Here is a 57,671-nt window from a genome sequence, read left to right as displayed (position 1 = left end):
GGATTCCATCTAACAGATGGCTATCGTAAGATAAGGGAAAGTGCAACAGAAAATAAACTGCTATTTAATAGTGATGGTGAAACGGCGAGGTAAGAGCTCACCGGATTCTAAGCAATTAGAATCGCATTGCAAACCCAATTCGTAGCAAAAAGAGCAGGTTAAAAGCTTCATGATTTTTAGCTCTTTGCTGAAAAATTATTGTGAAATAATTTTTAGATAAATAATCACCCTAAATTTATTTTAGACAGAATCCGGCTTATAGCCACGCCTTAAAAACTCCTATCAATGCTTGGTCTTAAAACTCTTATAATATTATTTTTTCATGTTTAAATGTAGATTTTGATTATAATAAAACAATGTCTTAGGTAGTGAAATAAAAATTTATTTGTAAGTGGTGGCTTAATAGTAGAATCTATCAAGCCAAAATATTAAAACTTATAATCATAAGTTAGTGATATTGCGTAATTTTGTTTTACTCTATATCTCATATCCCCTATACTTTTAGTTGCTGGATATATTGGAAGAGAGAAAGCTAAACCAAATCTATTGCTATCATAGTTTGCTCCTAAACCAACTCTAGCATCACTATAAATGCTACACGAGAAGAATCTGTATTAACAATAGTATTATTTAATATTGCTACACTTACACCAACCCTACAATCGCATCAAGTGAAAAATTATCTTTCTTATAAAGATCAAATATCACATCCGCATTTGCCATAAGTGGTAAAAAAGAATAATAAGTTGAAGTTTTATTCCCATTTCCTGTTACAGCACTACCAGCATTGCTTGTGTTTATATTGATAAAAGAATCTCTAAAGCCAAAATATCCTTGAAGTCCTACTACATCAGTGAAAAAATGTCTATATCCAGCTTTAATTCCATACATTGGAGTAGATATTTTAGACTTATATTTCCTATCATCTGCCCCTCCTTCTACAGCAACTTCACTTACCCCAAGATCAAATCCTAAGAAAAATCCATTTTTATCATTTGCTAGGCTATAACCAAATAATAAACATAAACAAAGTAAAATCTTTTTCATTTTAAAGTCCTTTAAATTAAAATTTTTTAAAATTTGGATTCTACCCCACCCTATTAAACTAGGCTTAAATTATTGTTTTAATAGTGCAAAAGTATGATATTTTAGAGCTTTATAAATTCAAAAAGTCCTGTTACGCCATTGTTTTTTATATCTGGAATGTTATTTAGATTCTCATTATAAATCTCAAGATGATTATTTTTGTATTTCATACATAGAACTACATCAAAGCCTATAATATATCCCATCTCTAGAATCTGCATTTTATCAAGTGTTTGTATTATTGTCTCTGGGCGATATACTCGATGTGCGTTGAAACAAACTTTGTTTATCACCCCAACAGGCACACTAAAATAGAGTTTTCCATCTTTTTTTAGCACTCTTTGAAATGCTTTTAGTGCACACTCCCATGCCATAGGGTCTATTGGATCACCATATCGTCCTAAACCAAAGTGTTCGACACTGCATAATGCTGATAAAGATTCTATGCTTTCACTCTCTATATTTTCTAAATTTGTAGCATCAGCTTGAATATATCTCAATCCCCCCCCCCATCTTTGGTTGCAAAAATGTTGTATTAAAATCATTATTCATAGGGCGAATATCAATTAGATTTACATTTTGATTTGCACCAAGAAGGTGAGCGATAAATCCTTGCACAGATGAACCTACATCATAATGCATATTTGGTTTGTTTTGAGAGACTTTTCTTGCACCCCAAATATCTTGCACAAAATAGCTATTTTCAATCACACCGCCATTGTTTGCGTATTTATCTTCTCTACAAATATAATCAAATTTATTATTTATGATAAATCTTTTATCTGTGTTTAATTCTTGATATTTTTTTCTATCAGATTCTACTTCCTCCTTGCTCATTATTTTTCTATTCAATTTTTGCTTGTATCTATTAAGTCTATTTTTTATTTTTGTAAAAAATTTCTTTATATTTTTCATTTAAACTCCAAATAAAATAATTTGTAATTATATATTGCATTATTTAAACCAAAATGCAATATCTACAATCATTACACTGCTGCTAAATAGGTAAAAATAGATTCTATATTTGCTAAATTGATATCTTTAGTCCTTAAATGTCCTATCAATAAGTGGATTTTTGATACCAAAGTTATCTAGCATCTCTCTTTCTTTTGTTCTATGTTCTCCATTATCTATCTCATGATCAAATCCTAAAAGATGCAAAAGCCCATGTGTAAATAAAATAGCCATTTCATCTTTTAGTGAGTGATTTAGTTTTTTTGCGATTTGCATAGCAGAATCTATTGAAATTATGATACTTCCAAGTGGTGGATTTTCTACATTTATCCCACTAAAATCAAGTGGAAAAGACAGCACATCTGTTTCATAATCTTTGTTTAAAAACTCTTTATTTAGTCTTCTTATTTCATTTTTATCTACTATTACTAATTCTAATTCACTTTCTGTGATAGTATTTTTTATCGTAGTTAAAAAACTAAGAATTTCACTATCAATACTAATATTTGTTTGATTTAAAAAATGTATCATTATTGTCTCTTTATTATGGTTTTATGTAAGCCAAAGTGCTAATTCATCGCTTATAAAATAATTTGTAGCATAGATTCTATTGTCTTTTTTTATGCATTTTTTCTCTTGCAATAAAATTTCTAATTTTTTAGTATTTATATTTTCTATATCCACACCTACTTCACTTCTAAGCCCTAGAAAAATACTCTCAAGTCTCAAATTGTCATCATTTAGAGATTCTACACTACATTTTAGTGGATTTTCTATATATTTTTTAAAATCATTTTGTTTGTAGATTCTATTATTTTTTATTCTACCAACTGCACCAAGCCCAACGCCCATGTATTCTTTACCTTGCCAATAGGCAAGATTGTGTTTGCTTTTGTGATTTTTTGCATAATTTGATACTTCATATTGATAGAATGAAAAATTATCTAATATTTCTTTTATTTCATAACATAGCGAGTTTTGTAGTGTTGGATTTTTATTCATTTTGTAGAATCTAGAATCTTTATCGATACTTAAAGCATAACAAGAAATATGTCCTACACCCAAATCATTTGCCATTTTTAGCTCAGATTCTAGGGATTGTTTTGTATCTAGTTTTGTATCATATATCAAATCAATACTTACAAAAATATTGCACAAAATTGCATGTTTGATAAATTCGTATGCTGTTTTTGGATTATGATTTCTCTCTAATAATCTTAACTTATCTTCTCTAAAGCTCTGCACGCCTATGCTAAATCTATTTATACCTAAGCTTTTAAAATCATTTAGCGCATGAATGTCCCTATTTGGGTTTAATTCCATTGTGATTTCTGTATCATCACCTATATATGGTTTTAAAATCTTAAAAACTTCTTCATAATCCTTTGGATTTAGCACATTTGGCGTGCCACCACCAAAAAATATAGAATCTAAGTTATTTATATTATTTAAAGAAGATTCTAAGTCAATTTTTAGTGAATCTAAATATTGCTTTTTAAAATCAATTAAATTTGTAAAAGAATTAAAAGCACAATATCCGCATTTAGATTCACAAAATGGAATATGAATATAAAGTAGCAATATTTCCTCTCCTATTTTCAAAAGTTTTTTATCCAATTTTTTATAGAATCTGCAAGTTTTTGCTTAAAAAAATTAAATAGGATTATAATATGCAAGATTTAGAACAATATCGTCCAAATGTCGCAGCTATAATACTATCAGTAAAATATCCAGAAATTTGTGAATTTTTTATTGCAAAACGAAATGATATAAAACATTCGCGTAATATTTGGCAATTTCCACAAGGTGGAATCGATAATGGAGAGACTCCAGTATGTGCCCTTTATAGGGAGCTAAGAGAAGAGATTGGCACAGATGATATAGATGTGATTTCTGAATATCCAGATTGGCTTACATATGATTTTCCAGCTGGAGTGATAAGTAAGAAAATGTATCCATTTAAGGGACAAAGGCAAAAATATTTTTTAGTAAAATTAAGAGCAACATCAAATATCAATCTTGATACACCGATTCCAGAATTTGTAAAATATAAATTTGTAGATTATGATAGGATTTTTAGTAATACTATTTATTTTAAAAGACCAATTTATAAAAAAGTGCTTGAATATTTTAAGAAAGAAGGTTATATCTAATGCTGATAGTGCAAAAATATGGTGGAACTAGCGTAGGCGATTGTGCCAAGATAGCAAATGTGGCAAATCGTGTTGCTAGTGTGAAAAAAGAAGGACATGATGTAGTTGTAGTAGTTTCTGCTATGAGTGGAGAAACTGATAAATTGATAGGATATACAAAATATTTCAATGATATTCCAAATGCAAAAGAAGTAGATAGGATTGTAAGCACAGGAGAGATTGTAACAAGCTCGCTTCTTTCAATTGCTTTGCAGAATCTTGGATTTAAAGCAGTTGGGTTAAGTGGTAGTGATGCAGGTGTGATTACTGATTGTGTTCATACAAAAGCAAAGATACAAGAAGTAAATCATCAAAATATTGATAAATATCTAAAAAAGGGCTACATAGTCGTTGTAGCAGGATTCCAAGGAATAAGCACAGATGGTGATATTACGACTTTGGGTCGAGGGGGTAGCGATTTATCTGCTGTTGCAATAGCTGGTGCACTAAATGCTGATTTATGCGAGATTTACACTGATGTTGATGGGGTTTTTACAACAGATCCACGAATTGAGAGTAAAGCAAAGAAAATTGATAAAATTAGCTATGATGAGATGTTAGAGCTTGCTAGTCTTGGTGCAAAAGTGCTTTTAAATAGATCTGTTGAGATGGCTAAAAAACTAAATGTTAAAATCATTACAAGAAATTCATTTAATAATAATGATGGAACTTTGATTACAAATGAGGAGGAAATTATGGAGAAGCCTATAATATCAGGTATAGCACTTGATAAAAATCAGGCAAGAATTAGTATGGTAAATGTAGATGATAAGCCTGGAATCGCAGCTAATCTTTTTACTTCACTTGCAAATTCAAATATTAATGTTGATATGATAGTCCAAACAATAGGACGCGATGGCAAAACAGATATTGACTTTACTATTCCAAAAACAGATTTAGCTATTGCAAAGACGATTTTAAGTGATTTTGAACAATCAAGCCAAAGCATAGAATTTGATGAAGATATTGCAAAAGTTTCTATCGTAGGACTTGGAATGAAAAGTCATTCTGGCGTGGCAAGTAAAACATTTGGCACAATGGCAAAAGAAAATATCAATATTATGATGATTAGCACAAGCGATATAAAAATATCTATGATTATAGATTTAAAATACGCAGAACTTGCAGTTAGAGCATTGCATTGTGCTTATGAATTAGACAAATGAATAGTGATTTAAATTTTGCACATTGGACTCTAGAATTAGCACGCAAAGATGGTATTTCTATGGGTTGGTTTGAAGAAAGGCGATTTGAGTGGTGTCAAATTGCATCTAGATTTACAAAAGATATTATAGAAGGTAGTGCTATTATTATATGCTCTGATTTGCAAAAAAAATGGTTTTGTGAATATGCTATACAAACTATAAATGCTAATACCGCTAGACCACTAATTCCAATTGTCAGTCTAGAATCCATGCTTCCAAATGATACGACTTTTGATTTGATGCTTGTTGAAGATATGTTAAATGTTGCATTTAATAATAAATATATTATTTGGTATATTGGGTATGCAAATAATAAATTAGTAGAGTTTGCTAAAAATCACCAAAGTAACTTTATATGGGCATTTGATGGAAACTTGCAAACTGCATTTAATCTAAAATCAGATGATATCAATTCAGATATTCAATTATTACAGCTATTTAAGATTCTAAATAAAACAATTGATGCAATGATGTTTGATGAGATTGATGATGGTTATGGAATCTAGAATAGGTGAGATTATCCTAACAAATGATATTGCTTTTGAGATTGAAAATACAAAGCTAGATTATCCAAACAATAGAATCTTTTTTGAGAGTAATTTTAAGATTGATAGTGCAAGAGATGTTATTGATGAAAGCTATATTTCATCAAATATGCTTAAGTGCATAGTGATTGCTGGTGATAGTTTTACTCCTCAAGCACAAAATACACTTTTAAAAGTTTTAGAAGAGCCACCAACTAATATAAAATTCATACTCATTACAAAATCTAAAAATAGTATTTTGCCTACGATTTTATCTCGTATGATTGTATTTAATAGAAAGATTATGATACAAAGAGAAGATTTTGATATCGATTTAAATACGCTTACTTTGGAATCTATTAGGGATTATATAAAGGATTTATCCTATTCAAAAGAAGAAACAAGAAGCAAGATAGAAAGTCTTTTATTTAGCCTGCAAAAGACAAATATCAAATTAAATAGAAATGAGTTAGATTGTTTTAGCGATGCAATAAGTCAATGTGATAGTGGTATAAATGCTAAATATATATTTTTGGTGCTTTTGCTTATGATTTTAGAAAATAAAAGGAAAGCTAATAAATGGCAGAAATTTATAGATTAGAAAATCTTTCAAATCTATGTGAGATTGGAGCGACAAAATACGCAAATGATGTGGCTTTAAAAAAAGGCAAAATATTTTATTTTAAAATTAAAGATTTAAATAGTGTGGCAACCCAGATTTTAAAACAAGAATGTCTTAGTGTTGGTAGTGATTTTATCACTCCAAGAAATGCGATTTTATGCAAGGAAGAAACATATAGTGGAATCTTGATAGCTACATTATCACAATTAATAAGAATCATTGATAAATGCAAGATTCAGCCATTTGGATTGAGTAATATTGCTAAATTGCTAGAATCTCACACAAAGGAATATAGCTTTTCTCCTAAAATTATGGGGATTATAAATATTACAGATGATTCTTTTTATGAAGATTCTAGGATAAAAAATATTGATGAGATTATTTTAAAGATTAATAATTGGATTGAATTTGGTGTAGATATTGTTGATATTGGTGGAGTATCTACTCGTCCAGGAAGTGAATTTGTAGATTCTAAAGAGGAATTATCTAGGATTAAAGATGTGATAAATGAGCTTTATAAACTCAAATTTATGGATAAAATCACATTTAGCATTGATAGTTATAATTTTGATACGATTAGATTCTGCCTTGATAAAGGATTTAAAATCATAAATGATGTTTATGGACTAAAAGATGAAAATATCATATCTCTTGCAAGAGATTATAAAACACATTTGGTTCTTATGCATAATAGTTGGATTTATCCTCATAAGCAAGATGATATCATCCTAGAGCTTGATAGTTTTTTTAATCAAAAATTAGAGATTATTGATAAATACGGAATAAATGATGTGATACTTGATATTGGCTTTGGTTTTGGAAAAGATAAAAAGCAAAATCTTGAATTAATCAAAAATTTGCGACATTTTACTTATTTGGGATATGAAATATTAGTAGGTGCAAGCAGAAAAAGAACTATTGGAGATATTACAGCAAAAGATACAAAAGATAGACTAAGCGGGAGTTTGGCACTTCATCAATGTGCTATTATGAATGGTGCAAGTATCATTAGAACCCATGATGCAATAGAGCATGTTGATATGATAAAGATTTTAAAGGCGCTAGATTGAATAAAAGGCAGATTTTATTAAATCAGCTAGAAAATCATGGTAAGAAAAATCTTTCTTCTTTAAATGAAGAAGAGCTGCTAGATATTTTTAATGAGATTAATAAAGAATGGGTGCTTAATTTTGTCGCTTATAATAGTGGTATAAGAAATATAAAAGCTATTAATATTGATGAAATGGAGCAAGAAATAAAATTAGAGATTTTAAATTCAAATAATCTTTATGATACCTTTTATCAATTATTGCAAAAACATACATTTAATAGCATTTATGATGTCGTGCTCAATAGCATGAATAGCAAAATTGTTGAAAAGACATTATTTATTTTAGAGATTAAATATAGACAATATCAAGAGATATTACTAGAAGAAATAGCAAAGAGAATGGAGCTTATGCCAGCTGAAGAAGCAGCAGGATTTATTAATTTTGTTGAACAAAAAAGAGAAGATATTGAATTTTTAAAAGATATATTGCTTGAGTTAAAAGATTCTAAAATCGGGACTAATATCAATAAAATCACAAATATCAAAAAATATATTATTAGCAATTTTATGACAGAATACTTGGAAAATGCGTATAAGGACTTTTTTGCACATTCAGATGATAAGCAAGAGTTAATTGATAGACTAAGAAATATAAGCAATGCATATTCTAAAAAACAGCTTGATGATATGACAAAAGAGGATTTGGTTGATATTTTAGCATCTATAAAACAAAAAGAAATAGATGAGAAAAAAGACAAAGAAGATTATGATAAATATTTAGCATTGTTTAAAAAGGCTTTATATGAAGATGACACTTTTGGCTTTAATACCATTGTAATGCAAGCTTTGGAGGATATAAGCCAAGATTGTTTAAAGAATCTAAAAAATACATTAAAAAATGAAGACCCACTATTTGAGAGCAAATTTCAATCTGCACAACAAGAATGGCAAAAGTTTAAATAATTATCTAAAAAAATTATTTATATCAAATGGTATAGCTTTTAGTGCATTTTCTATTTTTATATTTATTGTTGGGATTTTATCACCCCATGCAAATTCTAATATATGTAAATTTTTATCTATATCTTTATAATCCATAAAAATCGTATGAGAATTTTCTTTATAAATTGCATTTCCTTGTAATACTTCATCTTTTATTTCATAAGTCCATAGAATCTCTTTTGTTTTTAATCTTTCATCAATCTTATAAATAAGTGCTTTTGCATTTATATTATTATCAAATATGATTATATAAATAATATATTTATTGTTTAGGAATCTTATCTCTTGCATATTTTCTATTTTGCCATTATTGCAATTTTGACAAAGTATCTTGCTACCTGTTGCATCGACTAATTTAAATTCATCTTTATTCCCACCAAAAATCCATTCTATTTTACTTTTTTTGTCTAGCTTGATAATAGAATCTCTGTAAGCAACAAATAAATCATTTGAATAATATAAGCTTGAAATATTATTTAACACATCAACTTCAAAAGGAAATTTCCATTTATTTAGAATCTTATAATCTCTATCTAAAAGCTCTATATCATTATTATTTATTTTAAAAATATTATCATTAATATTTAGTAATTTTGCAGAATCTTGGATATTTAGCATAAATGCTTTTCCATTTATAATATCAAATGCCATATTATTTAGTATGAACATTTTAGGTTTTTCAATAAATTGTGTTTTATCAATATTTGCAAACCATCGCACATTTCCTAGCATATCTATGATAAATGCAGAATCCTCATCTATAACAAAATAAAATCTATTATCAAATCTAGTATTGTCAATCTTTGTTTGTTTAATCTCATTTTTTTTATTTTCAAGTGCTTTTGTTTGCAAATAATATGTATCTTTTTTTATTTCATTATTTATTTTGTATTCAATATCGATTTTGTTATTAAAATCTTCATATAGCCCAAATATAGGCACACCGCCATATTCTTTTATATTTTTTTCTGTGATTTTGTAGATTAGTGGAATCTCTTTAGTATCTTTTGAATTGATTGTAACTATGGCTTCTTTTATATTTTTATCTTTTAAAATCGCAGTAAGTGGAGATAAAGGAATGATATTAGCATTAAGAAATACAAGAAAGCTAACTAAAAGAAAGATTGTTTTATTCATATTTGTTTTTATCTATTTATTTTTTTTAAAAGTGGTGGACTTTGCAGGACTCGAACCTGCGACCTATCGGTTATGAGCCGATAGCTCTAACCAGCTGAGCTAAAAGTCCATCATTTGGCAAAGGGAGATGAATTATACTCAAATACAAATCTAAAAGCAAGTAGATTTTGTAATAATGCAAACAACACGCCAAAGGTCAAAAAGCTACTTCCACCATAGCTAAGAAATGGAAGCGGCACTCCAACAACAGGGGCTAATTTTATTGTCATTAATATATTTACGCTTACATGAATGAAAAGTAAAAATCCAATAGAAGCACTCAAAACTTGCAAGATTCTATCTTTTTTGTGTGTGTAGCTTAAGATGAGTAAATGCAATATCAATAATCCATATAAAAATAATATTACAATAGCTCCCAATAATCCAAATCGCTCCATTAGATAAGGAAATATAAAATCACTCTCTGGAACTGGCAAAAAATTTAGTTGTGCTTGTGTTGCATTTTCTAATTCTTTTCCAAAAAAGCCTCCACTTCCTATTGCAATCATTGATTGTTGGACTTGGTATTGTGGTTTTGGGCTTAGGAATTGCTCGATTCTATTTAGCTGATAAGCATGCAAATAATTATTAATAATTGGCATTATAATTGGAATAGCAATAAGCATTATTGCAACAATAGTTGCAATTGCTGCAAGTATTTTTTTGTGGATTCCAACCAAAAATAAAACCCCATATCCCATTATAAAAATAAGTATTGATGTCCCTAAATCTGGCTGAATCTTTACTAATATAACAGGTAATAATATAAAAAATGAATGTTTTAAAAATCCTTTTAATTTATATCCATCTTTTGGTGGTGGGTCATTGCTTATATTATATGCAAGCATGAGGATTAATGCACTTTTTATAAATTCACTTGGTTGCAATGAAATATTAATAAAAGGAATCTCAATCCACCTTTGTGCTCCATATTTTGTAACACCAAAGAATTCAACTGACACAAGCAATATAATAATCAACCAATAATAAAATGGTATAAGCCAAAAAAATCGTTTTATTGGTATCAAAAAAATCACAAGACTAATAAAAATTGTAACAGATATATAAATGATTTGTTTTATTGTTAGATTTGGATTTACTTCATAAATTAGTTTTAAAGATATTAGTATTATTGGAAGTGTGGTTAGTATGATTAGATAGTCAAAATGTGCAATAATCCTTCTATTGACATTAAACAAAACAAAATATCCTTAAAGTAATTTAGTTACAATTCTAACAAAAAAACTAATAAAAGTGATGAATACTTGGAAATTAAATGCGATTCTATCTCTCTAATAAGGCTTGATTTATTTTTAAGCTCTAAATTAAATATCTCACGAAGTCAGATTCCAAATCTAATAAAAAATAAGCTAATTACTATAAATGATAATATCGCAACAAAATCCGGTGTTTTGGTAAAAGAAAATGATATTATCAAAATTGAAAAGCCAGAATCTAACAATCAAGATTGCTCTTTTTGTATAGATTTTGATGTTGAGATTATATATGAAGATGATGATATATTAGTGATTAACAAACCTCCATATATCGCTACACATGGTGCACCATCGCTAAAAGAAAGCAGCCTTGTAGATTGGTTAAAGGCAAATAATAAACAACTATCAAATATTAGTGGAGAGAAAAAAGAAGGCATAGTCCATCGCCTCGATAAGCAAACAAGTGGTGCAATGGTGGTTGCTAAAAATAATATTTCGCATTCATCGCTTAGCTTGCAATTACAAAATAAAACAATGGGTAGATTCTATATTGCAATCATTGATGCACCACTAAAAAGTGATATGGTGATAGAATGTAATCTAGCTAAAAATCCAAAAAATCGCTTAAAAATATCAAAACAAAAAAATGGTAGATATTCAAAAAGTAAATTTTATAAATTATTATTAAGCAAGGATTCTAAACAAGAATTAATACTTGCAAAGCTTTACACCGGACGCACACATCAAATTAGAGCACATTTAGAGAGCATAAATAGGCATATTATAGGCGATAGTTTGTATGGGTATAAAGGAAATGATTTTCGGGTGATGTTGCATTCTTATTTTTTATACTTAGAGCATCTTAAAAATGGTAAAATGTCGTTTTATGCCAATATTTTTGATGATATGAATTTATATTTAAAAAATAATTTTGATATGGAGATGGTAAGTGAGATTCTTGCAAATATTTCATTTAATAATTTTAGCGATGATATTTAGTGCCTGTTCTAGCACTTTATCACATTTTAACGGAGTAGATAATAATATCCCAAAAATAAAAAATATAAAAACTATAGTTGGTGTTAGCGAAGTTGCGTTTGAATGGAGTGTGATGACAGATTCAAAAATACAAGGATATCTTGTGTATAGAAATAGTGGTGAGGGCTATAAAGAAATAGCTCATATTAAAAATCCGCTTATAAGTCATTATGTTGATACAAATTTGATTCCAGAGAAAGAATATAGTTATTACTTTTATGTTTTAGGCAAGGATACGTATTCAGATAGAAGCGATATTATTAAAGTAAAAACATCATATATCGCTCCTGTTACAAATTTGTATGCATCAAATGATTATCCAAAAAAAGTAAAACTTATTTGGAGTCCTCATAAAAATCCTTCAATATCACATTATTTAATCCAGCGAAGTGATGATAATATCAATTTTAAAACTATTGCAAATATTGATAGTAGATTATCAGCTGAATATTTTGATGAGAAACTAAATGATGCTAGCTCGTATAGTTATAGAATTATTGCGGTAGATTTTTTGGGCGCACCATCTCGTCCAAGCAAGATTGTAATAGCAAAAACAAAGGATAGACCGATTTTAAATACTACTTTGAGTGCTTCAAATAATTATATAGATAAAATTGAGCTAAAGTGGAATCCTCTAAATAATATTTCAGATTATAAAATTTTTCGTGCAAGTAAAATTGATAGCAAATACAATCAAATAGCAACAACAAAAGATGCAAAATTTATAGATGGCAATAAATCCCCAGGTGTAGAGTATTTTTATAAGATCAGCGGAATAGATTCTAGTGGCATTGAAAGTGAGCAAAGTGAGCCTGCACGCGGCAGCACAAAAGAATTGATAAAATCTCCAAACATCACAAAAGGTTATATTGATAATAATAAAGCTAGGATAGAATGGAGTGGAAGTAGCGATGCAAAATATTATTTTGTGTATAGAAGAAGTGGTTTATTTGGCAGTAGCATGAAATTTAGAGTTGATGATAATTATTTTATAGATAATGATATGTCAGATAAAGAATATACTTATTATGTTGTAGCAGTTGATGAATTTGGCATAGAATCTAAAAAATCCCAAGAAGTTACTTTGCAGATAAAATAAAATGCCACATTTTTATGCAAGAAAAATAGACAAGATAGCTTATCCAATAAGCAAAGATGGTTTTTTATTTTCTTTAATAGCTAACAATATTAAATATGATGATAATTTAGTATTGGTTAGATATAGGGATTTTTATTTTTTCTTTATTCAACAAAATAGAGGCGATAAAGTACTTGTAAAATATAATAAACATCTAAAATGCAGTTCAATTGATATTGTAAAAAAAGCATTAAAAATCTATATGGAATTATGCAATGCAGATGTTTTATTTCATAATTTAAATCAAAAAAAAGATAAGGAGAATCTAAGCCCATATCTTTTATCACCTACAAAAGAAAATATCTCGAATCTTTATAAAAAATCAAATTATTTATCTATTGAGATTGGATTTGGTTCTGGTAGGCATTTGTTGGATTTGGCACAAAAAAATAAAGATATTATATTTTTAGGAATTGAAATTTACAATAGAGCAATAGAGCAGGTGCTAAATCAAATCAAATTATTAGATTTAAAAAATTTATATATTATTAATGCAGATTGTAGAATCTTATTTAATATTTTAGATTCAAATGTGGCAGATTCTATATATTTGCACTTTCCAGTGCCTTGGGATAAGAATCCATCAAAAAGAGTATTTAGCAAAGAGTTTTTAAAAGAATGTGAGAGGATTTTGAAAAAAGGTGCATTTTTGGAATTGCGTAGCGATAGTGCGGAATATTTTGCGTATGCATTAGATTTGGCAAGAGATTTTCATTTATTTGATATAAAAAAATCTATTAATTCACAAGCACGAATTATTAGCAAATATGAAGCAAGATGGAAGAAACAAAATAAAGATATTTATGAAGCTAGATTTATCTTAAAAGATTCTAAGAATTATGTTAATAATGTAGAATCTAATTTTAATTTTACTAATCTTGATATAAAAAAGATTCTAGATTCTAGTGATTTAAAATTATTTGGTGATAATTATTTTTTACATATAAAAAATATTTATAAATTTGATAATGGTTATGTATTGTTTGTGTTATTTGGTGCATTTAGTGCTCCAAGTAAAATTTATTTATTGGTTAATAATTATGGCAATGTAGAGGTTTTAGGCGATATAATAAAAACAGAGGCAAATATAAAATCACTACAATTAATAAAAAAGTGGAGTGTAAATAATTGAAGCAGTCAATCATCACAGCATCAAATCTAAACCTAGGATACAATAAAGACCCGCTTGTAATCACAAATGCGACTTTTCAAATCAAAGAAGGTGAATTTGCATTTATTACAGGAGTAAGCGGAAGTGGTAAATCAACCTTACTTAAGTCTATGTATGGGAATCTTCCGATTCGTGATGGGCATCTAAATGTTTGTGGATTCAATCTTCATAATGCAAATAAATCTTCTATTATGAAACTAAGACGACAAATTGGTATTGTATTTCAAGATTATAAACTTATCAAAGAATGGAATATTGAAAAAAATATTATGTTTCCAATGATAATAAATAATTTTCCAAAAAATACTTGTAAAATAAAAACAGAAAGGTTATTAAAACATATAAAATTAGATCACAAATCAAATAAATATCCATTAGAATTAAGCGGAGGAGAGCAGCAAAGAGTGGCTCTTGCAAGAGCACTAGCAGGAAATCCAAAGATAATTTTTGCTGATGAACCAACAGGGAATCTTGATGATTATAGTAGTGATATGATTTGGAATCTCCTTCGAGGTGTAAATGAGCAGCTAAAAATTACAATTGTAGTTGTAACACATAGAATGCCAGATAAAATAGATAATAATTATAGGCATTTATATATAGAACATAAGGTCGTTTATGATATGGTTTAGACAATATTTATCTCTACTTGTGCCACTTATTGCACTTCTTGTTGGTATTGAGAGTGTATTACTTATAAATCGTGCTGTTGTAAGTCATGAAGAAGTTATTGGAAAAAATTATGCAATAGTTTTTGTTAGTCAAAATGAGATTAAAGAAGAAGATATAAAAGCATCAATTAGCGATATTTATTCAATTCGCCTTTTGGATACAAGTCAAGTATTGGATGATATAGATTCTAAGTTTAAAGATACAAATATTGATGATTTAAAAAAATCTTTACCATTTTTCTATGCTATTACTCTAAATTCATTTCCAAATCAAAGCCAAATAAAAGAAATTGAAAAAACTTTAATGTCTTTTGGCAATATTACTAGAGTGGAATCTTTTAGTAAATCACATGATCAAACATATAGATTGCTTATATTATTAAAAGGCTGTATTGTTGTTTTATCTGGGCTTATTTTTATAATAAGTTTATTTTTGATGATTAAACAAATTGAAGTATGGAGATTTGAACATAGCGAGAGAATGGAGATTATGACTTATTTAGGTGCGCATTCAAAAATAAAAAATGCCCCACTTTATCGTCTAGCACTTACATCATCTTTTATTGCTGCATTGATTGTTGTTTTTATCGTTGCTTTTATTGTGAATACTAATAAGATTAGCTCTATTGTTTCTATGCTTGGTATAAATATATTTAGCCCAACTACATTTATAATTGATTATTTTATATTGCTATTTGCAGCTTATGTTATATCAATGAGTTCAGTATTTGTGGTAATTTTATTTCAAAAAGAACCTTGATGCGTAGAATTAGATTTTTATTTTGTATTTTATTTATTAGTTTTTTATTTGCTGATACAGATTCTAGAATACAGCATAATCAAGAAAGACTAAATACTATTAGTTCCAAGCAATCAGCGCTTAGTAAAAAGCTAGATACTCTTGGTAAAAATATCAATGATAAAAATAAAAAGATTAACGAGCTAGATAAGCAAATAAAAAAATTGCAACAATCTATAAATATAAATCAGAAGTTGTATCAGCAACAAGAAAAAATATTTAACGAATCTAAAGATAAATTAAATAAATTAGCAGATAGATTAAATACCTTACAAAATGAGTTAATAGGAATTGTTTTAAAAGACATGACAATTACTATGATTTTAAACCAAAAAGAGCCATTAAATGAAGAATCAATATTGAGTGAAGAGATTCTAAGTCACTTAAGTAATTCAGCAAAAGAAAAAATCAATACTTTGATAAAAGAGCAAGATAAGCTAAAAGAAGAGATGAGGATAGCACAAGAAAAAATTAATACTGCTAAATCTGTTATCACATCACAAAGAGAAAAAAAGATAACTTTAGAAAATTCAAAATTAGAGCAACAAGCCTTAGCTAAAAAAATGAAGGATGAAGTAGAATCTTATAATAATGAGATAAAAAGGCTAGATGACGAAAGGACGCAAATTCAGCAGATTCTAGTTGATTTAGATATCTTAAAAAAGAAAGAATTAGAAAATCAAGAAGCAAAGCGAGAAGCACTACAAAAAGATGATAAAGATGCACCATCAATTGGTAATAATATCGCACCAATTGAAGTAAGGCAAATTGGTAGCTCATATAGAAATGTAAGCACAGCACGATATAGTGGCAAGAAAACAATTGCACCACTTAAGACTTATACAATTGAAACAAAATATGGACCATATTTTGACCCAGTTTATAAAATGAAAGTATTTAATGAATTTGTAACATTTGGTGTAAAAAAACGAAGTGCGGTATTAAGCGTGCTTGATGGCAAAGTAGTATTTGCAAAAAGCACAGCTATGCTACGAATGGTAGTCATTATTGAGCATAGCAATGGTTTGCATACTATTTATTCGTATTTAGATGAGATCTCAAGTAATATTAAAGTAGGTGCTATAGTAAAAAAGGGTGCTACAATAGCATATGTAAATGATAGATTAAATTTTGAAGTTACACAAAAAGACAAGCATATTAATCCTCTTGATTTTGTGTATGTTAATAAATAAAAATATAAATATGCCGATACTTTTTGCAAAGTATTATTTTCAATATTAATAAAAAGGGATTTATTATTATGGATGCAACAATACAAAATTTGGGCTCTAGCAGTCAATATAGCATAACTCAAGAAAGCAATTATGATAATACACTAAATCAAAATATATATACTACACAATTTAGAGTTGAAGATGATAAGCTTAGCAACTTAAGTGATAGTGAAAAAGACAAATTAGAACAGCAATTGCTTAGCTTAGTAAAAGAATTAAACAAAGAAATGGAATCTGTCAATACAGATTTAATGTTTGATTATGAAGATTATATATCATCTTTGGTTTTAACAATCAAACAGAAAGAAAGTGGTGAAATAATAAGAAAAATACCAACTGATGAGGCAATGGAGTTGATGAAAAAAATGCGTGATATTATAAGTATTATATTAGATACACAAGGATAAATTAGCAATATGAATCCATTAAGCTCGCTTGGAGTTGGTAGTGGCGTTTTAAATTATGAAGTTATTGATAAATTAAAAAAAGTTGATGAAAACGCACAAATAACACCAATTGATAAAAAATTACAAGAAAATATCAATAAACAAACCGAACTTGTAGGGCTTAAAACCATGCTTAGCACTATCAAGAATAATTCAAAAAAGATTTCTGATTATTCTTCATATTTGCAAAGAAATGCAACATCAAGCGATGAAAGCGCACTTAAAGTAAGCGTAAATGATGGTGTGCCTACTCAAGATATAACTATCAAAGTAAATGAGATTGCTAAAAATTCTATCAATGAAGTAGGGCTTAAGTTTAGCTCAAGAGATGATTTGTTTTCTAGTGCAGATTCTATAATGAAACTTCATATAGATGGCAAAGACTATCAAATCAAAATAGGCTCAACAGATACATTAGAAAATATTGCTCAAAAGATTATTGATGAGACAGGTGGCGATATAAATGCTTCTATTATGAAAACAGGAGTTGGTGATAGTGCATATTCATTAATGATAAATTCAAAACAAACAGGTTCTGGTGGTAATATATATTTTGGTAGCACCCTAGTTTCAAGCGATATTATAAGCGGTGCATTAAATCTTGCTGATGGCGATTTTAATATAAATATGATGGATTCTAATGGTGTAAATAAAACTATTAAAGTTGTTGTATCAAATGATAATGCAGAATCTAAACAAAATGCAAGCATAATAAAAGAAGCGATACTGGCTGCTATGAAACAAGATGCTGATATGGCAAATTTATTAGAAAATGGTGATATTAGTGTTGATATTAGCGGTGATGGTAAAAAACTTGTTTTAAATGATAAACGCGGTTTTGGTATCAATATAAATGGTGCAAAAAGTGATCAGCTTTTTACAAAGAAAAATATTACTGAAGATAATACAATGGTTGGCAAAAGTCCCATTGAAGCTGGGCTTATTACAGGTATTATTACAATTGGAGATACAAATCTAGATTTATCTTTACTCACTGATACTAGAAATACCAAAGAGATGAATGAAGCAGCAATAGTTAGTGCTATTAATGAAATTTCTGGTTATTATGCAACAATTACTGAAGATGGATATTTAGCAATAAATACAAATACAGGAGAAGTATCAATAAAAGCAGGAGAGGAACATAAAGAAGCATTAGAGAAGATTGGCTTAGAATCCGGTAAGTTTATGGATTGGAGTATTCTTGCTAAAAAAATGAATATCAAAAATATCCAAAAAGCCTCAAATGCAAATATCACTTATAATGGTGTTAATATATCTCGCCAAAATAATACTATTGATGATATAGCAAGTGGTATTACATTAGAGCTTTTATCACCTAGCACTAAAGATATAAATGTAAGTATTGGAAGAAATAATACAAATATCCTAGAAGAAATAAAAGCTTTTGTTGAAGGCTATAATCAACTAATACCAAAACTAAACGAACTAACTAGATATGACGAAGATACAAAGATTGCTGGAATCTTTAATGGCGTAAGTGATATTAGAGTAATAAAAGGATCTTTACATAGGGCTTTAGCAACTGCAAGTTTTGTTGATGGCAGATATGAAAGTATGATTGATTATGGACTTAGTTTTAATGATGATGGATTGCTTATTTTAGATGAGAGTAAATTGCAAAATGAGCTAACTAGCAATCCTGATAAAGTAAGGGATTTTTTCAAAGGTGGTATTGTAACGATAAATGGCAAAGAGACAGAAACTCAAGGTATATTTACCCTTGTATCCAAAGAGCTAGATAATTTGACTACTGGTGATAGTGCGATATTGAAATTATTTGAAGAAAGTATTAAAAATGATGATAAACGTCTAAAAGATGATAGAGCTAGAAATATTGAATTGATAAATAATAGATATGAAATGATGGCAAATAGATTTGCTGCATATGATAGCCAAATAGCAAGAGCAAATAATTCATTTAATAGTTTAAATATGATGATAGAACAATCACTAGCAGATAAAAGAAAAAATTAAGAGTTATTAAGGAAATTTATGAATAGTCAAAATGCTTATAATGTATATCAGCAAACTCACTCAAAAATAGAATCTCAACCAAAATTAATTGAAATGCTATATGAGGGGATACTTCGTTTTTCATCTCTTGCAAAAAGAGGAATTGAAATAGGTGATATAGAAAAAAAGATTTATTATATAAATAGGACTACAGATATTTTTACAGAGCTTTTAAATGTGCTTGATTATGAAAATGGCGGAGATGTAGCACATTATCTAACAGGCCTTTATATGCAACAAATAAAATTCCTAACTCAAGCAAATGTAGAAAATAATACAGAAAAAATTGATATAGTGATCAAAGTTACAAGAGGGTTATTGGAGGCTTGGAGAGAGATTCATCAATATGAACTCTAAAGCTTGGCTAAATGAGTTAAAAATTGCAAGTGTAAATAAAAATGACAAAAAAGTCCTTGATTTAATAGAGAATTTACCAAACTTTGATAATATTGACGATTTGATTTGCGCTAGAGAGATTGTGCAAAGTTTTATTCAAAAGCTTCAAGATGATAGAGATGAACTATATCAAGGTATGCTGAAGCTAAAACAAGCAAGGCTATTTCTGGAGGGATAATTGGACTTTTTACCAATTAATATTGATTCTAAAGATATTATTAAAAAATTTTTTAATATGCAGAGAATTGAAGCAAGCGATATGCTTTTTGGGAATCTATATATTTGGCATTTTAGTAGAGATATAAGCTATTGTATTTTAAATGATTGCTTGGTAATTAAGACAAAATTTGCAAATGAAGAATATCCATTTATTTTTTATCCCCTTGGACTTGGAGATAAGATAAAAACAATAAAAGATATGATGGATTATTTTTCATCAAAAAATTGGAGATTCTCACTTAGATCCTTAGAATCTCATCAAAAAGATGAAATAGAATCCAATATGCCAAATATATTTAATATTGTTCCAAATAGAGATAGATTCGACTACCTTTATAAGGTGGAAGATTTGATATCTCTAAATGGTAGGAAACTTCATGGAAAGAAAAACCATTTTAATAAGTTTTTAAATCTTTATCAAAATTTTGTATATGAAAGAATAGATTCTAGTAATGCTATAGATGTGCTTGATACCTATACAAGATGGTTTAATGATAATCCAAACATAAATGATGGATTAAGAAATGAATTTATAGGCATAGAATCTACATTAAAAAACTTTGATAGATTAGATATGAAAGGTGGAATAATTAGAATCGATGATAAAATCGCTGCTTTTAGTCTTGGAGAACAAATAAATAGCAATAGCGTAGTGATACATATAGAAAAAGCAAATACATTTTATGATGGTATTTATCAAGCTATAAATCAGCAGTTTTTATATAATGATTGGAGTGATATGGAGTTTGTAAATAGAGAAGAGGATTTAGGTATTAAAGGATTAAGACATGCTAAGATGACTTATAATCCTATTAGATTTATAGAAAAATTTGAAGTAACAATAAAGGAATAAAAATGATAAAAACACAAGATGAATTTAAAACATTTGTAGAAGAAGAAAATAAAAAAAATAAAATTCCACTTGGTTTTGGGATTGCAAGAGTTGATTTAGGCAGCAAAGGCAATGTGCTTTGTGCTACTTATCCTTTGCTAAATTGGAATGGAGAGAATCTAGGAAGTTATGCTGTATTTTGCAGGGTTGCAAAAAAAGTGATAAGCAAAAGTGATAGTGAAGCAATATTTGAAGTAGATAGTGATTTTGTAAATGAGGCATTAAATCTATTTAATCCATTTTTAGCAGAATCTCTAAATAATAAACAAATACATAAAAATATTCAAATTTTACTTGAATTACAAAAAATGCAGAATCTAAAATCAAGTGATTTTGCATTTCGCTTTGTCGTAATTTATGATGATGTGAAATGCCAAAGCGTGGAATCTTCATATATGAAATTGCTTGCATTATCGCTTGGAAAAGCAAAGCTTAGAAGTTTGGTGCTTGATGGTATTTTTGCACTACTTGAAAATGTTGCTTGGAGCGGAAATAAACCTTATGAGCTTTCATATTTAAGAGAAAATGAGATCTATCTAAAACTAAATGGACTTTATCCTCATATTGATTTTGTTGATAAGTTTCCTAGATATTTAATGCAAGTTATCCCACAATATGACAATATTAGATTGCTAGATTCTGCAAAAACTAGATTTGGTGCATATTTAGGTAGTGGCGGATATACACAAATGCCAGGTGCTAGCTATGTAAATTTTAATGCTGGTGTAGTTGGCACATGTATGAATGAGGGACGTATTTCATCATCTGTAATCGTTGGTAATGGTAGTGATGTAGGTGGAGGTGCAAGCATACTTGGTGTGCTTAGCGGTGGTAATTCTGAGCCAATTTCTATCGGTGAAAATTGTTTGCTTGGTGTAAATAGCTCTACTGGAATCTCTCTTGGTGATGGATGTATCGTAGATGGTGGTATAGCAGTGCTTGCTGGGACGATATTTTATATAGATGAAATTGAAGCAAAAAAGATACAAGAAATAAATACAAATTTTAATATCAATGAAAATAATCTCTACAAAGGCAGAGAACTATCAAATAAAAATGGTATTCATTTTAGATGTGATTCAAAAACTGGTAGGATGGTAGCTTTTAGAAGTAAAGTAAAAATCGAGCTAAATAAAGATTTACATTAATTTTTTAAGCTTTTGGATGGAATTATGCTAGATTCTACGAGAATCTAGCTAGCAACCAAATAACTAGAAAAATTAAATTATTTTTTCATTTAAAATACTTACTTACAAGTTGCAGTAATCTCTAACACCTAATAATTATAAAATCTACAAAATTACAGAATCCTAGATTACTTTGTCTTGTAAATAAAAACAATTTAAGATATTTAAAGAATCTAAAAAAGCGAATTTAGATTCTAGCTTAAGCTAGAATCTTTTAAGAATATTTAGAATTTTACTGCTCCAGTTGTAGCAAGAGGGATGATTCTATTTGAACCACTTGGATAAGAGTCTTTTAGAGCTTTACAAAAAGTTCCTCCACTACCACCACCACTTGTTGTACCAGCCATTCTATTTGGGTCAAAGATTAAGTTTCCATTATTATCTATTGATATAATATTTCCACAACCAACTTGTTGGTGTTGTGTGTTTCCATTATTAGCTGTTGTTCCATTTCCTTGTGGTTGAATACTTTTTCCATTTGGATCTGCTTTCCATCTACCTCTATCTAATCCCCCTGTATCTATCATCCACTCTCCCCAAGAGCTAAAGCCCGGAGGTGTTGATGCTGTAGGGTCGATATTTTCTGCAAAAACTCTTGCAGGGATCGCCTTTAGTGTAGAGGCAATATCACTTCTTGCCATTGCCACTTGCGCATCTGTCCTTGTTGTTACAAATCTAGGCACAGCAACAGCTGCCAAAACTCCCAAAATAACGATAACAAAAACGAGTTCAATCATACTAAAACCATTTCTTTTCATTTTCTTTCTCCAATAATAAATTCCTTAAATCCATTAGGATAAAAGTTAATGAAATTTAAACATTTTTTTTTTTGAATACTTCCTTAAAAAGCTATTTTTTTGGTCTAAACGCCTTTATGACTTCTTCATTGGTTTCTAGATAGTCTCCATCTATTAAATCGATACAATATGGCACAGCAGGAAATACGGCATCAAGGCACTCTTTTATACTCTTTGGTTTGCCAGGTAGGTTTATGATTAGAGAATTATTGTAGATTCCAGCACTCTGTCTTGATAGAATTGCAGTTGGCACATATTTTAAGCTTACATTTCTCATCAATTCCCCAAATCCAGGAAGCATTTTTTGGCATACTGCTTCTGTTGCCTCAGGTGTGACATCTCGCTTTGCAGGTCCTGTTCCACCGGTAGTAAGTATTAAAGAGCATTTTTTTGATAATTCCAAGAGAGTATTTTTTATATCTTTAAATTCATCGCTAACTAGCCTATATTCTGCTTCCCATTTTGTTTTTAGGTATAAATTGAGTGTATCAATGATTGCTTTGCCGCTTAAGTCTTCATATATTCCTTTATACGCTCTATCTGACGCAGTAAGGATTCCAATTTTTACTATTTTATTCATTATTTATCCATTGTAATATTTCTTTATAATTATCTAAATCAAGCACGATTTTATTTTTGAAATTATTTTTATATTGTTTTGTTGTTGCGATTGCATCACATAAATCCAAATCACTTTGGACAAAATCACCTCTAATAACACATATCTTTTTATATGGCATAGTTTTAAATCCTTCGATAAAAATATAATCTAGCATTTTATTTGTATTTAAAATATTTATGATTTCATTATTGTCTAAATTATTATTAAATCTGATATTAGTTTGTTTTGGTGATACTATTGCTACATTTGCACCACTTTGAAAGAATTTATAACTATCTTTTCCTTCTTTATCGAATATAGCTTTATTTTTTGGGTCATGTTTTATCACACCGACTTGATATGTTGGGATTAGAATCTTGCATAGATTTTCAATTAACGTTGTTTTGCCACTATTTGATATTCCACTAAAACTAATAATTTTTGTCATACAAGCCTAGCTCCCTTTAATTCAAAGCTTCTATGTAAGGCGTAGATTCTCTTTCCATCTATAATGTCATATTTCCAAATTGGAGCATTTGTTTTAAAATCTTCTATAAAATCATTGTATAAGGATAAAACACTTTTTCTATTTTTTGAAATCAACCCACACATATAAGATGATTTTCCAATCTTTACATCACCACTTGAATGTGCCATATATATTGTAGTTTGCAACTCTTTTGCTTTTATCTGCCAAGTATCAAACCAAGCTTGTAATATTGGCAAATATATATCAAAACTAAGATGTGTAATATTATTTTCACCACGAACAATGCCGGTAAATACGCTCAATGCTCCACAATTTTGTTTTCTTGCTTCATTTTCCCAAGTAGCATAAATCTCACTTGTATTTAATGCGCCATTAAATATTTGCAATTCCATGATTTAGCCACCACATACAGGAGGAAGAAGGGAGATTATGTCATTTTGATTAAAAGTGATATTATTAGAATCTTGCACTATTTTATCATTTAGTGCTATTGCACATAGTGGCAACCACTCTTTTAATGCTTCAATTTTACTTAACTCTTCTTTTAATTCTTTAAAATTTTTAGCTTTGCATTCAATAGAATCTAGTCCTATTGGACCTAGGAAATTTACTTTAACCATATCTATCCTTATTAAAATTTTAATAAATCATCTAAAATGATTATATCCACTAAATCACCTTTATTTACTTTTTTATCCATAATAATCATTGCTCCATTTAGTTTGTTTATCATATATGATTGTCTATTTTCTATTATTTTTGCTTCATATATACCATCAACTAATTTTATTTGTGCTGGAGCAAATTCTAATCTAGCAGAATCTAATATTTTTATATCATTTGTTATTTTTGCTTTGTGTATTGGGATATTTGTATTTAGATTTAGCATTTTTGATAATATCAATCTACCAAAAAGTAAAAATGATACGACACTTGAATTTGGATTGCCAGGAAGTGCCAATATATGCTTATCTTTGCAATTTATATATGACACTACTTTGCCTGGCTTTATTTTTACGCTCTCAAATACAACTTCACCAAATTCTTTTATTGCTTCTTTTGTAAAGTCAAAATCACCCTTGCTCATTCCACCTGTAGTAATCACCATATCACTTGATTGCAAGGCAGATTCTATGGCATTTTTTATATCAATTCTAGAATCTTTTATTATATTATGTATTGAGCTATCGCATCCAAGCGCTTTTGTTATGGCATATAATATATGATTATTTGAGCTATAAATAAAATTATCATTTTCTTTTATTTCACCAAGTTCTGCTATTTCATCGCCACTTGTGAGAATTGAGATTCTAGGTTTTCTATAAACTTGTAAAAAAATGGTGTTATTTTGCGAGAGGATTCCTATATGAAATGGATTTATTAAGCTTCCTTTTGGAATTAAAATATCTCCTTTTTTATAGTTTTCAGCAGTTTTTCTAATAAATTTATACGGCTCAACTTCTTCACCTTTATTTAAAAAGATTCTATTATTTTTGATATAAACTTGCTCTACTATTGCTATTGTATCTGCATTTTTTGGGATTTTTGCTCCGGTAAAAGTTTTTATACATTTACCTTTTGTTGCTTCACATTCAGTATTATTACCAGCTTTATTTATGGATAGAATCTCCAATCCCTCATTTTGTAATTTTTCTAAATCACTATAAGCAAATGCGTATCCATCCATACTTGAAGTATTAAATTTTGGAGAAGATTCTATTGCTCTTATATCATCATACAATACTCTATTAATGCTATCATGAATAAATATTTTTTCATTTTGCAGCGGATTTATATTTGCATTATTTATCAAATTTAGCGCTTGATTTAATGTAATATTTCTATTCATTTTTTGCCTTTATTGCATAGTTGTCGTATTTTATATAAAATCACTTTTTAAAACTTTAAAATAAAGTGAAAATTCATGATACAAAATATAAATGAAGTCCTAAATAACCATAAATTAAGTTTGAATGATTATGAAAATATCAAAGAGATTCTAGGAAGAGAGCCTAATCTAGTTGAAATTGGAATCTTTTCTGCTATGTGGAGCGAGCATTGTAGTTATAAATCAAGCAAGATTTATTTGCGAAATTTTCCTACAACTGCACCTTATGTAGTCCAAGGTCCTGGTGAAAACGCTGGAATTATTGATATTGGTAATGGATATTGTGCTGTATTTAAAATGGAATCTCACAATCACCCAAGCTTTATTGAGCCACATGCTGGAGCTGCAACTGGTGTAGGTGGAATTTTAAGAGATATTTTTACTATGGGCGCAAGACCAATTGCGAGCTTAGATTCTATTAGATTTGGAGATATTACTGATAAAAAAGAAAGAAAAAGACATAAATATTTACTTAGTGGTGTTGTAGCTGGGATTGGTGATTATGGTAATTGTATGGGTGTGCCAACAATTGGTGGTGAGACAAGCTTTGAGGCGTGCTATAATGGAAATATACTTGTAAATGCATTTAATCTAGGTATCGTTAAAAAAGAAAATATATTTTATGGAAGAGCAGAAGGAAATAAAAATTCTATCATTTATGTAGGTAGCAAAACAGGACGTGATGGGCTCGGTGGTGCTGTAATGAGTAGTGATAGTTTTAATGAAGATTCTAAAAACCTTCGTCCTACCGTGCAAGTTGGCGATCCTTTTAGTGAAAAGCTATTGCTTGAGGCTTGTTTGGAAGTATTTAGCAAGGATTTGATTATTGGAATCCAAGATATGGGGGCAGCTGGACTTACTAGCTCAAGCTTTGAAATGGCAAGTAGAGCAAGTAATGGCAATGTAAAAAGTGGAATGAGACTTTATCTTGATAAAGTGCCAACTAGAGAAGAAAATATGACGCCTTATGAATTAATGCTAAGTGAATCTCAAGAAAGAATGTTGCTTTGTGCAAAAAGCGGAAAAGAGCAAGAAATCATTGATATATTCAAAAAATGGGAAGTGAGTGCAGAAATCATTGGTGAAGTAATTGATGGTGGGAATATGGAGCTTTATTTTAATGGTGATTTGTGTGCGGAGATTCCCATAGCTCCACTTAGTGATGCTGCACCAGTATTGCAAAAGAAAGTAGAATATCCAAAGTATTTAGATGAACTTCATGATTTTAATTTTATTCCAAGCACAAAAAGTCAAAATGAAATTTTCAAAGAGATCATATCCTGTGTGGATATTTGTGATAAATCATGGATTTATAATCAATATGATAGTTCAATTTTAACAAATACGATTCTAGGTAGTGGAAATGGCGATGCAAGTGTAATTAGAATAAAAGAAAATGGAAAATTGCTTGCATTAAATCTATATTGCAATCCTAGATATTGCTATCTTGATCCAAAAGAGGGAGCAAAGATAGCTGTTGCAACTGCAGGAAGAAATTGTGCTACTCGTGGAGCTTTGCCGCTTAGTATCACTGATTGTTTAAATTTTGGTAATCCTAATAATCCAAATGTTATGTGGCAATTTAAAGAATCTTGTGAAGGAATAGCGGAGGCTTGCAGTATTTTAAATACACCTGTTGTAAGTGGAAATGTTTCGCTTTATAATCAAAGTGATAATATAGACATATACCCAACTCCAAGTATTGGCATGGTAGGCATTATAGATAATATAGCTGATTTTAGAGATTCTGCAATCAAGCAAAAAGGCAATTTATTGCTTATTGTAGGTGAGCTAAAAGAGGAATTTGGTGGTAGTTTATTATTGAAGATAACAAGAAATCAAATAAAGGGCATTCCACCTAGAATCAATCTCTACAAAGAAGCATCGCTATGGAAATTTTTAAAAGATTCTCTACCATTTATAAAATCAGCTAAAAGCATTAAAGAAGGTGGAGCTGCTATTAGTTTAGCTAAAATGGCATTGTTTGGTGGATTTGGGATTGATGTTGAATTTAATATTACAAAAGATATTATTTTTAGTGAATCTCAAAGCTGTGCTTGCATAGAAATATCTGACAAAGATTTAGATTCTATTAATAAAATAGCAAATAAATATAGCATTCCTTACCAAATAGTAGGAAAAGTAGGCAATAAAGGTGCTAATATCAATATAGATTCTATAGTTATTACACAAAATGAAGCAAGAGAACTTTATTTTAATTCATTTAGTAAATTAATGCAAAATGGCACAAATTAGGTTATAGTATAGATTAGTCAAAATAGAGTTAAATCTTACCTTTTTAGTTGCGTTAATATCTTTTAACATGGATCTTAAGCTAATTAATTTTAGTTTGATAGAATCTTTATTTAGATTCTAAAATGGAGCAATGCTTGAAACTTACACATATCAATGATAATAATAATCCAATGATGGTTGATGTATCTTCTAAAGATATTAGTAAAAGAGTTGCTATAGCTCGTGGTGAAATATCAATGAGCAAAGCAGCCTTTGATATAGTTATAAACAATAAAGCAAAGAAAGGTCCAGTAATAGATACAGCTATTATTGCTGCGATTATGGGAGCAAAAAAAACAAGTGATTTGATACCTATGTGTCATCCACTATTTTTAAGCAAAATTGATTGCAAAGCAGAATTTAAAGTCGATGAAAAAAATGATCTGTATATGATTGTATTAGAAGTAGAGGCAAAATGCGAAAGCAAAACAGGGGTTGAAATGGAGGCGTTAAGTGGTGTATCAATAGGATTGCTTACAATCTATGATATGCTTAAAGCTATTGATAAAAGTATGACTATTTCAAATATAGCATTAATATCCAAAAGTGGCGGTAAAAGCGGAGATTATCAACGATAATAATACTATACCATAGGTCTAAAGTAGTCTAGTTTAAAATTTGCTATATAAACATTGAATATAAATTGTATGCTAATATTCTTTCAGTTTAAATTAATATTAAATATTTTACAATGCATTCCCATTTTTTTTAGTATTTTATAAAGGAGCTTTATTGATGAAGCGTTATTTCCTTGTAGTTAGCCTTATGTGTTTTGCATTATTCGCAGAATCACTATATGAAAATCCTGAACAAGGTTTGATTATAGAAAAACAGGGTAAAAGACTATATGATAGTAGCTTAAATTTTGATAAACGTGTTAATACGGCTATGCAAAAGCCATTAAATGATATTTTTATACCAGTATTAAAACCAGATTCAACAATAAAAGATGTATTAGATGTATATGATGATACTGAAGGTGTGCTAAGTCTAAAAGAATTATTAGATAAAGCAAAGGATAATTATACATTGCAAGCAAAAGATATTGCAATACGAAGTGCAGAAGCTACTAGATCTTCTGTTTATGGGAGCTATTTGCCTAGTCTTGATGTAGGATATAGCTTTAATAGCACTAAAAGAAATACAACATCTTGGCAACCTAGCATGAATAATCATTCAGCAAAAGCAAGTTTGAATTGGGTTTTGTTTGATGGTGCTGCAAGAGAGTTTTCTTTGCTATCTAATAATGCTTTAGTTCGTGCAGCAATAGCTGATAAAGGATATTCTCAAGAAACATTATTTTTACAAGTAATTAGTGCGTATTATGATTATTTTACGCTAAAAGGTCAAATTATAGCAATGGAGCAAAAAAAAGTTAATATTGCTGCAAATGTAGCGAGAATCCAAGTTTTGTATGAAGCGGGATTAGAGACTATAGATGCGATAGAAGCTCTAAAAGCAGAATTGAGTTTAACTGAATATCAATTAGAATCTTTGAGATTAAATTTTGAGCAAATTAAACTTCAATTATCACTTTACACAAATACTGATGTAAATAAATTAAAATTAGCTTCTATTGCAAATCCGCAGTATAAAACAATACAAAGTTTAAATATCACTATGCAAGAAGAACAAGCCCAAAGTGTAGAACATCAAATAGGGACTTTGACATATTGGCCTACGATTTCTTTATTTGATACTTTTACTTGGAATTTTAAGATGGATAATATATCTAGCAATCCGCTTGCGTCGTTTTCTTATCCAAAGGAACAAAATGTATTTGGTGTTAGTGTGACTTGGAATATATTTAGTGGTTTTAGCACAAATAGACAAAAAGAATCTCTAAGATTACAGAATCTAATGCTACAAAAAGGCATAGAGTATGCAAAAATTGAGCAAGAAAATAATATTAAATTTTATAAAAAATCAATAGAAGCAGCTTTATCGCAGATACGCAGTGCAGAAGCTTCACTCAAATCAGCAAGTATTTCATTTGAGAGTATTTCACAAAAATACAATGCACAGCTTATTAATTATAATGATTATTTAGATTCTCTAAGTGCTAAATATAATGCAGAAGCAACATATATCCAAAGTCTAAATAATTATGAATTACAAAAAGCAAATTATATTTTTTATAGTGGTCAAACACTTAGTGATTATGTTAATTAAAAAAATTAAGGAAGTAATATGAGAAAGATTCTATATATATTTTTATTTTTATGTGCTAGCCTTTATGGTGAAGATGTGTATGCTACATTTGTATCACAAGGTGTAAAAGAAGCTAATCTAAAGCTTAATTCATCTGGAAGCGTAGATTCTATAATGGTTGATATAGGATCAAGAGTAAAAAAAGGTGATATATTATTAAAGATTCAAAACAATACTCAAATCCAAAATGTAAATATACAAAAAGCTCAAGTTGATGCAACAGAGCAAACATATCAATTTCAAAAAAATCAATTTGAAAGATATGAGCAAAGTAGAAATGCTGTCGATAGAAATACTTATGAACAAATATATTTTAATTTTAAAAAGACAGAAAGTGATTTTAAAGTTGCACAAGCTACTTTAAAATACCAAGAAGAATTACTTGCAAATACATATCTTAAAGCTCCATTTGATGGGGTGATAGCAAGTAAGTCAATCGAGATTGGTGATGGCGTAGCTCAAAATAGCACAGAATTATTCAAGCTAATTAGTAATGACATAAAATTAGTTCTTGAGTTTGATTCTAAATATGCAGGAAAAGTAAAGGTTGGAGATACATATACATTTTCAATCGATGGTTCTAATGATAAAAGAAGTGTAAAAATTACAAAAATATATCCAAGCATAGATACTCAAAATAGAAGACTAAAGGCTGAAGCATTAGTAAGTAATATGATGTCTGGAATCTTTGGTGATGGGTATATAAGGACTAAATAATGTATAAAATAGCCATATCAAGACCAATTTTAACACTAGTTTTTGCATTATTATTAATATTTTTTGGGATTCTAGCCCTTTTTAGATTCCCTATTGCCCTTTGGCCTGATATAGACTTCCCGATTGGTGTCGTCATGACAAGCTATCCGGGAGCAAATGCAGAAACAATTGAGACAAAAGTAACAGACAAAGTCGAAGAAGCACTAAGTGGGATAGATGGGATGGATAAAATCACATCTATAACAACGCAAAATACCTCATTAGTTATCGCGCAATTTGTCCTAGATAAACCAAAAGAAGAGGCAATGAGTGATTTAAGGGATAAAGTTGGTTCTATAAATTTTGATGATACAAATATAAAGAATCCTGTTGTTATGAAATATGACAGCAACTCCTCTCCTATTATTAGTATATTTGTTAGCACCGATAAAGCCCCAATAACTGATCTTATGAAAGTGTCTGATGAGATCATAAAGCCGACATTAGAGAGAATCTCAGGTGTTGCTGGGACGAATGCTATTGGTTATAGGGATAGGACAATCAGAATCTACCCTAATATCACCCTAATGAACAAATACAATATCACATATTCAGAATTAGGCAATATCATAGCTGCTGAAAATGTTGAAATAGATGGCGGTAAGATTCAGGCTAATGAGAAAGAATGGATCGTAACAACAGATGCAAACGCCAAAAAAGTCGAAGATTTAAAACAAATCAGAATCAGAAATAACCTAAAACTAGGTGATATAGCAGAAGTTGTTGATTATATAAGCGAAGATACCACTTATGCGTCTGTGAATGGGAAAATGGGTGTTATCTTTGAAGTCCAAAAAATCGCAGGAAAAAATGATGTCGAGATAGCAGACAATGTAAAAAAAGTCTTGCCTAAACTTCAAGAGCAGCTAAAAGACTATGATATAGAAGTTTTAAAAGATACTACGGAGTATATCAAACAATCAATCGAAGAAGTAAAATTTGACTTGATACTTGGTGCTATCCTTGCTACTTTGATAGTATTTTTATTCTTGCGTAATTTCACTATGACAATAGTTGCTGCTGTGAGCCTTCCAGTGTCAATTATGGGAACTTTTGCTTTTATTCAAGGGTTAGGAGAGAGCCTAAATATGCTAACAATGCTAGCACTTACCCTTGCCATTGGTATTATCATTGATGATGCGATTGTTGTAATAGAAAATATCCATAAAAAAATCGAAAAAGGTATGCCAAAAATCGAGGCAGCTTATGAGGGTGTCAGAGAAATAGGATTTGCAATTATTGCGATTTCTGCAATGCTTTTAGCTGTGTTTGTGCCTATTGCTTCAATGGGAGAAATGATAGGTAGAATCTTACAGGCTTTCGCATTATCGGTTGTTGCAGCGATCATAATTTCTTATTTTGTCGTTGTTACCGTTATCCCTATGATAAGCTCACTTTTGGTAAGCCCTAAAGAAAGCAGATTCTATACATTTACAGAGCCGTTCTTTAGAAAGCTGGATAAAATATATGTATCTATGGTTAAATTCACGACAAGATTCAAATTTAGCACATTATTTGCAGTCGCAATATTTTTTATATTATCGCTATTTTTAGTATCTAGACTTGGATTTAACTTTATGGTATCTGAAGACACAAGTGAATTTAATATCTTTGTTGAAACTAAACCAGGCATCACAATAGAACATATGCAAGAAAAAGTATCAATAGCACAAGATATAGTAATGAAAGATAAAGATGTAAGAGTGGCTAGCATGCAGATTGGCTACAATAGCTCAAAAAATGCATATAGATCAAAAATATATGTCGGTCTTGTATCACGAGATGATAGAAAAGGTAGAACTCAATTTGACATTATGGCAGACTTGACAAAACAAATAAGAAGTGCCCTGCCAGATATGCAAATCTCTGCATCTGAAATCTCAACTCTAGGTGGCGGTGGTCCAAATGCTCCTCTACAAATTATAGTAAAAGGAGATGTCCAAAATGATGTAACAGAATCTTCAAATAAACTAATAGCCTTGCTAGAGGGCACAAAAGGGATAACTAGCGTTAGGACAGATACACCAGATTATGCACCTCAATACACTATTAATGTATTGAGACAAAATGCAAATAAAAATAATGTCAGCGCGCAAAGTATCGGCTCGGCAATCAATGCTGCATTTTCTGGACAAATACAAGTATCCTATTTCAGAGAAAATTCTAAAGAATACGACATCGTCCTAAGGGTGCCAGATAGTGAGCGAAAAACGATAGATGATTTAAAATATTTGCAGATTCCAAATGCAAATGGCGACATGGTTTTCATAGATGGTTTGATAGATATAGAAGAAACAACGCTTCCAGCTTCAATCAAACGATATGATAGAGAACGAAATATCACAATTTATGGGACTATAGATCAAAATCAAAACACGTTAAATGATATTTTGAAAGATATAGAAAATAAAAAATCTGATTGGTTGCTTGATGGCGTGACTTATACGCTTAGTGGTGAGGCTGAATATGCACAAGAAACACTAAATCAAATTATTATTGCTGTTGTTACAGCATTTATCTTGATTTATCTGATTTTGGCAGCATTATATGAATCCTTAATCCAGCCTATTATCATTATGATTACATTGCCTTTATCTTTTTCTGGAGCATTTATTGGGCTTTATATTACGGGCAATAGCCTTAGCTTGTTCGGATTAATCGGGCTTATGGTGCTTATGGGTGTTGTTGGTAAAAACGCAACGCTAGTCATTGATATGGCAAATGAGTTTAGAAAGAAAGGTAAAAGCACTGATGAGGCTATCATTCTAGCAGGTGAATCGCGACTTCGTCCGATTTTGATGACGGTTTTTGCAATGGTATTTGGTATGCTCCCACTTGCGCTATCTAGCGGTGCAGGATCTGCGATGAAATATCCAATTGGAATCTCAATGATAGGCGGGCTTATCGTATCTATGTTCTTGAGCTTGCTTGTTGTGCCAGCATTTTATAAAATCATGGTTCCAATTGATGAGTGGTTTAGAAAATTCTATGCTAAGAATCTAGAATTTAAGTGAGATTAGTTTATACAGATGATGGTAGTATTAGTGCATATAATGATGCATATAATGACTACTATCATGATAAAAAAGGTGCTTTGATTGAGAGTATTTATAAGCATATTATCCCAGCCTTTAGCATTATAAATAAGCCATATATTAGAATTTTAGATATTTGTTTTGGGCTTGGATATAATTCACTTCTTTCCCTTGCATTTGCAAAGAAAAATGGTATTAGACTTGATATATATTCAGTCGAGATTGATTTGCCTTTATTACGAGCATTGTATGACTTTCCATATCCAAAAATCATATCAAATTATTTAGAAATAGATAGAATCTTTGATTGCATTAATAATGATAAGATATTTGTAGATTCTAATATTAGCTTAAATGTATTTCGTGGCGATGCAATAAATTTTATAAATACTATGGATTCTAGTTTTTTTGATATTGTGTATCAAGATGCATTTAGTCCATCAAAAAATCAACTACTATGGAATGAAAATCATTTTTTATCATTGTATAGAATCTTGCAAAATAGAAGTATTATTACTACATATTCATCAGCAAAAAAAGTAAGAGATATAGCAAGATTCTGCGGTTTTAGTGTATTTGATATGAAATTTAATAAATTTAAAAATGGCACACTATTTACAAAAGGTATAGATAATATAAATAATTTAGATAGTGTGCAATTTAGCTATGTTAAGTTATAGGTTAGTTTTACTTTAATTCTTAGATTGTTATTAATACTTGGGAATTTTTTATAGGCATTATTGATAGCATTAATCGCTCCTTCACCTAGCGATTTGTGTATTTTATTTAATATTTCGATATTTTCAATTTCACCATTTTTTCTTAATACAAATCTAACTTCAACACTACCTGTAATACCCCTTCTATATGCATCTCTTGGATATTCATTGTATTTATTTATGATTGCTAGAATCTCTGCATAAAGCTGGCTATTCATGTCAAGCTCTTGAGCCATCCCAGATGTAGCAGAATCTTGCATATCTTGCGCATCATTTGGTTCTACTTGGCTTATTTCTTCACTTGATTCTTCATTAACAACTTCATGATCGGTAATTTGTGCTATTTCTTCTACTTCTATTTTTTCAATTTGTTCTTGGATGTCTTGTGGTTTTGGTCTTTCTTTTTTCACTATTTTTTTTGGTTTTTCTTTATGATGTTTTTTTGGTTTTTGATGTTTCTTTTGTTGATTGATTGACTGATTTTCCATTCTATTATGAATATTTTCAAGACTAATTGATATTGTATTGCTATTTTGTTTTGATATTTTTATATTATCTTCTTTTGTAAGCACTGCTATTGCAAGTAATGAATGTAAAAACAAGGATGCTATAAAGCCAATTTTTATGGGAGACATTATTTTATCATCTCCGTTTGAATTGTAAAGTTTTCATGATTTTTACTTTTCAATATATCTAGAATCTCCATAAATGATGAGAATTTAGCATCGCGATCGCTTACTAATTGCACTTGTGTTCTATCATCGATTTGTAGAATCTTGTCTTTTAAATCATTTTTATCTATTTTATTGCCATCAATAAAAAAATTATTTAAGCTATCTATGGTAACTATCACTTTTTTATCATTTTGTTCTACTTTTGCAGTGCTAGATTCTGGTAGATTAACTTTTATTTGCCCATGTGCTATAAAACTTGCCGTGCTTAGCACGATAGCTAGTAATACTAGCATGATATCTACAAGTGGCACTATATTAAGACCTTCTTTGCGAGGTAATCTCATTTTATACTTGCCTTATATCTATTTACCAAAACATCAACTTTTCGTAAGAATCCATTATAAATAATCAATGTCGGTATAGCCACTACTAATCCCAAAGCAGTTGCTTTTAATGCCAAACTAAGCCCAATCATGATTTCACTTGCATTCATATTCCCACTAGCCCCCATATCATGAAATGTAATCATAATTCCAACAACAGTGCCAAGTAAGCCTATATATGGTGCATTTGAATATATTATATAGAGAATAGTTAAGTTTTTCGTTACTGCTTCTTCAAAAGAATCTAAATCCTTAAAATCACTAAATTTTAATCGTTTATAAGATATGAATCTTTCTATACTAAACCACACAACAATAAAACTCATAAAGCCCAAAATACTAAATATCATAAAATCTATATATTCTTTTAAAAACTCCATTGTATAAGCAACCTAAATATTTAATTAAATCAATTTTATTATTAATAATAAAATCAATTATCATTTTTGAATTGTAATATTTATCTCTTAATGCAAACTAAAATTTTATTAATTTTTATTATAAAAAATTAATAACTATATTTCTTTTCTAGAATCTAATATGATTTGAAAACATGCAATGTTTATGGTGTGAATCTCTCTTAAAATTCATATATTTTATAGAATTAAGATTTACTTGCATTATTGTTTAATAATAATTTTTGCTAGCATATATATAAAACTATATGATTATAATAATATAACTAAACTTGATATTAAGTATATAAAGTTATAGACTTTTTAACAATAATATGTTATATTTGCTAAAAATTTTAAGATTATGGAGTAAATATCATGAAACATTCATTTCAAACTGAAATCAATCAATTATTAGACTTGATGATACATTCGCTTTATTCTAATAAAGAGATATTTTTAAGAGAATTGGTATCAAATGCCTCTGATGCACTAGATAAGCTTAATTATCTCACACTTAGTGATGATAAATTTAAAAGTATTGAGTTTAAACCACAAATAAAAATTACATTTAATGAAGAAAAAAAGCTCTTAAGCATCGAAGACAATGGTATTGGTATGAATGAGAGCGAACTTATTGAGAATCTAGGGACTATAGCAAAAAGTGGAACAAAAGGTTTTTTGAACGCTTTAAGTGGTGATAAAAAGAAAGATTCTATGCTGATAGGGCAGTTTGGTGTAGGATTCTATTCTAGTTTTATGGTAGCAGACAAGGTTATTGTTACTTCCAAAAAAGCATTAGAAGATAAAGCGTTTTCTTGGATTAGCGATGGAAAAGGTGAGTATGAAATCCAAGAATGTATAAAAGATAGTTTTGGAACAAAAATAGATCTTTATTTAAAAGATGATGCTAAAGAATACGCAAATAGATGGAGAATTGATAGCTTAATCAAAAAATATTCTGATCATATCGCATTTCCAATCATCCTGTCTTATGATGAAAAACAAACAAAAGAAGATAAAAGTGAAGAAATTATTCACAAAGAAGAGCAAATCAATAAAGCAAAGGCACTTTGGAAGATTCCAAAAAATGAATTAAGTGAAGATGATTACAATGAATTTTATCAGAATCTTAGCCATGATAATACAAAACCACTTAGCTATATACATAATAAAGTGGAGGGTTCTTTAGAATATACTACATTATTTTATATTCCTTCTCGCGCACCATTTGATTTGTTTAGAGTGGATTATAAATCGGGTGTAAAACTCTATGTAAAAAGAGTATTTATTACTGATGATGATAAAGAATTATTACCTCAATATTTGCGATTTATACGAGGTATTATAGATAGCGAGGATTTACCACTAAATGTCAGCCGTGAGATATTGCAGCAAAATAAGATTCTAGCAAATATAAAATCTGCATCTACAAAGAAGATTCTAAGTGAAATTGAGAATCTCTCAAAAGATGAAGAAAAATACAAAACTTTTCATAATGAATTTGGAAAGCTTCTAAAAGAAGGGCTTTATAGTGATTATGAAAATAAAGATAAATTATTAAATCTTTGCAGGTTTGCTACTACAAAAGGTGAGTTTGTATCGCTTAGCACATATAAGCAAAGGGCTAAAGATGAAAATATTTATTATATTATAGGTAGCGATTTGGAGCTATTAAGAAATTCACCACTATTAGAAAAATATACAAAAGATGATATTGAAGTTTTATTGTTAAATGATGAAGTTGATAGCTTTATTATGCCTTCTTTAGGAGAATTTGAAGGATTAAAGTTTAAAGATGTAGCTATGGAAGACAATAAAGATGAAATTAGTAAAGAAATAGCTGATGAATATAAAGATTTTTTAGATAAAACAAAAGGTATCTTGGAAGGAAAAATAAAAGATATAAGGTTATCAACTAGATTAGATAAATCTCCAAGTTGTGTTATTAGCGAGGGGAGCAATCCTATGATGGAGCAGCTAATGCGTCAAATGGGACAAGAGGTGAAAGAAGAATCGCCAATATTTGAGATAAATCCAAATCATGCAATCATTAAAAAACTAAAAGATTTAAAAGATGATGAAAAGCTAAAAGATATTATTTTTATATTATTTGATAGTGCGAAGTTGCTAGAAAAAGGTGGCATAAATGACGCAAACAGCTTCTCTCAAAGAATTAATAATCTTATTATGATGAGTGTTTAGTTTGTTTTTATAAAAAGAAGGTAGAATCTTAACCCTATATCAATAATTAAAGGATTTAAATGATAAAAAAATTTTTATTATTATCGGCTGTATTATTAAGTAGTTTATTAGCTGGTTCATTTGAAGATAATATAAAAAATTTAATCGAAAAGCAAACTAGCGCTAAAGTAAATGTAGTAAATAGTGTAGATTTAAAAGATAGCAAAAATTTAAAAATGGTGATTGTTGAGGTTGCAGATGGAAGTGCGCAAAGAATTCCTATGTTTGTAACAAGTGATGGTGGCACTATCATAGGATTATCAAATATATTTTTTACTGCATCAAAAGCAGATGAAGATATAGTAAGCAAGGCTATTGATGAAACTATGGCTCATAACGAAAGTGGTCAAAAAGAAGCAGCTGGAAAGCTAATTGAAGCTTTATCACCAGATCAATATATCACTTTAAAATCAAGTGCAAAAAACCCAAAGACTTATTTTATTGTAGCTGATCCAAATTGTGGATATTGCAAAGAGGAATTAAGAAATATTGAAGATAGATTGAAAACTCATAATGTAAATATGGTTATTGTTGGTATTTTGGGTGAAGATTCTCAAAAGAAAGCTGCATATTTAGTAGATAAGATTAAATCAAGTATGAGTGAAAAAGATAAATTACAAGGTATTAAAGAAGTATTTTCATCAAATTTTAAAGCTCCAGCAAAGATTGATACAAGTAAAATTGCTGCAACTACAGAATCTTTATTTAAGACTGGCGCAATTCGTGGAGTTCCTTATATCTACGAAAAATAAATCTCTTTTGCACAATTGTGCAAAAGAATCTTCTATCAAATAATTTTTTACTTTCATTGATTTTTAATCTAAATATTTTTATCACTAAATTAATATTATTGCTAATTTTATAAAATATTTTTATAACATTGACATTATTAGACTAAAGTATTATAATAGTTTTATATATAATTAATTTGAAGGATATAATATGAATATTTTTGAAAAATTAACTAATCAGTTTAGAGAAATTATTGACAATGCAATATCTCTTGCATTAAATAATAAAAATCAAGAAGTTGATTGCGGGCATTTTGTAATGGCTTTATGTGTGAATTCAAATTCGATTTTAAATACAGCATTAAATTCTATGAATATACAAAAAGATGCACTTCTTTTAGAAATCAAAAGCTTAGTTGATTCATATCCAAAAAGCTCAAATGTGAGTAAAGAAAATATTACTATTTCAAAATCATTACTTGAGAGTATCAATCTAGCAGAAGGTTATGCAATCCAAAATGGTGATACTTATGTATCTATAGATGCGTGGATTATTGCAAATATCACTAAAAATGAAGGACTAAATAAGATTTTTAAAAAGTATCTTGATATAAATGAATTGATAAAAACTTTGCAAAGTATGAGAAATGGTGCAAAAATACAGACAAGTAGTGGAGATGAGAATCTAGATAGTTTGGCAAAGTTTGGTATTGATCTTACAAAAAAAGCATTAGATGGACAACTTGACCCAATAATAGGAAGAGATGAAGAAATCACTAGAATGATGCAGATTCTTATACGAAAAACAAAAAATAATCCAATCTTGCTTGGAGAACCTGGAGTTGGTAAAACTGCTGTAGTAGAGGGGTTGGCTCAAAAAATTGTAAAAAAAGATGTTCCGCTTTCTTTACAAAATAAAAGACTAATAGCACTTGATATGAGTGCATTGATTGCTGGTGCAAAATATCGCGGTGAGTTTGAAGATAGATTAAAAAGTGTAGTTGATGAAGTAAAAAAGAATCAAAATATTATTTTATTTATTGATGAAATACATACGATTGTAGGAGCAGGAGCAAGTGAAGGTTCAATGGATGCTGCAAATATACTAAAGCCTGCACTTGCACGTGGTGAAATGCACACAATAGGTGCTACTACACTAAAAGAATATAGAAAATATTTTCAAAAAGATGTTGCATTACAAAGAAGATTCCAGCCAATAAATCTTGATGAACCAAGTCAAAATGAAGCGTTGCATATGCTTCGTGGTATAAAAGAAAAATTAGAAGCACATCATAATGTAACGATACTAGATTCTGCACTTGTGGCTGCAGTGAGGCTTTCATCAAGATATATTGTAGATAGATTTTTACCAGATAAAGCTATTGATTTGATAGATGAAGCAGCAAGTGAAATTCGTATGCAAATAGAATCTTCACCTGCTAAATTGCTTGCAGTAAAAAGAAAAATAGAGAATCTTGAAGTGGAAAAAGAAGCATTAAATATGGAGGAAAATAAAAACAAAGATAGGATTGATGAGATTGTAAAAGAGCTAGAAAATACAAAAGAAGAGCAGGCTAGACTTGAATTGCAATTTAAAAATGAAAAATCTATTTTTGAGGAAATTGCAAATATCAAAAGCCAAATAGATTCTTATAGAATAGAAGCAGAACTTGCTAAAAGAAATGGTGATTATAATAAGGCAGCAGAAATTGACTATGGAAAGATTCCAGAGTTAGAGGCAAAAAATAAAGAACTAGATAATAGATGGCAGGAGCTATCAAAACAAGGGACTTTATTAAAAAATGCTGTAACAGAAGAAAGTATTGCTGAAGTTGTAAGTAAATGGGTGAAGATTCCAGTTCAAAAAATGCTCTCTAGCGATAAAGAAAAGATTCTAAATATAGAATTGCAATTGCAAAAAAGTGTAGTTGGGCAAGATGAAGCTTTGAGTGCGATTTCAAAAGCAATAAAACGAAATAAAGCAGGGCTAAATTCTGCTAATCGACCAATCGGTAGCTTTTTGTTTCTTGGTCCAACAGGTGTTGGTAAAACTCAAAGTGCAAAAAGCCTTGCAAATTTCTTATTTGATAGTGAGAGCGCGCTTATTAGAATTGATATGAGTGAATATATGGAAAAACATGCAGTAAGTAGATTGGTAGGTGCGCCTCCAGGGTATGTAGGATATGATGAAGGTGGTCAGCTAACAGAAGCAGTTAGACGCAAACCTTATAGTGTAGTGCTTTTTGATGAGGTTGAAAAAGCCCATCCAGATGTATTTAATCTATTATTGCAAGTTTTAGATGATGGAAGATTAACTGATAATAAAGGTGTTGTTGTTGATTTTAGAAATACGATTATTATTTTAACATCAAATATTGCAAGTGATAAAATCATGGAAATAGAATCTAAATTAGAGCGTAAAAGTGCTGTAATGAATGACTTAAAGCATTATTTTAAGCCAGAGTTTTTAAATCGCCTTGATGATATTATCATTTTTAATCCTTTGGGAAAAGATGAGATTATAAAGATTGTAGATATTATGTTTGGGCATATTGCAAAATTGGCAGCTACAAAAAATATCAAGATTTCATTAGATTCTAGTGCAAAAGAATTGATTGCAGATATTGGATTTGACCCTGTATTTGGCGCTAGACCTCTAAAAAGAGCATTGCAAGAAGAGATTGAAGATTTATTATCAATGATGATATTAAAAGATGAAGTTAATGAAAACTCGCATATAGAATTCTATGCCAAAGATGACAAGATTCTAGCAAGAGAGCTTTAAAGCTCTATTTGCAATTTAATTGCACCATTACATCAATTGTAATTCTAGTTGTATCTAGAATCGGAGCAGATACTGGAGCAGATGATCTATTTGCAGTAATAGAAGAATCTGCCATTGCCATAGCTTTAAATGTTATTGGACCTGCTCTTAGATCCTCATCATAACTTATATTACTTGATCTGCATTGTCTATTTAGAATATTTGAGTATTTATTCTCAATTTTTACTATCTTTTCTATAAATTCATCAAATAAATCATCTTTTGTTTGTTCTATTTCATCTTCTGTGATTCTATAATTTATACTTGGTTGCGGAAGTGATAATAATTTATTTTGTGAGATGATGTTATTTATATTTGATAAAAGATTGTTATATGTGTTTAAATCATCTTTTAGAAATTTGCAATTAAGATTGAAATCGACATTTTGTCCTATTGTTTTCCTCGTATCTTTTTCATAACTAATAATTGGTGTAATCGAAAAGCTACCACCTTTACATATTTTGCTACTTTGTGCTTCATTGATGACACTATTTAGTGTATTTGTGATTTTTTCTCTATCACTATTTTTTAATTCACCTATATTTCTAAGTGTAGATGAGCTATCTACTTCTATATTTACAAATAAGAATTTTGGTTCTATTTCTTTGCTTGCTGTAAATTTTTTTGTGATGATTAAATCATTTGCAAAAATGATATTTATAAATATACTTGCTAGTAATATAAATCTCATTTCATCTCCTTTAGTGTTATTAGGTTTATTTCATTTTGAGTTCCGATTCTGCCATAAGTTACTGCTAAATGAGAACCTTGCGATATATATAATTGAATATTGTTTATAGGTTTTAGTCCATATAAAAATGGATTATTAAGATATGCAAGAATTGTAAAAGGAAAGATTTGTCCGCCATGCGTATGCCCGCTAAATACTAAATCAATATCAGAATCTAATTCATCAATGATATTTGGTTGATGTGAGATTAGAATCTTTGGCAAATCATCATTTGTATTTTTTAATGCCTCATTTATATTTGGCTCTAAATATCCAACTCTTCTTCCCATCAAATCACTAATTCCAATAAGATTGATATTATCATCTATAATTACACTTGAATTCACAAGCGATGTGATATTGCTAAATTTACTCATAATCTCAAGACTTTTATTTGCATCAAATATAAATTCATGATTGCCAAGCACAAAATATACGCCATATTTTGCATTCAAATCTTTGAGTAGTAGAATCTTATCTTTTATCACATTTTCATAGCTATCTATAATATCGCCTCCTAATATGATAATATCTGGATTTGTAGAGTTTGCTAGATTGATAGTATTTTGTATTTTTTCTTTGCTTATTAGATTTGATATATGTAAGTCTGATAAAAATAAAATCTTTATATCTTTTTTTAGATTTTTTATTTCTATTGTTTGTTCTACTATTTTTGGGGTTTTGTTTGCTTCATAGATTCCATTGATAACCCCTAAAGGCAACAAACAAAGTAGAATCTTGCTAATTAATACATTTGGAAATGGTTTTATAAATCTACCAATAATTAAAAATATGATATTTAGAATCCCAAGTGTGCATAATAAAAGTGCAATTAAAATCGATATAGATAAGATTATTACGATTGTATCTGGCAATGTTGTATTTCTAATCAACATAACATATACAATAAGTATTATAAAATTTAAAATTAAAAGTGCTATGCTTATTAATCTAAATTTTAAATTTTTGCTTATATGTTTTATAAGTGCATTGTAGCCTATTAGATGAAATATACCAAAACAGCAAATTGCAAAAATAAAAAACATGCTCATTCTTAAAATTTCCTTTGAAAAAAAATAATTAAATAATAACTTTTGTGAGTATAATATAAAATTTTAAAGTTAATAGCAAAGTCTAGGAGTGTTTTTGCAGATAGGAATTTTATTTTTGATTATTTTATTTTTTGGCGGTTGTGCGACAAAAGAAGCTATATTAGATTCTAATATAGATGATTTATCATTATCACAACGTGCAGTAATGTATATTAGTGATAATAAAGAAATAGCAACTAGTAATTTTTCACTAAAACTAAGGGAAGAATATTTAGATAAATATTTTTCTGTATGGAATAAAGACTTTGTCCCTCCAAGCAAAGAAGATGTATTTTGGGGATTATCTAGCAAGAGAGGTTTTGGAGAATCTAAAAGATATCATAGTGATGGATTCTTAGATGAATTGAGATTGAATGCTGATGTAGATTCTTATCCTAGTAAAAATGATTATGCAATCATGGTAAAAACTGCCAATGTTCGTGTTTTACCTACAATTAAACCTAGATTTTCAAAACAAGATGGATATCCATTTGATAGATGGCAAAATTCTTTGATTTTTGCTTGGACACCTATTAGAATCTTGCATGAAGATAAAACAAAAGAATGGTTGCTTGTGCAAAGTGCATTTGTGTCTGGTTGGGTAAAATTTGATGAGGTTGCAAAAATTAGTAAAAAAGATATGAATAATTTAATGCATACTAGAGATTTTGTAGTGCCAATCAAAGATAGAATCCCGCTTTATCACAAAGATAAATTTGTGGTAAATGCAAGAATAGGAATGTTATTTCAAAAAATAGATAATAAGATATATGGTTATTATCGCAATAACGAAGGGTTGGCAATAAAGATTCCACTTTCTTTTGATACAAATTTATTTAGCAAATTTCCTCTTGCTTTCACTCAAAGCAATATTGCAAATCTAGCAGATTCTCTAAATCTAGAAAACTATGGCTGGGGTGGAATGTATGAAAATAGAGATTGTTCTGCTTTTATAAGAGATGTATTGATGAATGTAGGTATTTTTTTGCCACGCAATTCTCTAGCCCAAGTAAATACAGCAAAATCATCTCCATATAGCACATATATAACACTCCCAAAAGATAATGATGAAAAAATAGAGATAATTAAGAAGAGCGCATTGCCTTTTAGGACGATTTTTTGGCTAAAAGGTCATATTATGTTATATATTGGCGAGTATAATAATCAACCTATCGTGATGCACGATGTTTGGGCAGTGAATTCAAGTAAAGGATTGAATATATTAGGTGGAATTAGCATTACTACACTCATTCCAGGGAATGAACAAAATGGTATAAATCCGCCGCCTAGCCTTCTTGATAGAATTGAGGCTATGAATATTATTGTTAAATAATAGTAATTATGTTAGATTTTGATTTTAATACTTGGAGGATTTTGTGATTAAGATTTTAGTCCCATTGATATTTTTTGTTTGCAATATATTTGCAAGTGAGAAAATAAATGTAAGTGTTAGTGTGATACCACAAAGCTATTTTGTGAAGCAAATTGCAGGTGATTTGGTAAATGTCAATGTAATGGTGCAAAAAGGAAAAAGCCCAGAGACTTATGAGCCAACAATAAAACAATTACAAGAATTATCAAATTCAAAAATTTATTTTGGTATTGGTATGCCTTTTGAAGATGCGTGGCTTGATAGATTTAAATCTGTAAATCCAAATATGCAATTAATAAAACCTCTACCAGATGGAATCCTAGATAAATATAATAAAAAATATGATATCAATCATCACTCACATCATGAACATTCACATGATGAACATGAACATCACAATCACCCACCTCATATATGGTTATCATTTGAGTTGTCGAAACTTCATGCTAAGCAAATTGCTGATACTTTAATAAACATAAATCCAAAAAATACACAAATCTATAAAGAAAATCTACAAAATTTCATCGATAAAATAGATAATTTATATAATAGGTTTAAAATTGTATTTGCAGATTCTAAAAAATCATTTTTAGTATTTCACCCAGCATGGAATTATATAGCAAATGAACTTGGGCTTAGTGAATATGCAATAGAAGAAGATGGGAAAGAAGCTAAAATTGCTCATAGGCGAGATATATTGGAGATTATAGAGAAAAATAATATAAAGGTGATGTTTATACAGCCGCAGTTTTCACAGAAAAATGCATTAACTATAGCAAAAGAAGCAGGAATTGAAGTGAAACTTGCTGATCCGCTTAGTTATGATTGGCTTGAAAGTCTAGAACATTTTTTAAATGAGATAGCAAATAATTAGGTATTAATTTTAATGGATAATATTTTAGTATGTGAGAATCTAAGTTTTAGATACGATAAAGATATTGTATTAAACAATATCAGCTTTACACTAAGAGATGGTGATTTTTTGGCAATCATTGGTCCTAATGGCGGTGGAAAAAGCACATTAGCAAAGATTCTGCTAAATTTATTAAAACCTACTTCAGGACTAATTAAATATCCACAGATTTCTTTGTTTAATAAAGATTCATTAGTTGGATATACACCACAAGATACAAGCATCAACAAAGATTTTACTATACAAGCTTTTGATGTTGTCCTAATGGGCTTTTTGGAGAAAAGGTTATTTGGATACAAAATAACAAAGCAGGACAAAAAGGAAGCTCTTGAGATTATGGAAAAACTAGGTATTGCTGATATTAGATTTAGAAAAATTGGTGATTTATCAGGTGGGCAAAGACAGAGAGTTTTGATTGCTAGAGCATTATGCGGGAATCCAAAATTGCTTATATTTGATGAGCCTACTTCAAGTATAGATTTACCAACTAAACAAGAAATCTATAAATTATTAAAAGAGATAAATTCTAGCCATACTATAATAGTCATAACTCATGATATTTCTAACTTGCTTGAATATGCAAGCAATATATTATTTATAAATAAAGAATTATTAAGTTTTGAGGGTTTGCAAGATAATATAGATATTGATAGGTATTTTTGCAAGATTACAAATCAGCATAGAAATACTAATTAAAGTAGGGGTTTTAAAATGGAAAATGATTTTGATGTTGTAATTATTGGTGGCGGTGTATCGGGTTGTGCAACATTTTATACTCTTAATGAATATACAAATATAGGGAAAATTGCATTACTTGAGAAATGTGACAAATTAGCTAGCATTAGCTCTAGTTCAAAGGGCAATTCTCAAACTATACATGATGGCTCAATTGAGACAAATTATACTGCATTAAAGGCTGCTAAAGTCAAGATTGCTGCAGATAAAGTAAAGCATTATGCTCTATCTAAAGGATTGCAAAATAAAGCCATATTTAAAATGCAAAAAATTGCTATTGGAGTTGGTGATAAAGAATGTGAATTTATGGCAAAAAGACATGAAGAATTTAAAGATATTTTTGAGGGTTTGCAGTTTTTTAGTAAAAATGAAGTAAAAAAGATTGAACCAAAAGTCATAGAAGGGTTAGATGGAAATGATAGGGTTGAAAATATCGTAGCATCTGGGTATCTAGAATCTTGGTGTGCAATGAATTTTGAAAAATTGAGCCAAAGTTTTATAGAAGAAAGTGAAAAATCAAACAAAAATAGTAAAGTATTTTTAAATTTTAAAGTAGTAAAAATAAAAGAAAATTCTAGCGGTGGATACACAATCACTTCAAAAGATAATAGAGAAATTCATGCAAAATTTGTACTTGTTAATGCAGGCTCGTATTCGCTTCCTTTAGCACAACATTCAGGATATGGCAAGGATTTGGCTTGTTTGCCTGTTGCGGGTAGTTTTTATTTTGTTCCTGGCACTTTATTAAAAGGGAAAGTATATGCAGTGCAGAATCCAAAATTGCCATTTGCAGCGCTACATGGTGACCCAGATATAGCACTTAGTGGTGTTACTAGACTTGGACCTACTGCACTTGCCATGCCAAAGCTAGAGCGCTCAAAATATCTATTTGGAAATATTAATAGTGAATTATTGACAATTGATTTTAAAGTTGCTGCTATGCAAGTTTTATTTGGTTTGTTAAAAGATAGTGATATTAGAAATTATGTTTTTAGAAATATGTTTTTTGAAGTGCCATATTTTGGTAAAAGAGTTTTTATCAAAGATGCAAGAAAAATTATCCCATCACTAAAATTAGAAGATTTAACTTATGCAAAAGGTTTTGGTGAAGTGCGTCCGCAAGTAATTGACATGAGTGCAAAAAAATTAGAATTAGGTGAAAAAAAGATATTGACAAACAAAGGAATAACTTTTAATATGACACCATCACCTGGGGCAACAAGCTGCCTTGGAAATGCAGAAATAGATACTTTAGAGATTGTAAAATATCTAAATAAAACATTTGATATTGAGAGATTCTACAAAGATTTAAATGTGATGAAATAGTGCAGATTGAATATTAATTGCTTTATATAATAAAAAAAAGTAGAATAAGCAATTTTTAATATCATTTGTGGATTGAAGTATGCCAAAAATAAAACATTTTTTATCACTTAAAGATTTGAGTAAAGATGAGATTTTACGCATTGTAAATATTAGTGTTAAGATAAAAGAGAATCGTTTAAATGGAAATAAGATTCAGCCATATTTTAAAGATAAAACTTTGGCTATGATATTTGAAAAAAGCTCAACAAGAACTAGAATAAGTTTTGAGATTGGTGCTTATGAGCTAGGCGGGATGGCACTATTTCTATCAAACAAAGAGATACAGCTAGGGCGAGGAGAGAGCATAAAAGATACAGCTAGGGTCATTTCATCCATGGCTGATATGATTATGATACGCACATTTGAACATTCTAAAATAGAAGAATTTTCTCTATTTTCAAGTAAGCCTGTGATAAATGGTCTTAGCAATGAATATCATCCTACCCAGCTAATAGCAGATTATATAACTATGCTTGAGTGTGGCATTGGTGTTAGTGATAAAGAATCTTTGAATCTAAAAAAACCTATTGTATGCTATATCGGGGATGGAAACAATATGGCTCATTCTTGGCTTATGCTTAGTGCAAAACTTGGATTTGAGCTTCGCATAGCTACACCAAAAGGATTTGAAGTCAATCGTGATATTTTAAATCTAGCGCTAGATTTTGCAAAATCTAGTGGTGCAATTATCAATATCACAAATAATCCATTAGATGCAGCGAAAAATGCAAATGTAATAACAACTGATACTTGGGTATCAATGGGGCAAGAAGAAGGAAAAGAAGAAAAAGTTAAGCAATTTAGTGGATTTTGTGTAGATTCTGGTATTATGAGTTTAGGTGATAATGCAATATTTTTACATTGTTTGCCTGCATATAGGGGATATGAAGTCGTTGATGAAGTCATAGAATCTAGTAGTAGCAAGGTATTTATTGAAGCAGAAAATAGACTTCATGCACATAAAGGTATAATTACATTTTTAGAGGAAGAAAATTGGAAAAAATAGATACAGATTTTACAATCACTATCAAAAAAAGTTCTTTGCAATCTACTCCATATAGTGTTAAAATCGGTGATTATGATTATGTGTTATTATTAGATAGTGAATATAGAAAAATGCAAGAAATAATAAAAATAAATCATGAAGCATTGATGTTTAAAAGTTTGGAAAAAGAGATTTTACAAGAAATGCCAAGAGATTTTGATGATGTTTTTATCGTTGCAAAAACGCTGCTTAAGAGTATTCAATCCAAAAAAAAGAATCTAACAATCTATGATATTAAAAAAGTTGTTAAAGAAATTAAGATAAATTATCCAAATTTGTTTATAAACATTGATGAATATTTCAAAGATATGAATATTAATTCTTAAAAGCGAAATTTTTATGATTGATTTTGAAAAATTTGCCAAATATAGCAAACCAGGTCCAAGATATACGAGCTACCCAACAGCATTAGAATTTAATGAAAGTTTTAATGCTGCTTCATATATAGAATCTTTAGAGCGAAATATACATTTGCCATTATCTTTATATGTTCATTTACCATTTTGTAAAAGTGCTTGTTATTTTTGTGGTTGTAGCGTGGTTTATACTAGCAAAGAAGATAAAAAACAAGAATACATCAAATATCTTCAAAAAGAAATTACTTTGCTAAAGCAGTATATTGATAGCAGCAGAGAAATATTGCAATTTCATTTTGGTGGCGGAACACCTACATTTTATGATGCAAAAAGCCTAGATACTATTCTTAAATCTATTCATAATGTATTTAGTAATTTTTCAAGCAATGCTGAAATAAGTTGTGAGATAGATCCTAGATATTTTAATGAAGAGCAGATGAGGGTATTAAACTCTTATGGATTTAATCGTTTATCTTTTGGTGTGCAGGATTTTGATAGTGATGTGCAAAAAGCTATTCATAGATTCCAGTCATTTGATTTAGTCCAAAAGGCTGTAGAGTTGGCACAAAAATATGGTATAAAATATATTAATTTTGATTTGATATATGGATTACCAAAGCAAAGTTTAGAGAGTTTTAAGACTACTTTAGATTCTGTATTGAAGATTAAGCCAACCAGACTTGCTGTATTTAATTATGCTCATGTTCCTTGGATAAAAAAGACAATGCGAAAAATAGATGAGTTTATGTTACCAGCTCCAGCCACAAAGCTATCGATTTTAGAATATACAATAGATTGTCTAACAAACAATGGTTATAAGATGATAGGAATGGATCATTTTGCATTAGAAAATGATGAATTGTATCAAGCTTCACTAAAAGGTGAATTGAAGCGAAATTTTCAAGGATATACTACAAAAAAACACACACAGACAATAGGGCTTGGTGTAACTAGTATAGGAGAAGGGCATGATTACTATGCTCAAAATCACAAAGACATATCTTTATATATGGAATGTTTAGATAATGGAATCTTACCGATTCAAAGAGGTGTAAAGCTTACAGATGAAGATAGATTGCGAAAAAATATTATTATGAAATTGATGAATAATTTGAGATTAGATATTAGACATATAGAAAATAAATTTGGTATAAATTTCAAAGAGCACTTTAAAGATTCTATAAATGATTTAAAAGAATATGTAAATCTAGGATTGCTAGAGATTACTGATGATGAGATTAAAATAAGCCATACAGGTGGAATGCTAGTTAGGAATATCGTAATGAACTTTGATGAGTATTTAAGAAAAACAAATGCAAATGATAAAAGATTCTCTAAGACAGTTTAGCCATGCTTGATATATCATCTATTAGTTCATCTTGTGTCAAATGTGCCAAATGTGTGCCATCATGCACTATTTATCAAGTAAATAGAGATGAAGTTACATCGCCTAGAGGCTTTGTTGATTTGCTTGGAGTGTATAGTAAAAATAATTTAGATTTAGATAGGAATCTAAAAAATATATTTGAATCTTGTTTTTTATGCACTACTTGCACGACATTATGTCCGCAGTCAATTGATACTGCCTCAATGATACAGCAAAGTAGGATTGATATAGCAGAAAAATTTGGTATAGCTTGGTATAAAAAATTCTATTTTTATTTATTAAAACATAGAAAATTGATGGATTTTGTATTTAGTTTTACTAGTTTTGTTGCACCTTGTGCATTTAAAAAGAGTGGAGATAAATTAAGAAGTAGATTTAATATGTCAAAGTTTGGCAAAAGGACTATTTTCCCTTTTGAAACAAAGAGTTTTTTGCAGAAATACAAAGGATTAATAGAATCTAAAAATAAAAAAAGCAATAAAAAAGTAGCCATTTTTATTGGCTGTCTTAGCAATTACAATTACACGCAAGTAGGGGATTCTCTCTTATTTATATTAGATAAATTAGGTATTGATACTTTTGTACCAAAGCAAGAGTGTTGTGGTGCTCCAGCATATTTTACAGGTGATATTAAAAGTGTATTGTATTTGATTAATAAAAATCTTGATTTATTTGAGAAATTTATTGATGATGTTGATGTAGTCCTTGTGCCTGAAGCGACTTGTGCTGCAATGATTATGGTTGATTGGAAACATGCATTAGAATATTCAAAAGATGCTAAGAATCTAGCTAGATTAAATAAAATCCTGCCAAAATTTCAAATGGCAACTTCTTATTTATACAATCAAACAAATTTACTAGATTTGCTCAAACAATCATCAAAAAATGATATAAAAATCACATATCACGATCCATGTCATGCAAAAAAAGTGCTAAATATCTATAAAGAGCCTAGAATCTTACTTGAACAAAATTATAATTTTGTAGAAATGAAAGAATGCGATAGATGTTGTGGTTTTGGTGGTGTTACAATACAAAGTGAGAAATATCATCTTGCGTATAATGCAGGTAAAGCAAAAGCAAAAAATATAGAAGATTCTAAGGCTAGTATAGTTAGTTCAGAGTGTTCTGCATGTAGAATGCAGCTAAATAATGCACTTGATAATATAGATTCTAATGTAGCTTTTAGACACCCTTTGGAGCTTATCAAGGAGGCATTAAATGAGGTTTGCTAAAAAATTTTTTCATAAAATCAAAAATAGTTTTAATAGAGACATTAATGCAAGATTGGATACTTTGCAGCTATTACATGGAAGAGAACTCTCTTATTATAATAAAAATTTAATAGACTCTAAAATTGGGGGGGGGCAGCCATCATATAGAAGATGGTGAATTTAGGATATATAGCCAAAATGGCGAAGATGGGATTATAGATTTTTTACTACATTTATTAGATTCTAGTTTAGATAATTATCCAAAAGCTTTTATTGAATTTGGTGTTGAAAACTATACAGAATCTAATACTAGATTTTTATTGCAGTTTCGAAATTTTCATGGTTTAGTTATCGATGGTTCTAAAGATAATATAAATTTTATTAAATCAGATTCTATATATTGGAAATATGATTTAGAGGCTATTTGTGCTTTTATCACAAAAGATAATATAAATGATTTAATAAAATCGTATTTAAAAACTAGAGATATTTCTAATGTAACATTGCTAAGCATTGATATTGATGGAAATGATTATTATATTTGGGATAGTATAAATGTAATAGACCCAGCTATTGTTATAATAGAATACAATGCATTATTTGGTAGCACCAAATGCTTATCCGTGCCTTATAAGCAAGACTTTTGCAGATTTGATGCACATTATAGCGGGCTTTATTTTGGGGCTAGCATAAAAGCTTTAATAAGTCTTGGTAAATCTAAAGGATATTGCTTTATTGGCGCAGATTCTAGTGGCACGAATTTATTTTTTATAAAAAATCATTTATATTCTAGCTCTTTAAAGATACATGATTTAGATGAATATTGTAAAAGACATAAAGCTCGTCAAAGTAGAGATAAAAACGGCAATCTTACATATTTATCTCATAATGATAGGTTAAAAGAGATAGAAGGTTTGCCCCTAATTAATCCTTTCTCTTAAAAAACTATAGCTAGGGAGTTTGCAAGGAAGTTTGAAATGATTTGTATTTCCACTATGAATTTCGCTTAGCTCTTTATTATCCTCTAATAATATTTTTTTAAAAATAATAAAATATTTGCCATTTTCTTTATAGATTCTACCAATTTCATTATCTACTATAATAGAATCTATGTATTGTGTATTTAGTGGAAATATTATTTCTTTTGGTTCATTTAATCTTATCGTATATTTGCATACTCCAAATTCTCCATCTTCTCTAATCATAGCATTTACTTGATAGCTTCCATCACTAATTGCACTCATTTGATTTTGTGTATTATTTTTTTCATATGGACGACTTACTATATATCCATCGGTAAATCCACGATTTTTAAGCGTATTTAACTCATCTTGATATATATTTTTTCTACTCTCTCCATTATAAAAATCATCAATTGCCATTCTGTAAGTTCTAGTTGATATTGCAGCATAATATGGTGATTTTGTTCGCCCTTCTATCTTTAACGCACTTATTGCACCAGATTGTAAAATCTCATCTATATGTTGGCTTAGATTTAAATCCTTTGCATTAAAAATATGCGTTCCAATGCCTTCTTCTTCTAAGAGTCTCATCATCACGCCATTGTCAGGATTCCTTACATAATATTCATAATCAAATCTACAATCATTAGCACAGCTTCCACGATTTGGCACTCTACCGCTTTGTAAGCTTGAGATAAGACATCGTCCAGAAAATGCAAAGCACATACTTCCATGACAAAATATCTCAATTTCTAAATTTGGAAGGGCTTTTTTTATCTCCATTGCATCTTTTAGACTTAATTCTCTTGCTGCTACTATTCGCTTTACACCCATTTCATAGAAAACTTCTGCATCAAGAATATTTAAAACATTTGCTTGTGTTGATAAATGCAATGGAATCTTTGGGGCAACTTCTTTGCATAGTCTAATCACCCCTGGAGTTGCCACGATGAAGGCATCCACATTTGTATCACGCATTTTTGCAATATGTTCTCTTAGGATTTTTAGTTGAGAGTTAAAAGGAAAGCCATTTATTGCGGCATATATTTTTTTACCATTATTATGTGCAAAATCTACACCATCTTTAAATGTCTCATATGTGAATTCTTTTCCAGATCTATTTCTAAGAGAAAAATGACTCACACCTCCATATACTGCATCAGCACCATATGTTATTGCAATTTTTAATTTTTCTAAATTCCCAGCAGGTGATAATAATTCTACTTTATTAGCTATTGTTTCTTTCCTAATGAAGAGATTAATTCTTCTATTTCATCGCTACTTGCTACATTGTTTGTTGTATCACCTTGTATATGCGTAGCACTTGAAACTCTTTTATCATCTTCTATATCTGTGTCAAATATAGAGCTTAAATATCTTGAGAGTGTTCTAGTAATATTTACAACCCTTTCTATTTTTTGTCTGTATATATCTTGATATTGCATTATATCCATCGCTTGAAGTATGCAATCTGTAGAATCTATCGTTTTTTCTTCAATTGAAATAATTCGTCTTAGAGAATCATTTGAGGATTCTAAAGATTCTTGAAATGCTTTTATATGTGGAAACTGAATAGATAATTTTTCAAACAGCTTTTTTTGATTTTTTATATGAGTTTTTATTATCTTTAAATCATCTTGCGCACTTTGACTATTTTGACTAATAGATTCTAGCTGATCAAAAACTTGTGAAGCTTTTGCTTCTAAGCCTTTTGTAACATCATCTAATTGATGGACTACTTTATGTTCATTTATTGGAGGCGGTGGTGGCCATTGTTTCGCGGCATCAACTTTGTAATTGTCATTTTTATAATTATCTTTTGTGGCTTTATTATCATTGACAAACGGATTTTCATCTATAGTTTTATTATTTGTCGTATTGTCAATACCATCATCAAATTTGCCTAAAATTAGCTCATTTAATTCTTCTTGCGTCATTATTGCCTCATATTTATAAATTGTATAATTTTATACTTACAAGTCTAAAAATGCTATTAAAGTTATTAAGCTTTATCTTATATAATTCAACTTTGATTTTATTTCAGGTTATAAAAATCCTAAGCAAGTTGGTGTATTTTAAAATGAAAAAAATTTTCTTTCTTTTATTTTTTATTTTGAGTGCAAATCTTTATGCTAAGGTAGATTATTTTAGATTATATGGTGATGTTTTTTCATTTTTACCAGCATTTGCAGGAATCTATACTTTAATAGAACAAGATTATGAAGGGCTAGCTTATCTTGCTATTTCTACTGCTAGCACTCTTGCTACTACATTTGTAATAAAATATAGTTTTGTTGGCATTTCTAAGAAAAATCCAAATTTAGCTAGGATTTCACGCAGACCAAATGGAAAAGATTATGAAGGATTCCCATCAGGGCATACATCAAGTGCATTTTCAGCTGCTGGATTTATGCAAAAACGATATGGATATAAATGGGGGATTCCCACCACCATTTTGGCAACACTTGTTGGAATATCTAGGATTACATCAAAAAAACATACAACACTTCAAGTTTTAGCTGGCGCTGCTCTTGGGTATAGTATGTCATATTTTATTACAAAGCAAAGAGATGATATGAATATTTTAATTGATATTGAACAAAGGGAAGCAAAAAATGGTTTTAAACAGCAGTATTATGGATTATCATTTAATATGGTATTTTAAATAATAAATATTTGGTTAGATTAGGAATTTACTTGGAGATATTATCATTTCAATTCATTCAATTTGCATTATTATCGGCTCTATTGGTTTCAATTTGTGGTGGCATTGTAGGCTCAATCATCGTTTCAAATAAAACCGTTTTTTTAAGTGGTGGTGTGGCACATAGTGCATTTGGTGGAGTTGGGATTGCTCTTTATTTTGGTTTTAATGTCATGCTTGGAGCTGCAATCACAAGTATTTTGATGTCAATATTACTTATATATTTCATCATTAATAAAAAGAAAAATATCGATTCATTTATCGCAGCAGCTTGGGCATTTGGTATGGCTCTTGGTGTGATTTTGATTGATATTACTCCCGGATATGGGATAGATTTGACAAGCTATTTATTTGGCTCGATTCTTGCTGTAGGCAAAATCGACATTATCATTATTGGTATATTTGATATATTGCTTATTACTTTTGTTTATTTATATTATAGAGAGATTCTAGGAATCTTATATGATGAGACATTTTGTAAATTAAAAAATATCAATATTAATATTTTCTTATTTTTTATTTATATATTTGTATCGCTTGGGATTGTTATGAGTATGAATATAGCAGGATTGATATTAGTTCTTGCGATACTTAGTATTCCTGCATATATCGCAAGTATGTTTGTTAGTTCGCTTAGTAAGATGATGGTATTGTCTTTTATTTTATCATTGATGTTTATTTGTATTGGCTTTTTTGTGAGTTATTATTATAATTTAAGCATAGGTGCTTGTGTGGTCATGAGTGCTATATTTGGTATGATACTTAGTAGTATTTTAAAAATAATTTTAAGGAAATGTAATGGATAAAAATATGCAAGAAATAGAGAAAAAAGCCCTTAGGGCTATAAAAATATCGATAGCTTCTATTGCAATATCAATATTTTTAGGGATATTATCTCTTTGGGTTTTACTAAATCAAGTAACCATTAGTGTTGGTATAGATAAAAAATTGATACAAATTGAAAAGCAAATACAAGATATGCAAAAACCTAAAAGCATAGAATCTAGCAAATTAGAATCTAATTAGATGATGTGATATTTTAATATTTGGTTTTATTTTTATAAGTAAGTCTAGATTCTAAGCTTTTCAAGCCTAGAATCTATATGAAGTCTTAGAACTTTACAGCTCCAGTTGTAGCAAGATGGATTATTCTATTTGATCCACTTGGATAAGATTCTTTTAGAGCTTTGCAGAATGTTCCCCCATTATTACCATTAGTAGTAGTTGCAGGCATTTTGTTTGGATCAAATGTTAGGTTTCCTGTAGTTGTATCTAAAATAATTATAGCCCCACATCCGCCAGTTTGCGCTCCTTGAGCATTTTGTACATTTCCAAGTGGCTCGATTCCATTACGATTATTACCATTATTTACGGTCCATCTACCTCGATCAAGCCCACCTGTATCTATCATCCAATCACCCCATGAACTAAATCCAGTAGGAGTTGATGCTGTAGGGTCTAGATTTTCTGCAAAGACTCTTGCAGGGATTGCTTTT

61 protein-coding genes, 1 tRNA gene and 1 other RNA gene (1 of these 63 running past the window's edge) are annotated in these 57,671 nt (G+C 29.4%); 41 read left to right on the top strand and 22 right to left on the bottom strand.

The features are described 5' to 3' along the window. Window positions 1-275: RNase P RNA component class A (gene rnpB / locus CQA42_RS02825), an RNA gene on the top strand; it begins 60 nt to the left of the window's first position. Window positions 276-645: 370 nt separating this feature from the next. Here rnpB and CQA42_RS02820 read toward each other — a convergent pair. The 5 genes from CQA42_RS02820 to hemW all read right to left on the bottom strand — a co-directional run bounded on the left by CQA42_RS02820 (window position 646) and on the right by hemW (window position 3,642). Then, a complete protein-coding gene (locus tag CQA42_RS02820) occupies window positions 646-1,047 on the bottom strand; it encodes a hypothetical protein (protein ID WP_115583186.1) in 402 nt (133 codons plus the stop codon). Between the two features lie 101 nt (window positions 1,048-1,148). After that, the gene (locus tag CQA42_RS08425; RefSeq protein WP_258865543.1) at window positions 1,149-1,586 is read right to left on the bottom strand and encodes a DUF268 domain-containing protein; all 438 of its coding nucleotides are present in this window, start codon (window positions 1,584-1,586) and stop codon (window positions 1,149-1,151) included. Next, a complete protein-coding gene (locus CQA42_RS08420; RefSeq protein ID WP_258865542.1) occupies window positions 1,567-2,001 on the bottom strand; it encodes a hypothetical protein in 435 nt (144 codons plus the stop codon). Before CQA42_RS08420 ends, CQA42_RS08425 begins: the two co-directional genes overlap by 20 nt. Before the next feature lie 126 nt (window positions 2,002-2,127). Beyond that, on the bottom strand, window positions 2,128-2,571 hold the full coding sequence (gene ybeY / locus CQA42_RS02810; protein ID WP_115583185.1) for an rRNA maturation RNase YbeY: 444 nt from the start codon (window positions 2,569-2,571) through the stop codon (window positions 2,128-2,130). 21 nt (window positions 2,572-2,592) lie between these two features. Then, window positions 2,593-3,642, bottom strand: a complete 1,050-nt coding sequence (gene hemW, locus CQA42_RS02805; RefSeq protein ID WP_181881475.1) for a radical SAM family heme chaperone HemW — start codon at window positions 3,640-3,642, stop codon at window positions 2,593-2,595. A gap of 68 nt (window positions 3,643-3,710) precedes the next feature. Here hemW and CQA42_RS02800 point away from each other — a divergent pair, with 68 nt between their 5' ends. The 6 genes from CQA42_RS02800 to CQA42_RS02775 are packed head-to-tail and all read left to right on the top strand — an operon-like array spanning window position 3,711 to window position 8,597. Further along, window positions 3,711-4,193, top strand: coding sequence for an RNA pyrophosphohydrolase (locus CQA42_RS02800; RefSeq protein ID WP_115583183.1), 483 nt, complete (start codon window positions 3,711-3,713; stop codon window positions 4,191-4,193). Beyond that, window positions 4,193-5,398, top strand: a complete 1,206-nt coding sequence (locus CQA42_RS02795) for an aspartate kinase (protein ID WP_115583182.1) — start codon at window positions 4,193-4,195, stop codon at window positions 5,396-5,398. Before CQA42_RS02800 ends, CQA42_RS02795 begins: the two co-directional genes overlap by 1 nt. After that, a complete protein-coding gene (locus tag CQA42_RS02790) occupies window positions 5,395-5,943 on the top strand; it encodes a HobA family DNA replication regulator (RefSeq protein ID WP_115583181.1) in 549 nt (182 codons plus the stop codon). The genes CQA42_RS02795 and CQA42_RS02790 overlap by 4 nt, the downstream gene beginning before the upstream one ends. After that, window positions 5,915-6,562, top strand: a complete 648-nt coding sequence (locus tag CQA42_RS02785; protein ID WP_115583180.1) for a DNA polymerase III subunit delta' — start codon at window positions 5,915-5,917, stop codon at window positions 6,560-6,562. Before CQA42_RS02790 ends, CQA42_RS02785 begins: the two co-directional genes overlap by 29 nt. Further along, the gene (gene folP / locus CQA42_RS02780; RefSeq protein ID WP_115583179.1) at window positions 6,541-7,653 is read left to right on the top strand and encodes a dihydropteroate synthase; all 1,113 of its coding nucleotides are present in this window, start codon (window positions 6,541-6,543) and stop codon (window positions 7,651-7,653) included. The genes CQA42_RS02785 and folP overlap by 22 nt, the downstream gene beginning before the upstream one ends. Continuing rightward, window positions 7,650-8,597, top strand: coding sequence for a hypothetical protein (locus CQA42_RS02775; RefSeq protein WP_115583178.1), 948 nt, complete (start codon window positions 7,650-7,652; stop codon window positions 8,595-8,597). The genes folP and CQA42_RS02775 overlap by 4 nt, the downstream gene beginning before the upstream one ends. Here the strand turns inward: CQA42_RS02775 and CQA42_RS02770 are convergent, their stop codons facing one another. The 3 genes from CQA42_RS02770 to CQA42_RS02760 form a co-directional block, all read right to left on the bottom strand. Continuing rightward, window positions 8,598-9,773, bottom strand: a complete 1,176-nt coding sequence (locus CQA42_RS02770; protein ID WP_115583177.1) for an aryl-sulfate sulfotransferase — start codon at window positions 9,771-9,773, stop codon at window positions 8,598-8,600. A gap of 32 nt (window positions 9,774-9,805) precedes the next feature. After that, window positions 9,806-9,882 (bottom strand) — tRNA-Ile (locus CQA42_RS02765). 1 nt (window position 9,883) lies between these two features. Beyond that, window positions 9,884-11,011, bottom strand: a complete 1,128-nt coding sequence (locus CQA42_RS02760) for an FtsW/RodA/SpoVE family cell cycle protein (protein ID WP_115583176.1) — start codon at window positions 11,009-11,011, stop codon at window positions 9,884-9,886. Window positions 11,012-11,077: 66 nt separating this feature from the next. Here CQA42_RS02760 and CQA42_RS02755 point away from each other — a divergent pair, with 66 nt between their 5' ends. From CQA42_RS02755 to CQA42_RS02700, 12 genes are all read left to right on the top strand, one after another. Further along, entirely contained in the window at window positions 11,078-12,028 is a 951-nt protein-coding gene (locus CQA42_RS02755; RefSeq protein WP_115583175.1) for an RluA family pseudouridine synthase, read from the top strand. Next, window positions 11,979-13,166: a fibronectin type III domain-containing protein gene (locus tag CQA42_RS02750; protein WP_115583174.1), complete on the top strand. Its 1,188-nt coding sequence runs from the start codon at window positions 11,979-11,981 to the stop codon at window positions 13,164-13,166. Before CQA42_RS02755 ends, CQA42_RS02750 begins: the two co-directional genes overlap by 50 nt. A 1-nt stretch (window position 13,167) precedes the next feature. Next, complete coding sequence (trmB, locus tag CQA42_RS02745) at window positions 13,168-14,337, top strand: tRNA (guanosine(46)-N7)-methyltransferase TrmB (protein ID WP_115583173.1); 1,170 nt, start codon at window positions 13,168-13,170, stop codon at window positions 14,335-14,337. Continuing rightward, entirely contained in the window at window positions 14,334-15,008 is a 675-nt protein-coding gene (locus tag CQA42_RS02740) for a cell division ATP-binding protein FtsE (RefSeq protein WP_115583172.1), read from the top strand. Before trmB ends, CQA42_RS02740 begins: the two co-directional genes overlap by 4 nt. Then, entirely contained in the window at window positions 14,995-15,807 is an 813-nt protein-coding gene (locus CQA42_RS02735) for a cell division protein FtsX (protein ID WP_115583171.1), read from the top strand. Before CQA42_RS02740 ends, CQA42_RS02735 begins: the two co-directional genes overlap by 14 nt. Further along, window positions 15,807-17,039: a murein hydrolase activator EnvC gene (locus CQA42_RS02730; RefSeq protein ID WP_115583170.1), complete on the top strand. Its 1,233-nt coding sequence runs from the start codon at window positions 15,807-15,809 to the stop codon at window positions 17,037-17,039. Before CQA42_RS02735 ends, CQA42_RS02730 begins: the two co-directional genes overlap by 1 nt. Before the next feature lie 68 nt (window positions 17,040-17,107). Then, window positions 17,108-17,488, top strand: a complete 381-nt coding sequence (locus tag CQA42_RS02725; RefSeq protein ID WP_115583169.1) for a flagellar protein FlaG — start codon at window positions 17,108-17,110, stop codon at window positions 17,486-17,488. Between the two features lie 9 nt (window positions 17,489-17,497). Next, a complete protein-coding gene (gene fliD, locus CQA42_RS02720; protein WP_115583168.1) occupies window positions 17,498-19,525 on the top strand; it encodes a flagellar filament capping protein FliD in 2,028 nt (675 codons plus the stop codon). Window positions 19,526-19,543: 18 nt separating this feature from the next. Next, the gene (gene fliS / locus CQA42_RS02715) at window positions 19,544-19,921 is read left to right on the top strand and encodes a flagellar export chaperone FliS (RefSeq protein WP_115583167.1); all 378 of its coding nucleotides are present in this window, start codon (window positions 19,544-19,546) and stop codon (window positions 19,919-19,921) included. Further along, window positions 19,911-20,138 (top strand): hypothetical protein, encoded by a 228-nt coding sequence (locus CQA42_RS02710; RefSeq protein WP_115583166.1) that lies wholly within the window; start codon window positions 19,911-19,913, stop codon window positions 20,136-20,138. The genes fliS and CQA42_RS02710 overlap by 11 nt, the downstream gene beginning before the upstream one ends. Then, window positions 20,139-21,032, top strand: coding sequence for a DUF2156 domain-containing protein (locus CQA42_RS02705; protein ID WP_115583165.1), 894 nt, complete (start codon window positions 20,139-20,141; stop codon window positions 21,030-21,032). It begins immediately after the preceding gene. Window positions 21,033-21,034: 2 nt separating this feature from the next. Next, window positions 21,035-22,219 carry a tetrahydrodipicolinate N-succinyltransferase N-terminal domain-containing protein gene (locus CQA42_RS02700; protein ID WP_115583164.1) on the top strand — a complete coding sequence of 395 codons (1,185 nt, stop codon included), beginning with the start codon at window positions 21,035-21,037 and terminating at the stop codon, window positions 22,217-22,219. Between the two features lie 263 nt (window positions 22,220-22,482). On the opposite strand, the gene CQA42_RS02695 is transcribed toward CQA42_RS02700, so the two are convergent. From CQA42_RS02695 to CQA42_RS02670, 6 genes are all read right to left on the bottom strand, one after another. Further along, a complete protein-coding gene (locus CQA42_RS02695) occupies window positions 22,483-23,016 on the bottom strand; it encodes a type II secretion system protein (RefSeq protein ID WP_115583163.1) in 534 nt (177 codons plus the stop codon). Window positions 23,017-23,107: 91 nt separating this feature from the next. Next, window positions 23,108-23,635, bottom strand: coding sequence for a molybdopterin adenylyltransferase (gene mog, locus CQA42_RS02690; RefSeq protein ID WP_115583162.1), 528 nt, complete (start codon window positions 23,633-23,635; stop codon window positions 23,108-23,110). After that, entirely contained in the window at window positions 23,628-24,104 is a 477-nt protein-coding gene (gene mobB / locus CQA42_RS02685) for a molybdopterin-guanine dinucleotide biosynthesis protein B (protein WP_115583161.1), read from the bottom strand. The genes mog and mobB overlap by 8 nt, the downstream gene beginning before the upstream one ends. Beyond that, window positions 24,101-24,538, bottom strand: coding sequence for a molybdenum cofactor biosynthesis protein MoaE (locus CQA42_RS02680; protein WP_115583160.1), 438 nt, complete (start codon window positions 24,536-24,538; stop codon window positions 24,101-24,103). The genes mobB and CQA42_RS02680 overlap by 4 nt, the downstream gene beginning before the upstream one ends. A gap of 3 nt (window positions 24,539-24,541) precedes the next feature. Further along, window positions 24,542-24,766, bottom strand: coding sequence for a MoaD/ThiS family protein (locus CQA42_RS02675; RefSeq protein WP_115583159.1), 225 nt, complete (start codon window positions 24,764-24,766; stop codon window positions 24,542-24,544). A gap of 11 nt (window positions 24,767-24,777) precedes the next feature. Continuing rightward, window positions 24,778-25,995, bottom strand: a complete 1,218-nt coding sequence (locus tag CQA42_RS02670) for a molybdopterin molybdotransferase MoeA (protein ID WP_115583158.1) — start codon at window positions 25,993-25,995, stop codon at window positions 24,778-24,780. A 75-nt stretch (window positions 25,996-26,070) separates the two neighbouring features. On the opposite strand from CQA42_RS02670, the gene purL reads away from it, so the two are divergent. The 6 genes from purL (at window position 26,071) to CQA42_RS02640 (ending at window position 35,011) form a co-directional block, all read left to right on the top strand. Continuing rightward, window positions 26,071-28,290 carry a phosphoribosylformylglycinamidine synthase subunit PurL gene (gene purL, locus CQA42_RS02665; protein ID WP_181881474.1) on the top strand — a complete coding sequence of 740 codons (2,220 nt, stop codon included), beginning with the start codon at window positions 26,071-26,073 and terminating at the stop codon, window positions 28,288-28,290. A 134-nt stretch (window positions 28,291-28,424) separates the two neighbouring features. Then, window positions 28,425-28,907 (top strand): cyclic pyranopterin monophosphate synthase MoaC, encoded by a 483-nt coding sequence (gene moaC, locus CQA42_RS02660; RefSeq protein WP_115583157.1) that lies wholly within the window; start codon window positions 28,425-28,427, stop codon window positions 28,905-28,907. A 157-nt stretch (window positions 28,908-29,064) separates the two neighbouring features. Continuing rightward, entirely contained in the window at window positions 29,065-30,501 is a 1,437-nt protein-coding gene (locus CQA42_RS02655) for a TolC family protein (RefSeq protein ID WP_115583156.1), read from the top strand. Window positions 30,502-30,519: 18 nt separating this feature from the next. Then, window positions 30,520-31,257 carry an efflux RND transporter periplasmic adaptor subunit gene (locus CQA42_RS02650; protein WP_115583155.1) on the top strand — a complete coding sequence of 246 codons (738 nt, stop codon included), beginning with the start codon at window positions 30,520-30,522 and terminating at the stop codon, window positions 31,255-31,257. Continuing rightward, a complete protein-coding gene (locus CQA42_RS02645) occupies window positions 31,257-34,310 on the top strand; it encodes an efflux RND transporter permease subunit (protein ID WP_115583154.1) in 3,054 nt (1,017 codons plus the stop codon). The genes CQA42_RS02650 and CQA42_RS02645 overlap by 1 nt, the downstream gene beginning before the upstream one ends. Next, the gene (locus CQA42_RS02640) at window positions 34,307-35,011 is read left to right on the top strand and encodes an MnmC family methyltransferase (protein ID WP_115583153.1); all 705 of its coding nucleotides are present in this window, start codon (window positions 34,307-34,309) and stop codon (window positions 35,009-35,011) included. Before CQA42_RS02645 ends, CQA42_RS02640 begins: the two co-directional genes overlap by 4 nt. Here CQA42_RS02640 and CQA42_RS02635 read toward each other — a convergent pair. Genes CQA42_RS02635 through exbB form a run of 3 tightly spaced genes read right to left on the bottom strand, consistent with a single transcriptional unit; the run spans window position 34,996 to window position 36,487 of the window. Further along, window positions 34,996-35,685 (bottom strand): energy transducer TonB, encoded by a 690-nt coding sequence (locus tag CQA42_RS02635; protein ID WP_115583152.1) that lies wholly within the window; start codon window positions 35,683-35,685, stop codon window positions 34,996-34,998. The two genes, CQA42_RS02640 and CQA42_RS02635, sit on opposite strands and share 16 nt — an antisense overlap. Next, on the bottom strand, window positions 35,685-36,068 hold the full coding sequence (gene exbD / locus CQA42_RS02630) for a TonB system transport protein ExbD (RefSeq protein WP_115583151.1): 384 nt from the start codon (window positions 36,066-36,068) through the stop codon (window positions 35,685-35,687). The genes CQA42_RS02635 and exbD overlap by 1 nt, the downstream gene beginning before the upstream one ends. Continuing rightward, window positions 36,065-36,487, bottom strand: a complete 423-nt coding sequence (gene exbB, locus CQA42_RS02625) for a TonB-system energizer ExbB (protein WP_115583150.1) — start codon at window positions 36,485-36,487, stop codon at window positions 36,065-36,067. Before exbB ends, exbD begins: the two co-directional genes overlap by 4 nt. A gap of 393 nt (window positions 36,488-36,880) precedes the next feature. On the opposite strand from exbB, the gene htpG reads away from it, so the two are divergent. The 3 genes from htpG (at window position 36,881) to CQA42_RS02610 (ending at window position 42,262) form a co-directional block, all read left to right on the top strand. Further along, complete coding sequence (gene htpG / locus CQA42_RS02620) at window positions 36,881-38,707, top strand: molecular chaperone HtpG (RefSeq protein ID WP_115583149.1); 1,827 nt, start codon at window positions 36,881-36,883, stop codon at window positions 38,705-38,707. A 59-nt stretch (window positions 38,708-38,766) separates the two neighbouring features. After that, a complete protein-coding gene (locus tag CQA42_RS02615; protein ID WP_115583148.1) occupies window positions 38,767-39,498 on the top strand; it encodes a hypothetical protein in 732 nt (243 codons plus the stop codon). A gap of 190 nt (window positions 39,499-39,688) precedes the next feature. Continuing rightward, window positions 39,689-42,262, top strand: a complete 2,574-nt coding sequence (locus tag CQA42_RS02610) for an ATP-dependent Clp protease ATP-binding subunit (protein ID WP_115583147.1) — start codon at window positions 39,689-39,691, stop codon at window positions 42,260-42,262. Window positions 42,263-42,266: 4 nt separating this feature from the next. Here CQA42_RS02610 and CQA42_RS02605 read toward each other — a convergent pair whose 3' ends face one another. Both CQA42_RS02605 and CQA42_RS02600 read right to left on the bottom strand, forming a co-directional pair. Then, on the bottom strand, window positions 42,267-42,992 hold the full coding sequence (locus CQA42_RS02605; protein ID WP_115583146.1) for a hypothetical protein: 726 nt from the start codon (window positions 42,990-42,992) through the stop codon (window positions 42,267-42,269). Then, window positions 42,989-44,083: a metallophosphoesterase gene (locus CQA42_RS02600; RefSeq protein WP_115583145.1), complete on the bottom strand. Its 1,095-nt coding sequence runs from the start codon at window positions 44,081-44,083 to the stop codon at window positions 42,989-42,991. The genes CQA42_RS02605 and CQA42_RS02600 overlap by 4 nt, the downstream gene beginning before the upstream one ends. 94 nt (window positions 44,084-44,177) lie before the next feature. Here CQA42_RS02600 and CQA42_RS02595 point away from each other — a divergent pair, with 94 nt between their 5' ends. The 10 genes from CQA42_RS02595 (at window position 44,178) to CQA42_RS02555 (ending at window position 53,450) form a co-directional block, all read left to right on the top strand. After that, complete coding sequence (locus CQA42_RS02595) at window positions 44,178-45,455, top strand: SH3 domain-containing C40 family peptidase (RefSeq protein ID WP_181881473.1); 1,278 nt, start codon at window positions 44,178-44,180, stop codon at window positions 45,453-45,455. A 43-nt stretch (window positions 45,456-45,498) separates the two neighbouring features. Beyond that, entirely contained in the window at window positions 45,499-46,368 is an 870-nt protein-coding gene (locus CQA42_RS02590) for a metal ABC transporter solute-binding protein, Zn/Mn family (protein ID WP_181881472.1), read from the top strand. A 12-nt stretch (window positions 46,369-46,380) separates the two neighbouring features. Beyond that, entirely contained in the window at window positions 46,381-47,103 is a 723-nt protein-coding gene (locus CQA42_RS02585; protein WP_115583142.1) for a metal ABC transporter ATP-binding protein, read from the top strand. A gap of 15 nt (window positions 47,104-47,118) precedes the next feature. Next, a complete protein-coding gene (locus tag CQA42_RS02580) occupies window positions 47,119-48,468 on the top strand; it encodes an FAD-dependent oxidoreductase (RefSeq protein WP_115583141.1) in 1,350 nt (449 codons plus the stop codon). 88 nt (window positions 48,469-48,556) lie between these two features. Then, a complete protein-coding gene (argF, locus tag CQA42_RS02575; RefSeq protein ID WP_115583520.1) occupies window positions 48,557-49,513 on the top strand; it encodes an ornithine carbamoyltransferase in 957 nt (318 codons plus the stop codon). Then, window positions 49,501-49,878, top strand: coding sequence for a DUF2603 domain-containing protein (locus CQA42_RS02570; protein WP_181881471.1), 378 nt, complete (start codon window positions 49,501-49,503; stop codon window positions 49,876-49,878). Before argF ends, CQA42_RS02570 begins: the two co-directional genes overlap by 13 nt. A gap of 13 nt (window positions 49,879-49,891) precedes the next feature. Then, the gene (hemN, locus tag CQA42_RS02565; RefSeq protein ID WP_115583139.1) at window positions 49,892-51,256 is read left to right on the top strand and encodes an oxygen-independent coproporphyrinogen III oxidase; all 1,365 of its coding nucleotides are present in this window, start codon (window positions 49,892-49,894) and stop codon (window positions 51,254-51,256) included. A 2-nt stretch (window positions 51,257-51,258) separates the two neighbouring features. Continuing rightward, complete coding sequence (locus CQA42_RS02560; RefSeq protein WP_115583138.1) at window positions 51,259-52,530, top strand: (Fe-S)-binding protein; 1,272 nt, start codon at window positions 51,259-51,261, stop codon at window positions 52,528-52,530. Then, complete coding sequence (locus tag CQA42_RS08250; protein ID WP_181881470.1) at window positions 52,517-52,687, top strand: hypothetical protein; 171 nt, start codon at window positions 52,517-52,519, stop codon at window positions 52,685-52,687. Before CQA42_RS02560 ends, CQA42_RS08250 begins: the two co-directional genes overlap by 14 nt. Further along, window positions 52,653-53,450: a hypothetical protein gene (locus tag CQA42_RS02555; RefSeq protein WP_115583137.1), complete on the top strand. Its 798-nt coding sequence runs from the start codon at window positions 52,653-52,655 to the stop codon at window positions 53,448-53,450. Before CQA42_RS08250 ends, CQA42_RS02555 begins: the two co-directional genes overlap by 35 nt. On the opposite strand, the gene CQA42_RS02550 is transcribed toward CQA42_RS02555, so the two are convergent. Both CQA42_RS02550 and CQA42_RS02545 read right to left on the bottom strand, forming a co-directional pair. Beyond that, window positions 53,430-54,707 (bottom strand): peptidase U32 family protein, encoded by a 1,278-nt coding sequence (locus tag CQA42_RS02550; RefSeq protein ID WP_115583136.1) that lies wholly within the window; start codon window positions 54,705-54,707, stop codon window positions 53,430-53,432. The genes CQA42_RS02555 and CQA42_RS02550 overlap by 21 nt on opposite strands. After that, window positions 54,704-55,408, bottom strand: a complete 705-nt coding sequence (locus tag CQA42_RS02545; RefSeq protein WP_115583135.1) for a chemotaxis protein — start codon at window positions 55,406-55,408, stop codon at window positions 54,704-54,706. The genes CQA42_RS02550 and CQA42_RS02545 overlap by 4 nt, the downstream gene beginning before the upstream one ends. Window positions 55,409-55,551: 143 nt before the next feature. Here CQA42_RS02545 and CQA42_RS02540 point away from each other — a divergent pair, with 143 nt between their 5' ends. The 3 genes from CQA42_RS02540 to CQA42_RS02530 are packed head-to-tail and all read left to right on the top strand — an operon-like array spanning window position 55,552 to window position 57,201. Then, a complete protein-coding gene (locus CQA42_RS02540; protein WP_181881469.1) occupies window positions 55,552-56,136 on the top strand; it encodes a phosphatase PAP2 family protein in 585 nt (194 codons plus the stop codon). A 32-nt stretch (window positions 56,137-56,168) separates the two neighbouring features. Beyond that, window positions 56,169-56,981 carry a metal ABC transporter permease gene (locus tag CQA42_RS02535; protein ID WP_115583133.1) on the top strand — a complete coding sequence of 271 codons (813 nt, stop codon included), beginning with the start codon at window positions 56,169-56,171 and terminating at the stop codon, window positions 56,979-56,981. Next, the gene (locus CQA42_RS02530) at window positions 56,974-57,201 is read left to right on the top strand and encodes a DUF5408 family protein (RefSeq protein ID WP_115583132.1); all 228 of its coding nucleotides are present in this window, start codon (window positions 56,974-56,976) and stop codon (window positions 57,199-57,201) included. Before CQA42_RS02535 ends, CQA42_RS02530 begins: the two co-directional genes overlap by 8 nt. An 85-nt stretch (window positions 57,202-57,286) precedes the next feature. On the opposite strand, the gene CQA42_RS08245 is transcribed toward CQA42_RS02530, so the two are convergent. Then, a partial coding sequence (locus CQA42_RS08245) for a hypothetical protein (protein WP_181881468.1) occupies window positions 57,287-57,671 on the bottom strand: 385 nt, incomplete at its 5' end.

This window comes from Helicobacter sp. MIT 99-5507 (assembly GCF_003364295.1).
Taxonomy (GTDB): domain Bacteria; phylum Campylobacterota; class Campylobacteria; order Campylobacterales; family Helicobacteraceae; genus NHYM01.
Note: the sequence above shows the minus strand (reverse complement) of the source record. Positions and strands in the feature narration are given on the sequence as shown.

Coding starts and splice junctions, on each gene's coding strand:
- CQA42_RS02820 (WP_115583186.1), bottom strand. CDS start 1,047: ATGAAAAAGATTTTACTTTGTTTATGTTTATTATTTGGTTATAGCCTA.
- CQA42_RS08420 (WP_258865542.1), bottom strand. CDS start 2,001: ATGAAAAATATAAAGAAATTTTTTACAAAAATAAAAAATAGACTTAAT.
- ybeY (WP_115583185.1), bottom strand. CDS start 2,571: ATGATACATTTTTTAAATCAAACAAATATTAGTATTGATAGTGAAATT.
- CQA42_RS02800 (WP_115583183.1), top strand. CDS start 3,711: ATGCAAGATTTAGAACAATATCGTCCAAATGTCGCAGCTATAATACTA.
- CQA42_RS02795 (WP_115583182.1), top strand. CDS start 4,193: ATGCTGATAGTGCAAAAATATGGTGGAACTAGCGTAGGCGATTGTGCC.
- CQA42_RS02790 (WP_115583181.1), top strand. CDS start 5,395: ATGAATAGTGATTTAAATTTTGCACATTGGACTCTAGAATTAGCACGC.
- CQA42_RS02785 (WP_115583180.1), top strand. CDS start 5,915: ATGAGATTGATGATGGTTATGGAATCTAGAATAGGTGAGATTATCCTA.
- folP (WP_115583179.1), top strand. CDS start 6,541: ATGGCAGAAATTTATAGATTAGAAAATCTTTCAAATCTATGTGAGATT.
- CQA42_RS02770 (WP_115583177.1), bottom strand. CDS start 9,773: ATGAATAAAACAATCTTTCTTTTAGTTAGCTTTCTTGTATTTCTTAAT.
- trmB (WP_115583173.1), top strand. CDS start 13,168: ATGCCACATTTTTATGCAAGAAAAATAGACAAGATAGCTTATCCAATA.
- CQA42_RS02735 (WP_115583171.1), top strand. CDS start 14,995: ATGATATGGTTTAGACAATATTTATCTCTACTTGTGCCACTTATTGCA.
- CQA42_RS02730 (WP_115583170.1), top strand. CDS start 15,807: ATGCGTAGAATTAGATTTTTATTTTGTATTTTATTTATTAGTTTTTTA.
- CQA42_RS02725 (WP_115583169.1), top strand. CDS start 17,108: ATGGATGCAACAATACAAAATTTGGGCTCTAGCAGTCAATATAGCATA.
- fliD (WP_115583168.1), top strand. CDS start 17,498: ATGAATCCATTAAGCTCGCTTGGAGTTGGTAGTGGCGTTTTAAATTAT.
- fliS (WP_115583167.1), top strand. CDS start 19,544: ATGAATAGTCAAAATGCTTATAATGTATATCAGCAAACTCACTCAAAA.
- CQA42_RS02710 (WP_115583166.1), top strand. CDS start 19,911: ATGAACTCTAAAGCTTGGCTAAATGAGTTAAAAATTGCAAGTGTAAAT.
- CQA42_RS02700 (WP_115583164.1), top strand. CDS start 21,035: ATGATAAAAACACAAGATGAATTTAAAACATTTGTAGAAGAAGAAAAT.
- CQA42_RS02695 (WP_115583163.1), bottom strand. CDS start 23,016: ATGAAAAGAAATGGTTTTAGTATGATTGAACTCGTTTTTGTTATCGTT.
- mog (WP_115583162.1), bottom strand. CDS start 23,635: ATGAATAAAATAGTAAAAATTGGAATCCTTACTGCGTCAGATAGAGCG.
- mobB (WP_115583161.1), bottom strand. CDS start 24,104: ATGACAAAAATTATTAGTTTTAGTGGAATATCAAATAGTGGCAAAACA.
- CQA42_RS02680 (WP_115583160.1), bottom strand. CDS start 24,538: ATGGAATTGCAAATATTTAATGGCGCATTAAATACAAGTGAGATTTAT.
- CQA42_RS02675 (WP_115583159.1), bottom strand. CDS start 24,766: ATGGTTAAAGTAAATTTCCTAGGTCCAATAGGACTAGATTCTATTGAA.
- CQA42_RS02670 (WP_115583158.1), bottom strand. CDS start 25,995: ATGAATAGAAATATTACATTAAATCAAGCGCTAAATTTGATAAATAAT.
- purL (WP_181881474.1), top strand. CDS start 26,071: ATGATACAAAATATAAATGAAGTCCTAAATAACCATAAATTAAGTTTG.
- CQA42_RS02655 (WP_115583156.1), top strand. CDS start 29,065: ATGAAGCGTTATTTCCTTGTAGTTAGCCTTATGTGTTTTGCATTATTC.
- CQA42_RS02650 (WP_115583155.1), top strand. CDS start 30,520: ATGAGAAAGATTCTATATATATTTTTATTTTTATGTGCTAGCCTTTAT.
- CQA42_RS02645 (WP_115583154.1), top strand. CDS start 31,257: ATGTATAAAATAGCCATATCAAGACCAATTTTAACACTAGTTTTTGCA.
- CQA42_RS02635 (WP_115583152.1), bottom strand. CDS start 35,685: ATGTCTCCCATAAAAATTGGCTTTATAGCATCCTTGTTTTTACATTCA.
- exbD (WP_115583151.1), bottom strand. CDS start 36,068: ATGAGATTACCTCGCAAAGAAGGTCTTAATATAGTGCCACTTGTAGAT.
- exbB (WP_115583150.1), bottom strand. CDS start 36,487: ATGGAGTTTTTAAAAGAATATATAGATTTTATGATATTTAGTATTTTG.
- htpG (WP_115583149.1), top strand. CDS start 36,881: ATGAAACATTCATTTCAAACTGAAATCAATCAATTATTAGACTTGATG.
- CQA42_RS02615 (WP_115583148.1), top strand. CDS start 38,767: ATGATAAAAAAATTTTTATTATTATCGGCTGTATTATTAAGTAGTTTA.
- CQA42_RS02610 (WP_115583147.1), top strand. CDS start 39,689: ATGAATATTTTTGAAAAATTAACTAATCAGTTTAGAGAAATTATTGAC.
- CQA42_RS02605 (WP_115583146.1), bottom strand. CDS start 42,992: ATGAGATTTATATTACTAGCAAGTATATTTATAAATATCATTTTTGCA.
- CQA42_RS02600 (WP_115583145.1), bottom strand. CDS start 44,083: ATGAGCATGTTTTTTATTTTTGCAATTTGCTGTTTTGGTATATTTCAT.
- CQA42_RS02585 (WP_115583142.1), top strand. CDS start 46,381: ATGGATAATATTTTAGTATGTGAGAATCTAAGTTTTAGATACGATAAA.
- CQA42_RS02580 (WP_115583141.1), top strand. CDS start 47,119: ATGGAAAATGATTTTGATGTTGTAATTATTGGTGGCGGTGTATCGGGT.
- hemN (WP_115583139.1), top strand. CDS start 49,892: ATGATTGATTTTGAAAAATTTGCCAAATATAGCAAACCAGGTCCAAGA.
- CQA42_RS02560 (WP_115583138.1), top strand. CDS start 51,259: ATGCTTGATATATCATCTATTAGTTCATCTTGTGTCAAATGTGCCAAA.
- CQA42_RS08250 (WP_181881470.1), top strand. CDS start 52,517: ATGAGGTTTGCTAAAAAATTTTTTCATAAAATCAAAAATAGTTTTAAT.
- CQA42_RS02545 (WP_115583135.1), bottom strand. CDS start 55,408: ATGACGCAAGAAGAATTAAATGAGCTAATTTTAGGCAAATTTGATGAT.
- CQA42_RS02540 (WP_181881469.1), top strand. CDS start 55,552: ATGAAAAAAATTTTCTTTCTTTTATTTTTTATTTTGAGTGCAAATCTT.
- CQA42_RS02530 (WP_115583132.1), top strand. CDS start 56,974: ATGGATAAAAATATGCAAGAAATAGAGAAAAAAGCCCTTAGGGCTATA.